Raw genomic sequence first — 57,355 nt, 5'->3', positions numbered from 1 at the left:
CAGCGGAAGCTCGGCTCAATATAAGCTCCTGCGCTTTGTCCCAGAAGTTCCGCCAGAATGTTCTGTCGTTCTGTTTTTTCATCAGGCGCGGTGTGGTTATAGCGGTAAACCAGATGGCGGGCCCGCAGTCGGTCAGCCCGTAACGTCTCATCGCCGGGGCGGTAATGTTCACCGGCAATCATTTTCTGTTTTTCTAAGCTCATTGGAAACCTCTCTGGATGTTATTACCGCAGGGTAATCGGAACAGGCCAGAAGGGGAACGTTCCCGAAAAGCCGTTGTGACTGTCGTCACAACATTGCTGCTGATGAACACGTTTTATACGGAGACCTGGCTTACGCACAGGGAGCATAACGGGACAGGTAAATAATCAGAACGAGGCGTAGAACTCTACAGACACCCTTCAAAGATTAACGGACAAATTTCCACACAGAAGTAGGGATTTTGTCATACAGCTTATTCATTGTCAGTTCAGCAAGACGATGATCAGCGGCTGAATAAAATACCGCCAGTTCATTATCAGAAAGCTCGTATTTATTCTTTTCAATGACGCGCTCGAGCGTGTCAATTGACTGACAACGTCGTAAGCGCATCAAATAATCGATTTTTGTGAGTGGTTTATCAGACATAAATTCACCTTAGTAATTGTAATAATTTTAACAGGAAAGACTCACCGGGTTAGCTCTGCTCACGTTGACGAAACAGCGGAATAGCCGATTTCCCGATTTACGCCATTTTTGCAAATCCTGAGCGTTAATGCCGTAACTGCTGAACAACATAAAGGTGTCGTCCAGGTATTCATCAATTTGCTCAATGAGCTTATTATCTTCATTGTACTTAATTTTATAATTAAGTGCGAAGGTTGCGATATGCTCTATCAGCTCATTCAACTGTAAATTGATGGCAGACGTTGGGTCGTTTACCCAGCCATGGTTGCTTTCATCAAGATTGGCAAGGCAGTCATGGTACAAGGATTCGCAGAGAAATTTCAACTGCGCGATATCATGCCTTTTTGGCGAGTACTCGTCCATAGCGCATCCCCTTCTGAGTGATTTCTTACTCACCGAACATCATTGTCGGGATGGATACAACTGACTTAGCTACATGAGTGCTGTGTTCCTGATAAACTAACTATAAGCCACTCCTTCCTGGATTTCACCGCGCTATTACGAAAAATTACAAATAAAAACCGCAGGCTGGGAGCGTCTACGCAAATGGTCACCCTGGACTCAACGTTTTTATCCAAATTAACGACGGGGTTTTATCGCTTCCTTACGTTTCATCAGCTTAGCAAAAATGATAAGAAAAGTTCAGATTCAGACTTATCTTTGTAAGAACTTCTCATTAGGAATATTCCTAATACCTTGAGCGGGGAAATGAAATTAAAAAAATCCTGAATTCACCGATTAAGGTATCAGTTAATTATGATATGTCTATTTAAGATGGCAGAAAATAAATTGAGCCACAATAAGCGTAATTTATGATTTTTTCTGAAAATGAAAAAGGCCGCTAATGCGGCCTTTTTATCATGTGGAACCGGTATCAGTGAGGTTCTACCGAATGACTGTGCTCAATATCTTCATTTTTACGGCTGAAGCGGCGGCGAACCACCACGAAGAACACCGGTACGAAGAAGATAGCCAGTACGGTCGCGGTGATCATCCCACCCATAACGCCTGTACCTACCGCATTCTGCGCGCCGGAACCCGCACCGGAGCTGATAACCAGCGGCAGTACGCCGAGGATAAACGCCAGCGACGTCATCAGGATTGGGCGCAGACGCATACGAACCGCTTCAAGCGTCGCCTCAATAAGGCCTTTGCCTTCTTTCTCCATCAGATCTTTGGCGAATTCAACGATTAGTATCGCGTTCTTCGCCGACAAGCCAATGGTTGTCAGCAGGCCTACCTGGAAGTAAACGTCGTTGGTCAGTCCACGGAACGTTGCTGCAAGCAGCGCACCGATAACCCCGAGTGGAACCACCAGCATAACGGAGAACGGAATCGACCAGCTCTCGTACAGTGCCGCCAGACACAGGAAGACCACAATCAGTGAAATGGCGTACAGAGCAGGGGCCTGGTTACCGGACAGACGTTCCTGATAGGACATACCGGTCCAGTCATAGCCAATACCCGCAGGCAGTTTGCTTGCCAGTTCTTCCATCAGGTTCATGGCTTCACCGGTGCTTCGGCCCGGAGCAGCCTGACCCAGGATCTCCATTGATGGCAGACCGTTATAGCGTTCCAGACGCGGTGAACCGTATTCCCAGCGTGAGGTTGAGAACGCCGAGAATGGTACCATCTGACCATTGCTGCCGCGCACGAACCAGCTGTTGATATCGTTCGGCAACATACGGTACTGCGCCTCGGACATCACGTACACTTTCTTCACACGACCGCGGTCGATGAAGTCGTTAACGTAGCTACCGCCCCAGGCTGCGCCCAGCGTGGTGTTGATGTCACTGATGGATACGCCCAGCGCCTGGGCTTTCTCCTGGTCGATATCGATCTTGTACTGTGGCGTATCTTCCAGGCCGTTTGGACGCACGCCGACCAGCAGGTCAGGGTGTTTAGCGACTTCACCAAACAGCTGGTTACGCGCCTGCGTCAGTTTTTCGTGACCCAGACCGCCCTGGTCGATCAGCTGGAAGTCGAAGCCGGTTGCGGTACCCAGTTCAACAATCGCTGGCAGGTTAAAGGCGAATACCATCGCATCTTTAATCTGCGAGAAGGTGCCCATTGCACGGCCGGTGATGGCTTCAACCTTGTTCTCTTTGCCCGGACGTTCAGACCAGTCCTTCAGAGAGACGAAGGCAATACCGGTGTTCTGACCGCGACCCGCAAAGCCAAAGCCGTTAACCGCAAACACGGATTCAACGTTGGCTTTCTCTTTGGTGAGGTAGTAATCGGTCATCTCATCCAGCACTTTCTGGGTACGCTCTTGCGACGCACCCGCCGGAAGCTGAGCCATACTCAGGAACACGCCCTGGTCTTCATCTGGCAGGAACGAGCTTGGCAGACGAACGAACAGGTAGGCCATGCCCACCACGATGATGATATAGAGCAGCAGGTAACGACCGGTGCTGCGCAGGATGTTACCCACGCTGTCGGTGTAGTGGTGCGTGCTCTTATCGAACATGCGGTTAAACCAGCCGAAGAAGCCTTTATGCTCGCCGTGACCGCCTTTCTGAATCGGCTTCAGCATGGTGGCACACAGGGCAGGGGTCAGGATCAACGCCACCAGCACCGACAGCGCCATCGCGGAAACGATGGTAATAGAGAACTGACGGTAAATCGCACCGGTAGAGCCCCCGAAGAAGGCCATCGGGATAAATACCGCAGACAGAACCATCGCGATACCGACCAGCGCGCCCTGGATCTGGCCCATTGATTTACGGGTCGCTTCCTTCGGCGGCAAACCTTCTTCCGCCATCACGCGTTCGACGTTCTCGACCACGACGATGGCGTCATCCACCAGCAGGCCGATGGCGAGCACCATCCCGAACATCGTCAGGGTGTTTATCGAGTAGCCAAATATCGACAGGATCGCAAAGGTTCCGAGCAGAACAACCGGCACGGCAATCGTTGGGATAAGCGTCGCGCGGAAGTTTTGCAGGAACAGGTACATCACCAGGAATACCAGGATGATCGCCTCAACCAGCGTCTTAACCACTTCGTGAATCGAGATTTTCACGAACGGCGTGGTGTCGTACGGGTAAACGATTTTCAGACCTGACGGGAAGAACGGTTCCATCTTCTTCAGCTCTGCGCGGATCGCCGTGGCGGTGTCCAGGGCGTTAGCGCCTGTCGCCAGTTTGATACCCAGACCGGAAGCCGGTTTACCGTTAAACTTCGCGATGATGTCGTAGTTCTCACCGCCCAGCTCAACTTTCGCCACGTCGCGCAGGCGAACCTGCGAACCGTCCTGATTCACCTTCAGCAGAATTTTGCTGAACTCATCGGCAGAGGTCAGACGGGTCTGCGCGATGATCGAGGCGTTAAGCTGCTGGCCTTTCACCGGCGGCGTACCGCCTAACTGACCGGCCGCTACCTGGGCGTTCTGCGCTTTAATCGCGCTGATCACGTCAACCGGCGTCAGCTGGAAGTTGTTCAGCTTGTTCGGATCCATCCAGATACGCATCGCGTACTGGGAACCGAACAGCTGCACGTCACCCACGCCGGAAGTACGGCTGATGGCGTCCTTCATGTTGGCGCCCACGTAGTCGGAAATATCCTCCTGCGTCATGGTGCCGTTGGTGTTGATAACGCCGACAACCATCAGGAAGCTACTGGACGATTTCTCGACGCTCACACCCTGCTGTTGTACTTCCTGCGGCAGCAAAGGCATTGCCAGCTGCAGTTTGTTCTGCACCTGAACCTGCGCAATGTCCGCATCCGTACCTGACTGGAAGGTCAGGGTGATCTGCACCGTACCGGTGGAGTCACTGTTTGAGGACATGTACATCAGGTTATCGATACCGTTCATGTTCTGTTCGATAACCTGGGTGACGGTGTCCTGCACCGTTTTCGCATCAGCCCCCGGGTAGGTTGCGGAAATTGTCACCGCCGGTGGCGCAATCGTTGGATATTGCGCGACAGGCAGCTTCAGGATCGCAAGTCCCCCGGCCAGCATGATGATAATGGCGATCACCCACGCAAATATGGGGCGATCGATAAAGAAATTAGGCATGTCTTAACGGCTCCTGTTTAAGTTAAGACTTGGTTTGTTCTGACTGGCCAGCGGCCGAAGCTTGTTGTTTATCGTCAGATTTCACTTCCTGTGCTTTAACCTGCGCGCCAGGACGAACTTTTTGCAAACCAGTAACAATCACGCGATCGCCATCTTTCAGACCTTCCGTCACCAGCCATTTATCGCCAATCGCCTGGGTGGCGGTGATATTGCGCGTTTCGACTTTGTCATCTGCCCCAACAACCAGCGCGCTCGCATCGCCGCGTGGCGTACGGGTCACACCCTGCTGTGGAACCAGAAGTGCGGTTGGATTCGTTCCTTCTTCCAGACGCGCACGAACGAACATACCTGGCAGCAGATTTTTGTCAGGGTTCGGGAAAATCGCACGTAAGGTGATGGAACCGGTAGTCTGGTCGACCGTCACGTCAGAGAATTCCAAGGTACCTTCCTGCGGGAACTTAATACCGTCGTTGGTAATCAGCTCCACTTTGGCTTTGCCGTTTTCCTGTTTCAGGGTGCCGTTAGCCAGCTCCTGTTTCAGGCGCAGGAAATCGTTGCTGGACTGCGTCACGTCAACGTAGATCGGATCGAGCTGCTGCACCGTCGCCAGCGCATTGGTCTGACCGTTCTGCACCAGCGCCCCTTCCGTGACGGAAGATTTACCAATACGACCGCTGATAGGGGAGGTCACTTTGGTATAGGCCAGGTTAATGCGCGCGGTTTCGACGGCCGCTTTGGCTGCCACCACGGCCGCGTTAGCCTGCTGTGCATCGGCCAGAGCGGTATCGTAATCCTGTTGGCTGATGTACTTGGTACCGAGCAGCTTTTGGTAGCGGTTCAACGTCAGCTGAGCAATTTTGGCCGCGGCTTGTGCTTTCGCCAGGTCGCCTTTCGCACTTTCATAAGAGGCCTGATAGGTTGCTGGATCAATCTGATACAGAGACTCACCGGCTTTCACATCACCACCTTCGGTGAAGTTACGCTTCAGGATAATGCCGCTAACCTGAGGACGCACTTCCGCAATGCGGTAAGCATTGGTACGGCCTGGTAATTCGGTGGTGATTTGAAGAGGTTCAGATTTGAGCGTCACGACGCCTACTTCTGGCGCCTGCTGAGCTCCTTGTTGAGCTGGTTTGTCGTCACATCCTGTTAGCGCTAAGCTGCCTGAGAGCATCAGAACGACCGCCAGAGGCGTTAACCCTCTGTTTTTGTTCATATGTAAACCTCGAGTGTCCGATTTCAAATTGATCAAGGGTCCTGAGTCTAAAAACCCATTGCTGCGTTTATATTATCGTCATGCTATGGTACATACATTCACAAATGTATGTAAATCTGACTCCTGTAAATTCACCCACCTATGGCACGAAAAACTAAACAACAAGCGCTGGAAACCCGACAACACATTCTGGATGTGGCAATACGTTTGTTCTCGCAGCAGGGTGTTTCATCCACCTCGCTGGCGCAGATTGCTCAGGCTGCCGGTGTGACGCGAGGAGCGATTTACTGGCATTTTAAAGATAAGTCAGATCTGTTCAGTGAAATCTGGGAGCTTTCAGAGTCCAGCATTAGCGATCTCGAGAGTGAGTATCGGGCAAAATTCCCTAACGATCCACTCTCAGTATTGAGAGAAATATTAGTATATATCCTTGAAGCAACGGTAGTTGAAGAACGTCGCAGATTAATGATGGAGATTATTTTCCATAAATGCGAGTTCGTGGGCGAGATGGCGGTGGTGCAGCAGGCGCAACGCAGCCTTAGCCTGGAGAGCTATGATCGTATTGAACAGAATCTGAACCTGTGTATGCAGGCAAAACTCTTACCGGCCAATCTCTTGACCCGACGGGCGGCAATCCTGATGCGCAGCTACATTTCAGGTCTGATGGAAAACTGGCTTTTCGCGCCGCAATCCTTTGACCTCAAAGAGGAAGCCCGCAGCTACGTGGCGATTTTACTGGAAATGCTACAGCTCTGCCCCACGCTGCGCAGCGACGCGCCTTCGCTAACGGCCTGATCCCTATCCAGGATTTATCTCAGAGGATAACGTTCGCGCTATTCTGCTTTCAGCGAGCGTGATATTCTTCACGCCGGACTATTTTCGGTCATCTTCTGACATCATTCACAACTATGCTGCCCATCAATCGCTCGCAACATCCTGTTTTTGCATTGCTCTTTGCGATGCTGTTTTTCTTCGCTACGGCGCCGCTGACCTGGGCCCGCGCCGATAACAGCAACGATATTCCCTCGCGCAGCGATGTTCAGTCGCAGCTCGACACGCTGAACAAACAAAAAGATCTCTCCCCTCAGGAGAAACTCGTCCAGCAGGATCTGACGGAAACGCTGGAAACGCTGGATAAAATTGAACGCATCAAAGCGGAAACCGTCCAGCTTCGCCAGAAGGTGGCGCAGGCCCCTGAAAATATGCGTAAGGCCACCGAAGCGCTGAATGCTCTCAGCGATGTGGATAACGACGACGAGACGCGTAAGACGCTCTCGACGCTCTCCTTACGTCAGCTGGAGTCCCGCGTCGCACAACTGCTCGACGACCTGCAAACCGCGCAGTCGGATCTTGCAACGTATAACAGCCAGCTTGTTTCTCTGCAGACCCAGCCCGAGCGCGTGCAAAACGCGATGTATGCCGCGTCTCAGCAGCTGCAGCAGATCCGCAACCGTCTGAACGGCACGACGGTAGACGAGGGTACGCTGCGCCCGACGCAGCAAACGCTGCTGCTGGTTCAGCAGACCTTGCTCAATGCGCAAATCGAACAGCAGCGTAAAAGCCTGGAAGGGAATACGGTGCTGCAGGACACGCTTCAGAAACAGCGTGATTACGTCACCGCGAACATTAACCGCCTGGAACACCAGCTTCAGCTGTTGCAGGAGGCGGTAAACAGCAAACGCCTGACCCTGACGGAAAAAACCGCCCAGGAGGCCGTATCGCCTGACGAAACCGCCCGCATTCAGGCGAATCCGCTGGTGAAACAGGAGCTCGAGGCCAACCACCAGCTTAGCCAGCGCCTGATACTGGCGACGGAAAACGGCAACTCGCTGGTTCAGCAAAATATCAAAGTGAAGAACTGGCTGGATCGCGCGCTGCAGGCTGAGCGCAACATCAAAGAGCAGATTGCGGTCCTGAAGGGCAGCCTCCTGCTGTCGCGTATTCTCTACCAGCAGCAGCAGACGCTCCCGTCCGCCGATGAGCTGGAAGACATGACCAACCGCATTGCGGATTTACGTCTGGAACAGTTTGACGTCAACCAGCAGCGCGATGCCCTTTTCCAGAGTGATGCCTTTGTCGCCAAAATTGAAGAGGGGCATTCCAGCGACGTGAACCCGGAAGTGCACGACGCGCTGCTCCAGGTCGTCGATATGCGTCGCGAGCTGCTGGACCAGCTCAACAAACAGCTGGGCAACCAGCTGATGATGGCCATTAACCTGCAAATCAACCAGCAGCAGCTGGTGAGCGTCTCGAAAAGTCTGCAGGAGATCCTGACCCAGCAGATTTTCTGGGTAAACAGCAACAAGCCGATGGACTGGGACTGGGTCAAATCCTTCCCGGAGACGCTGAAAACGCAGATTAAGAGCATGAAGATCACCGTAAACTGGGAGAAAGCCTGGCCAGCGGTCATGATTGCTTTCCTGGCCGGTTTACCGCTGCTGCTGATTGCCGGTCTGATCCGCTGGCGTCTGGGCTGGCTGAAAAAATACCAGGCGAAGCTGGCCTCCGAAGTGGGGCAGCTGCGCAACGATAGCCAGCTCCATACGCCAAAAGCGATTCTCATCGATCTCATCCGCGCTCTGCCGGTGTGCCTGATTATTCTGGCTGTGGGCCTGATTCTGCTCACCATGCAGCTCAACGTCAGCGACCTGCTGTGGGCGTTCAGTAAAAAGCTGGCGCTGTTCTGGCTGGTGTTTGGCGTGTGCTGGAAGGTGCTGGAAAAAGACGGCGTGGCGGTGCGTCATTTCAACATGCCAGCGCAGCTGACCAGCCACTGGCGTCGTCAGATTGTGCGCATTAGCCTGGCGCTCCTGCCGCTGCACTTCTGGTCGGTTGTCTCTGAGCTTTCTCCGCTGCACCTGATGGATGACGTGCTGGGCCAGCTGGTCATCCTGCTGAACCTGCTGCTGATTGCGATCCTGATGTGGCCGATGTGCCGCGACAGCTGGCGTGATAAAGAGTCCCACAATATTCGCCTGGCCACCGTAACGGTGCTGGCGATCATTCCGCTGGCGCTGATGGTGCTGACGGCAACGGGCTACTTCTATACCACGCTGCGCCTGTCCGGTCGCTGGATTGAAACGGTCTATCTGGTGATCGTCTGGAACCTGCTCTATCAGACCGTGCTGCGCGGCCTGAGCGTGGCGGCTCGCCGCATTGCCTATCGCCGTGCTATCGCGCGTCGTCAGCATCAGGTGAAAGAAGGGGCCGAAGGCGCGGAGCCGCAGGAAGAGCCGACCATCGCCCTGGAGCAGGTTAACCAGCAGACGCTGCGCATCACCATGCTGGTGATGATCGCCCTGTTTGCGGTGATGTTCTGGGCTATCTGGTCCGATCTTATTACCGTTTTCGCCTATCTCGACAGTATTACCCTCTGGCAATACAACGGTACCGAAGCGGGCGCTGCGGTCATGAAAAGCGTGACCATGGGCAGCCTGCTGTTTGCGCTGGTGTCGTCGGTGGTGGCCTGGGCGCTGATTCGCAACCTGCCAGGCCTGCTTGAAGTTCTGCTCCTGTCACGTCTGAATCTTCGCCAGGGGGCGTCCTACGCCATTACCACGATCCTCAACTACGTGATCATTATTGTCGGGGCGATGACGGTCTTTGGCTCGCTTGGCGTCTCGTGGGATAAACTGCAGTGGCTGGCGGCGGCCCTCTCGGTCGGTCTTGGTTTTGGCCTGCAGGAGATCTTCGGTAACTTTGTGTCTGGCCTGATCATCCTGTTCGAACGTCCGGTACGAATCGGCGATACCGTTACCATCGGCACCTTCTCCGGTACGGTCAGCAAGATCCGTATTCGCGCCACCACCATCACCGACTTCGATCGCAAAGAGGTGATCATCCCGAACAAAGCGTTCGTGACCGAGCGCCTGATCAACTGGTCGCTCTCCGATACGGTGACGCGTGTGGTGATCCGCCTGGGCGTAGCCTATGGATCGGATCTGGAGAAGGTGAAAGAGGTGCTGCTCAAGGCGGCGTCAGAACATCCGAAAGTGATGCACGATCCGGCTCCGGCGGTCTTCTTCACCACCTTTGGGCCGAGCACGCTGGATCACGAGCTGCGTTTATACGTGCGCGAGCTGCGCGACCGCAGCTACACGGTGGATGAGCTTAACCGCTCTATCGATCGTTTGTGCCGTGAAAACGATATTAATATCGCCTTCAACCAGCTTGAGGTTCACCTGCGCAACGAGAAGGGTGATGAGCATACGGAAGTGAAGCGCGACATTAAGGGTGACGATCCTACGCCTGCATAATCTATTTTCCCTCGGCCCTCAGGGGCGAGGGAACGATTTTCCCCCTCTCCCTCAGGGAGAGGGCCGGGGTGAGGGTAATTTACCTTCAAAATCCCGCCGCACAATCTCCAGTGCCTTAAGCACCGTTTCGGCGGGGATCTCATGATTCTCCAGCAGCATAATCAAATCGACGGCCAGCTTGACCTCATCGGGTGCATTTTCCAGCGACATGGGTGTGGCTCCTGTTAACGGGTCAAACGTTCAATGACGCGCTCAATCTCATCCAGCGCCTGACGGCAGCGGACGATGCGTCCTTCCAGCGCGCTAATCTCGCGCATCAATAGCTGCTGCTCTTCCAGCGTTTCGCTGTTGTTCAGCCGCGACTCGCGCTCGCGCTTCATCTCAAACAGCCGGCGCTCAAACTCCTGGTTCTCCAGCCGCTTGCGCTGCCATTTACCGAGCCCCGGCGAGGCGCTGTCCCAGGCGCGCAGCGGCCAGGCGGTAATCTCGCGATGCAGGGCGGTGATCTGCTCAGTGAGATGCTCTGCAAGCCACGCCACCTGCTCCTGCTGTTCACTCTCAACCGCATGGCGAAGCTCGTCGAGGTTAGTCTGCGCTTCAGCAAGGTAATCCTGAATGACTGTGCTGCGGGTACGAAAAAGCCGCCGGTCAAAGCGCGGCTTCAGCGTGGCGTGCCCCATTAGCGGCGTGGCCTGCTCCCGCAGAGCAATCAGCTGATTTTGCAGCCTCTCAAGAAGCAGTGCTGTTTTCAAGGCGCTCTCCAGTGGTAAAGTAGCCGTTCAGTTTGATAACGATTCGCATTATGAAGCGTACTATTTTAATCATCATTGGCTGGCTCGCGGTAGTGCTTGGCACGCTGGGGGTGTTTTTACCCTTGTTGCCGACCACGCCATTTATCCTGCTTGCGGCCTGGTGCTTCGCCCGCTCGTCGCCGCGTTTTCACCACTGGCTGCTCTACCGCTCATGGTTTGGCGGCTATCTGCGGCACTGGCAAAAACACCGGGCCATGCCGCCCGGCGCGAAGCCGCGCGCGATCGCAGTGATTCTCATCACCTTCGCTATTTCATTATGGCTGGTGAAAATAATGTGGGTACGTATTCTGCTGCTGGCGATCCTGACCTGCCTGCTTTTCTTTATGTGGCGGATCCCCGTGGTTGATGAAAAGCAACAAAAGCACTGAAGCCTCATCATGGCTGTTGCAATTATCACGCGCAGCCAGTAAATTCGACCGTTTTCGAGCACAGGTGCGCCTGGTCAAAGGTTAAACAGTTGTTGCCTTGGCCGACTCGTTGCGCGCTGTGAGTAACACTGTTTCATTTAGGCAAAACCGATGACCGCAACTGCACAGCAGCTTGAATATCTGAAAAACAGCATCAAAAGCATCCAGGACTATCCAAAGCCTGGCATTCTTTTCCGTGATGTCACCAGCTTGCTGGAAGACCCGAAAGCGTACGCGCTCAGCATTGAACTGCTGGTCGAGCGTTATAAAAACGCCGGGATCACCAAAGTAGTAGGTACCGAAGCCCGTGGCTTCCTGTTTGGCGCACCGGTTGCGCTGGCGATGGGCGTGGGTTTTGTGCCGGTGCGTAAGCCGCGCAAACTGCCGCGTGAAACCATTGCTGAGAGCTATGAGCTGGAGTACGGCACCGATCAGCTGGAGATCCACGTTGATGCGATCAAGCCTGGCGACAAGGTGCTGGTGGTCGACGATCTGCTGGCAACCGGCGGTACCATTGAAGCGACCGTGAAATTGATCCGTCGTCTGGGTGGTGAAGTGACCGACGCGGCATTCATCATCAACCTGTTCGATCTCGGCGGTGAACAGCGCCTGGAAAAACAGGGCATCACCAGCTACAGCCTGGTGCCTTTCCCGGGTCATTAATCCCGGTTTTCACAACCTCGCTCAATGGGTGAGGTTGTGATAGCATTCCCCTCCATAAATTCACCTTCCAGCGTTGCAGAGCCTGCCCATGAGTTATCAGGTGTTAGCCCGTAAATGGCGACCACAAACCTTTGCTGACGTTGTCGGTCAGGAACATGTGCTGACGGCCCTGGCGAACGGCTTGTCGCTAGGTCGCATCCATCACGCCTATCTTTTCTCCGGCACCCGCGGCGTCGGTAAGACCTCTATTGCCCGCTTGCTGGCAAAAGGTCTCAACTGCGAAACCGGGATCACCGCCACGCCGTGCGGCGTGTGTGATAACTGCCGGGAGATCGAGCAGGGGCGTTTTGTCGATCTGATCGAGATCGACGCCGCCTCGCGCACCAAAGTGGAAGATACCCGCGATCTGCTCGATAACGTGCAGTACGCCCCGGCGCGCGGCCGCTTCAAGGTCTACCTGATTGATGAAGTGCACATGCTGTCGCGCCACAGCTTTAACGCCCTGCTGAAAACGCTGGAAGAGCCGCCCGCGCACGTGAAGTTCCTGCTGGCGACCACCGATCCGCAAAAGCTGCCGGTCACGATTTTGTCGCGCTGCCTGCAGTTCCACCTGAAGGCGCTGGACGTTGAGCAGATCCGCGCGCAGCTTGAGCACATTCTTGATGAAGAGAAAATTGTCCACGAACCGCGTGCCCTGCAGCTGCTGGCCCGTGCGGCGGACGGCAGCCTGCGTGATGCGCTCAGCCTGACCGACCAGGCGATTGCCAGCGGTGACGGCAAGCTCTCCACCGAGGCGGTCAGCACCATGCTCGGCACGCTGGATGACGATCAGGCGCTGTCGCTTATCGAAGCGATGATTGCCGCCAACGGCGAACGCGTGATGTCGCAGGTGAATGCCGCCGCTTCCCGGGGTATCGAATGGGAAGGACTGCTGGTTGAGATGCTCAGCCTGCTGCACCGCGTGGCGATGCTGCAGCTTTCTCCGTCCGCCATCGGTGCGGATATGGCCGCTATTGAACAGCGGATGCGTGAGCTTGCCCGCACCGTGCCGCCTGCCGACGTGCAGCTGTACTACCAGACGCTGCTGATTGGCCGCAAAGAGTTGCCGTTCGCGCCGGATCCACGGATGGGCGTTGAAATGACGCTGCTGCGCGCGCTGGCGTTCCATCCGCGCATGCCATTGCCGGAGCCGGAAGCGCCGCGGCAGTCTTTCGCGCCGGTCGCCCCTACGGCGGTGATGTCGCCGCAGCAGGTGCCGCCGCAGCCGACGCCGCCGCCGCAGCAAAACGTGCCGCTGTCGGATGCCACCAGTTCGGTGCTTGCCGCACGCAGCCAGCTGCAGCGTGCGCAGGGAGTAACCAAACCAAAAAAGAGTGAACCGGCAGCGCCAGGAAGAGCGCGGCCGGTGAACAACGCCGCGCTTGAACGACTGGCCTCGGTAACGGAGCGCGTACAGTCGCGTCCGGCACCGTCCGCGCTCGAGCAGAAAGCCCCGGTGAAAGAAGAGGCTTACCGCTGGAAGGCAACCACCATCACTGAAACGGTGAAGGAAGAGGTCGCCACGCCGAAAGCGCTGAAAAAGGCGCTGGAGCATGAGAAAACGCCGGAGCTTTCCGCGAAGCTTGCCGAAGAGTCCATTGCCCGGGACGCCTGGGCCGCCGAGGTCAGCAAACTCCAGCTGCCGAAGCTGGTCGAGCAGGTCGCGCTGAATGCCTGGAAAGAGCAGGACGGCAATCAGGTGCGTTTGCACCTGCGTCCGGGTCAGCGGCACCTCAATTCTCCTGGCGCGCAAAAGGCGCTGGCGGAAGCGCTCGCCGCATTACAGGGCGCGCCGGTTGAATTGACCATCATTGAAGATGATAATCCGGCAGTGAAAACGCCGCTGGAGTGGCGCCAGGCCATTTATGAAGAAAAGCTCGCGCAGGCGCGCGAGGCGATTATTGCGGATAACAACATTCAGACCCTGCGCCGGTTCTTCGACGCCGATCTGGATGAAGAGAGTATTCGCCCCATTTGATCGTGAGTCTGACTTACGGTTGTAATCCTTAAACGTGAAAGAAGAGAGAAGCCTATGTTTGGTGGAAAAGGCGGTCTGGGTGGCCTGATGAAGCAGGCTCAGCAGATGCAGGAAAAAATGCAGAAGATGCAGGAAGAGATCGCTCAGCTGGAAGTCACGGGTGAGTCCGGTGCCGGTCTGGTCAAAGTGACCATCAACGGTGCGCACAACTGCCGTCGCGTGGAAATCGACCCGAGCCTGCTCGAAGACGACAAAGAGATGCTGGAAGATCTGGTTGCAGCCGCGTTTAACGATGCCGCTCGCCGTATCGACGAAACTCAGAAAGAGAAAATGGCCTCTGTTTCCAGCGGTATGCAGCTGCCGCCTGGCTTCAAGATGCCATTCTGATGCAAACCAGTCCGCTGCTCACGCAGTTAATGGAAGCACTGCGCTGCCTGCCGGGCGTTGGCCCGAAGTCGGCGCAGCGCATGGCGTTTACGCTATTGCAGCGCGACCGCAGCGGCGGGATGCGCCTGGCGCAGGCTTTAACCCGCGCCATGTCAGAAATTGGTCACTGTGCGGATTGCCGCACCTTTACCGAGCAGGACGTGTGTAACATCTGTACGAACCCGCGTCGTCAGGAAAACGGTCAGATTTGCGTGGTGGAGAGTCCGGCGGACATCTACGCCATCGAACAAACCGGGCAGTTTTCCGGCCGCTACTTCGTGCTGATGGGGCATCTCTCCCCCCTGGACGGTATTGGCCCGGATGATATCGGTCTTGACCGCCTTGAACAGCGTCTTGAGTCCGAAACCATCAAAGAGGTGATCCTCGCCACCAACCCGACGGTGGAAGGGGAGGCAACCGCCAACTACATCGCTGAACTGTGCTCGCAGTACGGCGTTGACGCCAGCCGCATCGCCCACGGCGTGCCGGTGGGCGGCGAGCTGGAAATGGTCGACGGCACCACGCTTTCGCACTCTCTGGCCGGGCGTCACAAGATTATTTTCTGACCAAACGGAGGCTGCGCGCGCGGCCTCCGCTTGAAAATTTCCCCCCTTATCCCCATCTCTCACTCAACGTTTTAAAACCCCATTAAATGGCATTGTTGAGGTCGACATAGATGAAAGGACAAGAAACCCGTGGTTTCCAGTCAGAAGTAAAACAGCTTCTGCACCTGATGATCCATTCCCTGTATTCCAACAAAGAAATTTTCCTGCGTGAGCTAATTTCCAACGCCTCGGACGCGGCGGACAAGCTGCGCTTCCGCGCGCTGTCTAACCCAGACCTGTACGAAGGCGACGGCGAGCTGCGCGTGCGCGTCTCGTTCAATAAAGAGAACCGCACCCTGACCATCGCCGATAACGGCATCGGGATGAACCGCGACGAGGTGATCGACCACCTCGGCACCATTGCCAAATCCGGCACCAAAGCGTTCCTCGAGTCCATGGGCTCTGACCAGGCGAAAGACAGCCAGCTCATCGGCCAGTTCGGCGTGGGCTTCTACTCGGCGTTTATCGTGGCCGACAAAGTCACCGTGCGCACCCGTGCGGCAGGCGACAGCGCCGAGAACGGCGTGCTGTGGGAATCCAAAGGGGAAGGCGAGTACACCGTTGATGACATCACTAAGGCGGATCGCGGGACCGAAATCACCCTGCACCTGCGTGAAGGGGAAGAAGATTTCCTGAATGACTGGCGCGTGCGCTCCATCATCAGCAAATATTCTGACCACATCGCGCTGCCGGTTGAGATTGAAAAACAGGAAGAGAAAGACGGTGAAACCGTGGTCTCCTGGGAGAAGATCAACAAGGCGCAGGCGCTGTGGACGCGCAACAAGTCTGAAATTAAAGACGACGAATACAACGAGTTCTACAAGCACATCGCCCACGACTTTACCGACCCGCTGACCTGGAGCCACAACCGCGTGGAAGGTAAGCAGGAGTACACCAGCCTGCTGTACATTCCGGCACAGGCGCCGTGGGACATGTGGAACCGCGATCACAAGCACGGCCTGAAGCTGTACGTTCAGCGCGTGTTCATCATGGACGACGCCGAGCAGTTCATGCCGAACTACCTGCGCTTCGTGCGCGGTCTGATAGATTCCAACGATCTGCCGCTGAACGTTTCGCGTGAAATTCTGCAGGACAGCACCGTCACCCGTAACCTGCGCAACGCCCTGACCAAACGTGCGCTGCAGATGCTGGAAAAACTGGCGAAAGACGATGCTGAAAAATATCAGACCTTCTGGAAACAGTTCGGTCTGGTGCTGAAAGAAGGCCCGGCAGAAGACACCGCGAACGTTGAAACCATCGCCAAACTGCTGCGCTTCGCCTCTACGCACACCGACTCCTCCGCGCAGACCGTGTCGCTGGAAGAGTACGTCTCCCGCATGAAAGAAGGGCAGGAGAAGATCTACTACATCACCGCCGATAGCTACGCGGCGGCGAAGAGCAGCCCGCACCTGGAGCTGCTGCGCAAGAAAGGCATCGAAGTGCTGCTGCTTTCTGACCGCATCGACGAGTGGATGATGAACTACCTGACCGAGTTCGACGGTAAGGCGTTCCAGTCCGTAGCCAAAGCCGACGAATCCATCGACAAGCTGGCCGATGAAGTGGACGAAAGCGCGAAAGAAGCCGAGAAGGCGCTGGAGCCGTTCGTTGAGCGCGTGAAAACTCTGCTGGGCGATCGCGTGAAAGAGGTGCGCTTCACGCACCGTCTGACCGACACCCCGGCGATTGTCACTACCGATGCGGACGAAATGAGCACCCAGATGGCGAAACTGTTCGCTGCGGCGGGCCAGGCGATGCCGGAAGTGAAATATATCTTTGAGCTTAATCCGGATCATCCTCTGGTGAAACGCGCGGCGGATACCCAGGACGATGACCGCTTTGCCGAGTGGGTTGAGCTGCTGTTGGATCAGTCCCTGCTGGCCGAGCGCGGCACGCTGGAAGATCCTAACCTGTTCATTAAACGTGTGAATGCGCTGCTGCTGGCGTAATTGACCACGCCTTCCCTGGTCTTCTCCCTCTCCCGTGGGAGAGGGCCGGGGTGAGGGCACCAGACCGTACTAACCCAAATAATCTCCCCTCGTTAACCGTTTCAGCCTTCCCGCCTTCCTTGAGCGATGCCCGTTCTGGTGGTATTGTTTAGCGCTTTTGAAAAATTGAAACGACTTTTGAGGGGATTTTCGCAATGCGTATTATTCTGCTTGGCGCTCCGGGCGCGGGTAAAGGAACTCAGGCTCAGTTCATCATGGAGAAATACGGTATTCCGCAAATCTCCACCGGTGACATGCTGCGCGCCGCTGTTAAATCTGGCTCCGAGCTGGGTAAACAAGCGAAAGACATCATGGACGCAGGCAAGCTGGTGACCGACGAGCTGGTTATTGCTCTGGTCAAAGAGCGCATTGCTCAGGAAGACTGCCGTAACGGTTTCCTGCTGGACGGCTTCCCGCGCACCATTCCTCAGGCTGACGCCATGAAAGAAGCGGGCATCAACGTGGACTACGTTCTGGAGTTCGACGTGCCGGACGAGCTGATCGTTGACCGTATCGTTGGCCGTCGCGTACACGCTGCTTCTGGCCGCGTTTACCACATCAAATTCAACCCACCTAAGGTTGAAGGCAAAGACGACGTGACCGGCGAAGAGCTGACCACCCGTAAAGACGATCAGGAAGAGACCGTGCGTAAACGCCTGGTGGAATACCATCAGATGACCGCGCCGCTGATCGGCTACTACACCAAAGAAGCGCAGGCGGGTAACACCAAATACGCCAAAGTTGACGGCACCAAAGCCGTGGCTGACGTACGTGCAGAGCTGGAAAAAATCCTCGGCTAATCGCGCGCCTCTCACCCGGGCTTCCGGGTGAGAAATATTCTCATCTTACCTATTACAGCAATGGGTTTCGTTTAAACGCATTTCCGCTACAATTGACAACCTATCAAATGGTTAAGAGGCGTGAATGAGTCAGGCGAAAACCGGCATCCTGCTTGCCAATCTGGGCACTCCAGAAGCACCTACATCAGACGCGGTAAAACGCTACCTGCGACAATTTTTAAGCGACACGCGCGTCGTGGATTTCCCGAGACTGCTGTGGTGGCCGCTGCTGCGTGGCGTCATTCTGCCGATTCGTTCTCCGCGCGTCGCCAAACTCTATCAGTCCGTCTGGATGGAAGAGGGCTCGCCGCTGATGGTTTACAGCCGTCGCCAGGAAAAAGCGCTGGCCGCCCGCCTGCCGGATATGCCCGTAGCGCTCGGTATGAGCTACGGAAAACCGTCCCTCGAAAGCGCGGTGGAATCACTGCTGGCGCAGGGCGTGGACCATATCGTCGTGCTGGCGCTCTACCCGCAGTACTCCTGCTCGACGGTGGCCGCCGTCTGGGACGAGCTGGCCCGCATTCTGGCGACCCGCCGCCGCCTTCCGGGCGTGACCTTTATTCGCGACTACGCGGATAACGATCTCTACATCCAGGCGCTTGCCAACAGCGCGCGCGCGTCGTTTGAAAAGCACGGCGAGCCGGATCTGCTGCTCCTTTCCTATCACGGGATCCCGCAGCGTTTCGCCAATGAAGGGGATGATTATCCGCAGCGCTGCCGCGATACCACGCGCGAGCTGGTCTCCGCCCTTGGCCTGCCGCCGGAGAAGGTGATGATGACCTTCCAGTCGCGCTTCGGCCGCGAGCCGTGGCTGACGCCGTACACCGATGAAACCCTCAAAATGCTGGGTGAGAAGGGCGTGAAGCATATTCAGGTGATGTCGCCGGGCTTCTCGGCCGACTGTCTGGAAACGCTGGAAGAGATCGCGGTGCAAAACCGGGAATTTTTCCTTGAGGCTGGCGGCGAAAAGTACGAGTACATTCCGGCGCTTAACGACTCGCCTGAGCATATCGACATGATGGTCTCGCTGGTAACGAACAGCCGCTGATCGCACTCCGGGCCGGGTTTGTGCTACCATTCCCGGCCCATATTCTTCGTACAGTTCAGACCATGAAATTTCCCGGTAAACGCAAATCCAAACACTACTTCCCCGTCGATGCCCGCGATCCGCTCCTGCAGCAAATCCAGCCTGAGAACGAAACCAGCGCGGCATGGGTCGTCGGTATCGATCAGACGCTGGTGGACATTGAAGCGAAAGTGGATGATGCGTTTGTCGCCCGTTACGGTCTGAGCGCCGGTCACTCGCTGGTGATTGAGGACGACGTTGCCGAAGCGCTGTACCAGGAGCTGGTGCGCGAAAACCTGATTACCCATCAGTTCGCCGGTGGCACCATCGGCAATACCATGCATAACTACTCCGTGCTGGCCGACGACCGCTCGGTGCTGCTCGGCGTGATGTGCAGCAATATTGAAATCGGTGGCTATGCCTACCGCTATCTCTGCAACACCTCCAGCCGTACCGATCTGAACTACCTTCAGGGCGTCGACGGGCCTATTGGCCGCTGCTTTACGCTGATTAGCGATTCCGGCGAGCGTACTTTTGCCATCAGCCCGGGTCATATGAACAAGCTGCGCGCCGAGAGTATTCCGGAAGAGGTGATTGCGGGCGCCTCGGCGCTGGTGCTGACCTCCTACCTGGTGCGCTGTAAGCCGGGCGAGCCGATGCCGGAAGCGACCATGAAAGCGATCGAGTACGCGAAGAAATACAACGTGCCTGTCGTTCTGACGCTGGGCACGAAATTCGTTATCGCCGATAACCCGGAGTGGTGGCAGACGTTCCTGAAAGAGCACGTCTCGATTCTGGCAATGAACGAAGAAGAGGCCGAAGCGCTGACCGGCGAAAGCGATCCGCTGCTGGCGTCTGACAAAGCGCTGGACTGGGTTGATCTGGTGCTCTGCACCGCCGGCCCGGTTGGGCTGTACATGGCGGGCTTCACGGAAGAAGAGAGCAAGCGCAAAACCCAGCACCCGCTGCTGCCCGGTGCGATTGCCGAGTTCAACCAGTACGAGTTCAGCCGCGGCATGCGCTACAAAGATTGCCTGAATCCGCTGCGTATCTACTCTCATATCGCGCCATACATGGGCGGGCCGGAGAAGATCATGAACACCAACGGTGCGGGCGACGGCGCGCTGGCCGCACTGCTGCACGACATCACCGCGAACGCCTACCACAAAACCAACGTGCCGAACTCCAGCAAGCACAAGTTCAGCTGGCTGACCTATTCCTCGCTGGCGCAGGTGTGTAAATATGCCAACCGCGTGAGCTATCAGGTGCTGAACCAGCACTCCCCGCGCTTAACGCGTGGGCTGCCGGAACGGGAAGACAGCCTCGAAGAGGCCTACTGGGACAGATAAAAGCAAAACGGCAACCTGTGGTTGCCGTTTTTAGTGTTTATTCCCTCTCCCCGTGGGAGAGGGTCAGGGTGAGGGGACCAGACCGCACAAGCTACCCCGTCACAGCCTCTTCAACCGGCGGTTTCTCCAGCAGCGTCAGCATGGTGTTGGCAATCTCGCGCTCGCCCATCACCACCTTATCTGCCCCGCGCTCGGTAATGTACTCCACCTCGTCGTCATAGTGCGCCCGGGCGATAATCTCAATCGTTGGGCACTTCGCGCGCGCGGAAGCCACAATCTCGCCCGCTTCATAGCCGTTAGGTATGGTCAGCAGCAGCCAGCGCGCGCAGTCCAGATGCGCCAGATTCATGATCTCTTCGTTTGCCGCATTGCCCAGCACCGCACGAATACCGCGCTCGCGCAGCTCGTCGACGCGGGTGCGTGAGGTCTCAATCACCACCAGCGGAATGCCCTGCGCCATTAGCTTCTCACCGAGCAGGCTGCCCACGCGGCCAAAGCCGACCAGCAGGGCGTGGTTGCAAATATCCACTGGGATCTGCTTCTCTTCTTCGATGGCCTCTTCGAGCGTCTGTTCTTCCAGCGTTTCGGTTTTATCGAGGTATTTTTCCAGCAGGGCAAAGAGCACCGGGTTCAGCATAATCGACAGGATCGCCCCTGCCAGCACCAGGTTTTGTCCCGCCTGCGGCAGCAGGTTCAGGGCCATGCCCAGACCGGCCAGAATAAAGGCGAACTCACCGATCTGCGCCAGGCTGGCGGCGATGGTCAACGCCGTGCGCGGAGAGTGGCCGAACATTCTCACCAGGAAGAAGGCGGCGAGCGACTTACCAAAGATGATGATCGCCAGCGTGCCCAGCACGGCCAGCGGCTGCTGGATCAGCACCAGCGGGTCGAACAGCATCCCGACGGAGACGAAGAACAGCACGGCAAACGCATCGCGCAGCGGCAGCGTATCGTGCGCCGCACGGTGGCTCAGCTCGGATTCGTTCAACACCATCCCGGCGAAGAACGCGCCCAGGGCAAAGGAGACATCAAACAGCTCAACGGCACCAAACGCGATTCCCAGCGCCAGCGCCAGCACGGAGAGGGTGAACAGCTCGCGTGAGCCGGTTGCCGCGCTGCGGGACATGATCCACGGCACCAGACGGCGTCCCACCAGCATCATGATGGCGATAAACGCCACCACCTTACCGATGGTGATACTCATATCCAGCGCCAGCGATGCCATGCCGACGTTGTCTTTTTCCATCATCCCGGCGACGGCGGGCAGCAGCACCAGCGTCAGGACCATCACCAGGTCTTCAACAATCAGCCAGCCTATCGCGATTTGCCCGCGCTGGCTGTCTATCAGCTGTCTCTCCTCAAGCGCGCGCAGCAGCACCACGGTACTGGCGGTTGAGAGACACAGCCCAAATACGATACCGGTCATTAACGACCAGCCCAGCACCGCCGAAAGCGCCATCCCCAGCAGCGTCGCCACCCCTATCTGGGCGATCGCTCCCGGTATGGCGATCGACTTTACCGCCATCAAATCCTTCAGGGAGAAATGCAGGCCGACGCCAAACATCAGCAGAATCACGCCCAATTCCGCCAGCTCAGGGGCCAGCTTGGTATCCGCCACGAAGCCTGGCGTAAACGGTCCCGCCAGTACACCCGCTAACAGATAGCCGACAAGAGGAGAAATACGCAGCTTATTGGCAATCATGCCGAGGATAAAAGCGAGCACAAGTCCACCAACAATGGTGGTGATAAGCGGTGTGGCGTGGTGCATTCCGTCTCCTTTCGTTGTGGGTGTTCCTTTTTGGCGAAAACCAAAAAACCGAGTAATAGTTTATGACAATTTTTACCCTTATGTTTATGAATTATTGTTGAAGTTTGAATAAAACAGCAATATGCACGTAAAAAAGCGCGTTTTGATAAATTCAGCGAGGGGAAGAAGAAGAAACCCTTATGGCATCAGGGTATCAGGTAGCCAAAGTTAAACTTTGGCTACCCGTAATTTACGCTTTATGACGGTTATCAGGCAGGAATATGGTCAACATCCCAAGAAGTGGCAGGAAAGCGCAGATTTTATAAACCAGGAAGATGCTGGTGTGATCCGCCACCATACCCAACACCGCCGCGCCCAGCCCGCCCATGCCGAAGGCGAAACCGAAAAAGAGCCCGGAAACCATACCGATACGGCCAGGCAGCAGTTCCTGGGCATAGACCAGAATGGCGGAAAAGGCGGATGCGAGGATAAAACCAATGATCACGGTTAAAATCCCCGTCCATTCAAGGCTAGCGTACGGCAAAATAAGGGTAAACGGCGCCACGCCGAGGATAGAGCCCCAAATGACATATTTACGACCAATCTTATCCCCCACAGGCCCGCCAATAACCGTACCGGCCGCGACGGCGAACAGGAAGGCAAACAGGTGGATCTGCGCATTCTGTACCGATAATCCGAATTTTTGCATCAGATAAAAGGTGTAATAGCTGCTGATGCTCGCCATATAGAAGTATTTCGAGAAAATCAGTACCAGCAGCACGGAAACCGCCAGGATAACCTTGTTGCGCGGCAGGGGATTGATAACCTTCGCTTTTGGTTTACCTTTATTCACGCGATGCTGAGCGGCATACCAGCGGCTGATCTGCGCCAGCACGATGATCGCCAGCAGCGCGGCCAGCACAAACCAGGCCACGTTGCCTTTACCGTAAGGGGCAATAATCACCGCGGCCAGCAGCGGGCCCAGAGAGCTACCGAAGTTACCGCCTACCTGGAACAGCGACTGCGCCAGGCCGTGACGTCCCCCGGAGGCCATGCGCGCCACGCGGGAAGACTCCGGATGGAAAACGGACGAGCCGGTGCCCACCAGCGCGGCGGCAATCAGCACGGCTTCAAAGCTCCCCGCCATGGCCAGCAGCACCAGCCCGCTTAGGGTGAAGCACATGCCTATCGGCAGCGACCACGGCATCGGATATTTATCCGTCCAGTAGCCGACCACCGGCTGCAGTAGTGAGGAAGCCAGCTGGAAGGTCAGGGTGATCATCCCGATCTGCACGAAGGTGAGTGAGAACTCGGACTGCAGCAGCGGATAAATGGCCAGAATCAACGACTGGATCATGTCGTTGAGCAGGTGCGAGAGACTGATTGCGCCTAAGACTTTAAAGGAGGTGCGCGACGCCGGCGCGCCCGAAACGGGCTGGGTTGATTCACTGATTGCCATAGAGAGAAGTACCACGTTTTTCGTTATTAGAGATGCAGGGTGTAATTATTATCCGACTAACATACCCGCCCGGGACATTTGAAGAAAGTCGCAATTCTGAAAACTTATTTGTCTATTCTTGTTAGTCACTGTAATTTTTGCCTTTGTCTATTGGTCAGGGAGAGAGAAGATGAAGTTAATGAAGCGGGGCGTCGCGCTGGCGCTCATCGCCGCATGGGGCCTGGTAAGCCTGCCCGCGCAGGCGTATGAAAAAGACAAAACCTATAAAATCACCATTCTGCATACCAACGATCACCACGGTCATTTCTGGCGCAGCGAATACGGCGAATATGGACTGTCGGCACAAAAAACGCTGGTGGACGGAATTCGTAAAGAGGTGGCGGCCCAGGGGGGCAGCGTGCTGCTGCTGTCGGGAGGCGATATCAATACCGGCGTGCCGGAATCCGATTTACAGGACGCGGAACCTGATTTTCGCGGCATGAACCTGATTGGCTACGACGCGATGGCCGTGGGTAACCACGAATTCGATAATCCGCTGACCGTACTGCGTCAGCAGGAAAAATGGGCCAAATTTCCCTTCCTCTCCGCCAATATTTACCAGAAAAGCACCGGCGAACGCCTGTTCAAGCCGTGGGCGCTGTTTAAGCGCCAGGATCTGAAAATTGCGGTCATTGGTTTAACCACCGACGATACGGCGAAAATTGGCAACCCCGAGTTCTTTACCGATATCGAATTCCGCAAACCGGCAGACGAAGCGAAGCTGGTAATCCAGGAGCTGCAGCAAAACGAGAAGCCGGACGTGATTATCGCCACCACGCATATGGGGCACTACGACAACGGCGAGCACGGCTCTAACGCGCCCGGCGACGTGGAAATGGCGCGCAGCCTGCCTGCGGGCTCGCTGGCAATGATTGTGGGCGGTCACTCACAGGATCCGGTGTGCATGGCCTCGGAGAACAAAAAGCAGGTGGACTACGTGCCGGGCACGCCGTGCGCGCCGGACCGTCAGAACGGTATCTGGATTGTTCAGGCGCACGAGTGGGGCAAATACGTCGGCCGGGCGGATTTCGAGTTCCGTAACGGCGAAATGAAGCTGGTTCATTATCAGCTCATCCCGGTCAACCTGAAGAAGAAAGTCACCTACCCGGACGGGAAAAGTGAGCGCGTACTCTACACGCCAGAGATCGCTGAAAACCAGCAGATGCTCTCCCTGCTGACGCCGTTCCAGAACAAAGGCAAGGCGCAGCTGGACGTGAAAATCGGCACGCTGAACGGTCGTCTGGAGGGGGACCGCAGTAAAGTTCGCTTCGTGCAGACCAACATGGGCCACCTGGTGCTGGCGGCGCAAATGGCGCGCACCGGCGCTGACTTTGGCGTGATGAGCGGCGGCGGTATTCGTGACTCTATCGAAGGCGGAAACATCACATATAAAGACGTCCTGAAGGTGCAGCCGTTCGGCAACGTGGTGGTCTATGCGGATATGAGCGGGAAAGAGGTGATCGACTACCTGACCGCCGTGGCGCAGATGAAGCCGGATTCCGGGGCCTATCCGCAGTTTGCCAACGTCAGCTTTGTGGCGAAAGACGGCAAGCTTAACGACCTGAAGATCAAAGGCGAACCGGTTGATCCGGCTAAGACTTACCGTCTGGCGACGTTAAGCTTTAACGCCACCGGCGGCGACGGCTATCCGCATATCGATAACAAACCGGGATACGTGAATACCGGCTTTATTGATGCGGAAGTGCTGAAGCAGTTTATCGAGCAGAATTCGCCGATTGACGTGAATGCCTACGAGCCGAAAGGTGAGGTGAGCTGGCAGTAGCGTTGTGCGGCCTGATGCCCTCACCCCAACCCTCTCCCACCGGGAGAGGGCGCGAACACAAAAAACGGTAACGCCTGTTACCGTTTTGCTTTTACCTCGCAGCCGCTACCGGGCAATTTTCTCAATCCCGCCGCGCAATATCCGCAAACTTCGCGTCCAGCATTTTCGCCAGGTCGCCCGCCGACAGCTCGATATCCAGCCCGCGTTTGCCGCCGGATATAAAGATGGTTTCAAACTCTTGTGAAGGGGCATCAATCAGCGTCGGCAGGCGTTTTTTCTGCCCGAGCGGACTGATCCCGCCCACCAGGTAGCCCGTAGTGCGCTGCGCCACCATCGGATCCGCCATATCCACCTTCTTCGCCCCCAGCGCTTTGGCGACTTTCTTCAGATCCAGCTGCCCCGCCACCGGAGTAACCGCGACGGCGAGGTGTTTCATATCGCCATTCACCGCCACCAGCAGCGTTTTATAAACCTGGTCCGCGTTCAGGCCCAGCTTGCGCACCACTTCATCACCAAAGTTAGTCTCATTCGGATCGTGATCGTAAGTGTGGATCCGGAAAGAAATGTTGTTTTTTTCGAGTAATTTAACGGCGGGAGTCATAGCTATCCTTCTTACGACAGACAAATCATGCCATCAGCATACGCCTGACGTTTGTCTAAAAAATAGCACCATCTTGCGCAATAGTATTGGCAGTGATGGTCACTTTGAGCGACAATCGGCTCAACCGAAGGTCTCCTTCGGCATAATAAAAACGATGAAATTCCTCTTTGACGGGCCAATAGAAATATTGGCCATTTTTTTATTTCAACAGTGACGGCAAATTCCCTTCTCCGTATAAATGTAACGCCCCAACCGCCACCACGTAATGCCCCGCGGGCAAAGCGTGCAGCGTCTGCCGCCAGGCTTTGTTGCGCGCGTTCATCAGCACATCATACAGCGATTCGCTGAACGTCGACGGTAACGCCAGCTTACCGTCCTCAGGCGGCGCGTCCAGCCACCAGCCAATCATGGTCTGCAGCAGGCGCGCGTTGGTGTGCCAGTGGGCCAACGTATCATCCAGCAGCATCAGTCCGTCGTCGGGAAGCTGGCGCAAAAGCGCAATCTGGCTGTCCGTCCCTTCCAGCTCGATGATGGGCAGGCTGCGCGCCCTTGCCGCGTTCAGCAGCTGGTAATCAATGCCGTAGTCACCGCGCAGTCCCAGACGCTGCGCCTGCGTGGCCTGCAGCACCATCGCAATTTGCCAGAGCGGCAGGGTGTCAATCATGGAGAGCGACACGCCGGTTTCATCCGCGACGCGCGTCAGTTCGGCAAGACGGGCATCATCCAGACGTTCCGCCAGGCTGAGATCGCTTTCCAGCCCGGCAAACGGCGACTCCTGACCCGAAATGTCCGCCTCAACGACCAGCGCGTCGGCGCGTTTCAGCAGTTTAATCAGCCCGGGTGGCAGGGGAGACATATCCTGCGTACCCATATGAATGCTGCCGACCAGGTGCAGGTGCTGCCCGCCGGGGAGAGAGATATCCAGACCGGGCCAGGCATAACGGCGAGGAAAGAGGGCGCGAAACGATGCTTTTATACGATTAAACAGACCCATACGCGCTCCATGAATGGAAAGGTTCATGCTAGCGCGTACGGGTACAAGGTTCAATCCTTCGGTTTAAAGCGCAGCAGGCGGTTGGCGTTGCTCACCACGGTAATGGAGGAGAGCGCCATCGCCGCGCCCGCGACCACCGGGTTAAGCAGCGTGCCGGTCAGCGGCCATAAAATCCCGGCCGCGATTGGGATACCGAGGGTGTTATAGACGAACGCTCCCAGTAAGTTCTGCTTCATGTTGCGCAGCGTGGCTTTTGAAATGGCCAGCGCGTCGGCAACGCCCATCAGGCTATGGCGCATCAGCGTAATCGCAGCGGTTTCGATGGCGACATCGCTCCCGCCACCCATGGCAATCCCCACGTCCGCCTGGGCCAGCGCCGGGGCATCGTTGATGCCGTCGCCGACCATCGCCACCTGACGACCCTGGCTTTGCAGCTTCTTGATGGCGTCCGCTTTACCGTCCGGCAGCACGCCTGCAATGACCTCATCAATTCCGGCTTCTTTCGCGATGGCGTTGGCCGTTGTCGCATTGTCCCCGGTCAGCATCACCAGACGATAGCCCGCACGGTGCAGACGCTGCAGGGCGTCCACGCTGTCCTGGCGAAGCGGATCGCGCACGGCCAGCAGCGCGGCGGCTTTGCCATCTATCGCCAGCAGAACCGGCGTGGCGCCCTGAGACGCCTGCGCCTTCAGCTCGCTTTCCAGCGCGGCGGTATCAATACCGTTTTCATTGAGCAATGCCTGGTTACCCAGCAGCAGCGCGTGGCCTTCTGCTTCACCGCTGACGCCGAGCCCGCGCAGGGTGCGGAAATTGCTGACCTGCGGCAGGGCAGAAGCATTCGCTTTATCGAGAATGGCGCGCGCCAGCGGATGGCTTGAGCCTTGCTCCAGCGCGGCGGCGAGGCGCAGCGCCTCCTCTTCCGTAATGTCCACGGTGTGGACGGCGACCACCTGCGGTTTGCCTTCGGTCAGCGTGCCGGTTTTATCAAACACCAGCGTGTCCAGGGTGCTGGCCCGCTGCAGCGCATCCGCATCCCGCACCAGTACGCCAAATTCGGCCGCGCGGCCTACGCCGGAGATAATCGACATCGGCGTCGCCAGGCCAAGGGCGCAAGGACAGGCGATGATCAGCACCGTGGTGGCGATCACCAGGGTGTAAACAATCTGCGGTGCGGGGCCGAAGAAATACCAGATAGCCGCGCTCAACAGGGCAATGCCTACCACCACCGGCACAAAAATGGCCGAGATTTTGTCTGCAAGCTGGCCAATTTCCGGCTTGCTGCTCTGGGCCTGACGCACCATGCGGATAATACGCGACAGCGTCGTGTGGCTGCCGACGGCGCTGGCGGTAAACAGCACGCTGCCGTCCTGCACCACCGTACCCGCATGAACGGCGTCGCCGTCTGATTTCTGCTGGGGAATGGGCTCGCCGGTCAGCATCGCTTCATCCAGCCAGGCTTCGCCCTGGGTTATCTTACCGTCAACGGGAACGCGATCGCCCGTCGTCAGGCGCAGCGTCATGCCGGGCTGAACTTCCGCCAGCGGGACGCTCTTTTCCCCCTCGTCCGTGACCACGCGGGCCGTCGGCGGGGTTAAATCAAGCAATCGTTCCAGCGCTTTCGAGGAGCGCTGGCGGGCGCGGGCTTCCAGCATATGGCCCAGGTTAATCAGGCCGATAATCATCGCGCTGGCTTCATAATAGAGATGCCGCGCCTCCATCGGGAACCACTGGGGCCAGACGTTCACGCTCATCGAATAGAGCCACGCCGCGCCGGTCCCGAGAGCGACCAGGGTATCCATCGTCGCGGTGCGGTTTTTCAGGCTCTTCCAGGCGCTGGTATAGAAATGCCCGCCTGCAAAAACCATCACCGCAAGGGTAATCAGACCAATCACCAGCCACAGCGTGCGGTTGTCAGCGGTGACCATCATGTTGTCACCCATCATGCCCCACACCATGACCGGCACCCCGACCAGCAGAGCGACGATCGCCTGCCAGCGGAAGCGCTTCATTGTGGCGATAGCCGTTTCCTGCTGGCGCTCGCGGCGCTCGGCATCATCTTCGATGGCCTCCGCGCCGTAGCCCGCTTTCTCAACGGCCTGCACTAACTCTGCGGCGGAGGCGCTGCCCATCACCAGCGCAGTGCGCTCCGCGAGGTTTACCCGTGCCTGCGCGACGCCCGGTACGGCCTGCAAGGCGTTTTGTACCCGGGAGACGCAGCTGGCGCAGCTCATGCCGTTGATCAGCAGCTGTTGGCTGTCGTCAATATCATCAGCAGCCGGAAGCTCAGGAGTGGCCGCTGTCAGCGCTTCCGACGGGGATGATGACTCTGCCAGCGGTTTAGCCTTTGGGTGGCTTAACTCCGCCCCGTAGCCGGCCTGCTTGATGGTATCGATCAGCGCATCCGCGCTGGCGCTGCCGGTGACGGCGGCATGATCGATAGTCACATCAGCGCTTTCAACGTCAGGGCGCTGTTCCAGGCTTTCTTTAACGCGTTTGACACAGTGGCCGCATGAGAGGCCGTCCAGCGTCAGGTCGATAGTGTGAGACATAACAAAACTCCCGTATAATGAACTGGTCAGTAGTTGACCGGAGTAACGCTTTTCGCTAACTGTTATGAAGGTTAAACCTTCCATCAAGGGGAAGGTCAAGGGGGAAATGTGAATATCAGTGACGTGGCAAAAAAAACCGGCTTAACCAGCAAGGCAATCCGCTTTTATGAAGAGAAGGGGCTTGTGACGCCACCGCTGCGCAGCGAAAACGGCTACCGCAGCTACACGAAACTGCATATTGATGAGCTGACGCTGCTGCGTCAGGCAAGACAGGTCGGTTTTAACCTGGAAGAGTGCGGCGAGCTGGTTAACCTGTTCAACGATCCGAAGCGTCACAGCGCCGACGTGAAAAAACGCACGCTGGAAAAAGTGGCCGAGATCGAACGCCATATTCTCGAGCTGCAGGCGATGCGCGAACAGCTGCTGCAGCTCGCGGAATCCTGTCCGGGGGATGACAGCGCCGACTGCCCGATTATCGACAATCTTGCCGGCTGCTGTCATCGTAAGGCTTCTGCTTAGCAGGCTTTCACCCGCAGGGTAATGCCTTCCACCGCAATGACCTCAACCCGCGTGCCGGCGCTGAGGTCGTCGTCGGCGACCACCGGCCACGAGCTGTCGCCCACCCGCATGTGCCCGCGCCCGTTTACCAGCGCGGTGTCGAGCGTAAAACGCTTGCCGACAATCTGCTGTCCGCGCTGGTTAAGGTGCGCGTCCAGCGGTTTTTGCTCGTTAACCCGCCGGTTTAGCCAGCGCCACCACTGCCACGCGGCCACCAGCGTGAGCACGGCAAACAGTGCGCCCTGCCACGCCCAGTCCAGGGGAAGGATCCAGACCAGAAGGCCCGTAATGACGGCGGCAACACCGCTCCAGAGCAGGTAGCCGTTGCCGCCCAGCATCTCCGCCGCCAGCAATAAGCCGCCGAGGCTTAGCCAGAAGGCGTGAGGATGTGCAACAATCAGCTCAATCATTTTTTACGCTCGTTTCCACTGTCTTTAATCAGCTCGGCAATACCGGCGATAGAGCCCATCAGGCTGCTGGCTTCCAGCGGCATCATCACCACTTTGCTGTTGTTCGCGGAGCCTATCTCTTTCAGCGCATCGGTATATTTTTGCGCGACAAAGTAGTTCACGGCCTGGATGTCACCTGCGGCGATTGCCTCGGACACCATCTGAGTGGCGCGGGCTTCCGCTTCTGCCGAACGTTCACGCGCTTCTGCCTGTAAAAACGCGGACTGACGATCGCCTTCCGCTTTCAGGATCTGCGACTGTTTTTCCCCTTCCGCTTTGAGGATCTCCGCCTGACGCACCCCTTCGGCTTCAAGAATGTAAGCGCGCTTGGTTCGCTCGGCTTTCATCTGGGCGTTCATGGAGGCGATCAGCTCAGCCGGCGGACGCACGTCGCGGATCTCAATACGGGTGACCTTGATCCCCCACGGGTTCGTTGCCTCATCGACAATGTGCAGCAGGCGGGTATTGATGCTGTCGCGCTGGGAAAGCATCTCGTCCAGCTCCATCGAGCCGAGCACGGTACGGATGTTGGTCATCGTCAGGTTGACGATCGCCAGCTCCAGGTTGCTGACCTCATAGGCCGCTTTCGGCGCATCAATCACCTGAATAAAACAGACGGCGTCGATGGTGACGTTGGCGTTATCCTTGGAGATGATCTCCTGAGAAGGAATGTCCAGTACCTGTTCCATCATGTTGATCTTGCGACCAATGCGGTCCATGAACGGAACAATCAGGCTTAAGCCTGGCTGGAGGGTATTGGTGTAGCGACCGAAACGCTCCACGGTCCACTGATAACCCTGAGGGACAATTTTGACGCCTGCGCCCACGATAACCAGCGCAACGAAAATAAGGACAGGAACAACGATAAGCATAAAAACCTCCTGTTTTGCATGCTGTGACGAGAGATGTGTGTGTTTATTGCTCGTAAGTATAGGTAAAGTCAGAGATGAATCCATCACCCGCTTCGGCAATGGCTTTGGATAATCCCTGGTAGTACTTCTCCAGCCCCAGCGCTTCGATACGCTGGATCTGTTCGCGGATAGGGGCGCAGAACAGAACGGCATTCCCCGCTTCTACGCGCTTGTTATTGGGAGGAAGGTCGCCCGCGATGGCCTTGAACCACGTCCTGATACCCTGCTTTAAATTATGCGGCGCTTTAGTCAGGTTATCCATGCCCGTCAGGACCTGCAGAGTAGGGAACTCATCGGCCAGCACGGCGGTTTTCATGCGCGCAAAGAACTGGCTGAACAATTCAAACGATCCCAGATCGGTCACGCGCGGTTTGGTCGTTTTGCCGTTTTTATTGCCGATTTTCCCTGCGGCTGACGCTGCGGCCGGAACCGCATTCACCTTTTCCAGCTCCAGTCCGAATAACAAATTACAGTGCGCACGGCGCTCTTTCAGCGGGTAGGACATCAGCACGTCAATGAATTGGGTGGCCTTTACATCCGCAAGATCGTGGTTGATAAGCCACTGGGTACGAGAAAATTCAGCCGGAGAGACGAACCAGTCGGGTACTTCATTGAAACGTTTTGATTTTCCCTTGCCGTCAAATTCCAGGAAGTGTGTCCCGTTGTCGAAGGCGAAATAGCAATTTTTGAAACTGCCAATCGTGGTGTTCACGATGAGCGCCTTCTTAACAAAATCCACCACCTCTGCACCAATGACAAAACGCGTGAGTTCCGAAGATTTGATGACTTCCATTAATGTTTCGACATCAGGAACACCAGGCTTCAGGGAAGGAAACTCATAAAAGATATGTGCCATGCTGCTTACTTCCTGTAGTGATGGTGGAGACAAATGACAAACAAAAAGTTTAACACTTGCTTTAGCGTGAGGCTATTCGCTCTGTGCGCACGAAAGGATTATGCTACAGGCGGTTATTACACGAAGCGGTTAACGGAAGCGTAATGAACGATAAAAAAGAACTATTACATCTCAGGGATATTGGATTTCGTGCCGGAGAAAACATTATTCTTCAGCACGTCGGGTTTAGCCTGTCGCCGGGCGAGTTTAAATTAATCACGGGCCCTTCAGGCTGCGGTAAAAGCACGCTGCTGAAAATTGTGGCCTCACTCCTCAGCCCGACGGAGGGCACCCTTCTGTTTGAAGGACAGGATATCGCGTCGCTTTCCCCGGAAAGCTACCGCCAGCAGGTCTCCTACTGCGTGCAAACGCCCGCGCTTTTTGGCGATACGGTTTATGACAACCTGATTTTCCCGTGGCAAATCCGCAATAAAACGCCGGAGCCGGAAAAGTTTATCAGCGATCTGGCCCGCTTTGGCCTGGCGCAGGAGACGTTAACCAAATCCATCACTGCGCTGTCGGGCGGAGAAAAGCAGCGCGTCTCGCTGATCCGCAACCTGCAGTTTTTACCGAAGGTGCTTTTGCTGGATGAAATTACCAGCGCGCTCGATGACCTCAACAAACGCAACGTTAACGAGATTATTCATCGCTACGCCCGGGAGCAAAATATTGCCGTGCTGTGGGTGACGCACGACGCTAATGAAATAACCCATGCGGATGACGTGATTACGCTTCAGCCGCACGGCGGGAAAATGCAGGAGGCTAACCGTGGGTGAGCATAACATTACCAATGAATCACTGGCGTTTTCGATGGTGCTGGTGCTGATTGCGATTGTGGTCAGCTACCGGGAAAAGCTGGGGCTGGAAAAAGATATTGTGTGGAGTATCTGCCGCGCGGTGGTTCAGCTCATCATCGTCGGCTATGTACTGAAGTATATTTTCAACGTCAACCACGCGGTGCTGACGCTGCTGATGGTGCTCTTTATCTGTTTCAACGCGGCGTGGAATGCGAAAAAGCGCAGTAAATATATTGATAAGGCGTTTATCTCGTCGTTTATCGCCATTACCACCGGGACGGCGCTCACGCTGGCAGTTCTGGTGCTCTCCGGCTCGATTGCCTTTACGCCGATGCAGGTTATCCCTATCTCCGGGATGATTGCGGGGAACGCCATGGTGGCCGTTGGGCTGTGTTATAACAATCTCGGCCAGCGCTTCAGCAGTGAACAGCAGCAGCTACAGGAGAAATTAAGCCTGGGAGCGACGCCTAAAGTAGCCTCGGCGCGGCTGATTCGTGAGAGCATTCGCTCATCGCTGATCCCAACGGTCGATTCAGCCAAAACGGTGGGGCTGGTGAGCCTGCCGGGCATGATGTCGGGGCTGATTTTTGCCGGTATCGATCCGGTAAAAGCGATTAAATATCAGATCATGGTGACATTTATGCTGCTTTCCACGGCAAGCCTGTCAACCATCATTGCCTGCTACCTGACCTATCGGAAGTTCTACAACGCGCGTCACCAGCTGGTGGTGACGCAATTAAAGAAAACGGGTTAAGCCTGTTTTGTAGGCCCGGTAAGCGTTAGTGCCACCGGGCATTTTTTTGTTAGTAGAGCAACGCGTACAGCTGACGACGATACTTCGACGCCAGCGCGTCTCCGGTGCCCAGCGCGGCCAGAATTTCCTGGAACATCTTACGTGCCTGACCGTCTGCGGCTGCCAGGTCTTTTTGCAGGTGGCTGAACAGCAGCTCCAGCGCCTCTTCGTTACGCCCCACCTGGTGCAGCTGCAGCGCCAGCTGGCTTGCCAGCGCGGCATCGGCCGGGTTGTCGGCAACCTGCTGCTGCAGCTGCTGAATTTCCGGGGTGTCCGCGGCCTGTTTCAGCAGCTCAATTTGTGCGACCAGACCCTGATAGCGGGTGTCCTGATCCTGCAGCGGAACCGTTTTGAGTACGGCTTCCGCGTCTTCTGAACGGTGCAGGGCGATCTGCGTTTCCGCAAGCAGCAGGCCGATCTGGCTATTCTGATTCGACAGCTGCCACGCCTCTTTGAGCAGCGGCAGCGCTTCGTCGTATTTACCTTCCTGCATCAGCGCCATGCCTTCCTGCGCTTTCAGCTCTTCTTCGCGCGGCAGCACTTTATCCAGCAGGGCGCGAATCGCCTCTTCCGGCTGCGGCCCCTGGAAGCCGTCAACGGGCTGACCGTTCTGGAACAGATAGACGGTTGGGATGGCGCGCAGACCAAACTGAGACGCCACCATCGGCTCGGCGTCACAGTCCAGCTTGGCGAGAATGAACTGACCGTTGTACTGGGCAGCAAGGCTTTCCAGCACCGGCGTCAGCTGCAGGCAGTGTTGGCTGCGTTCAGACCAGAAGTAGAACAGGACCGGTTTGGTCATCGACTGTTCAAGGGTCTGTTGCAGGTTAGCTTCTGTAATATTGACGATATTCTGTACGGACATGCGGCTTTCTCTTTTGTCGGTTTGTTCTTTACATGGGGATGAGCGTCGTCGCTTCAACTCAACCGTGCAAAATTTTGTCCATCATCCGGCCCGGCAGCAGGCGCTTTAACCAGCCTACGGCGTGGGTGACCAGCGTTACCGGATAGCGCATTTTGGGATGTTCGCTCTCAAAAGCATGGCGCACTTTGGCCACCACCGCCTCTGGCCCGAGGGTAAAACGTGCGGCAATGCCGGGGTTCTCGACCGGCTTATCCGCCTGCGTCTGGTTCACGTTTTCGGTAAAGCGGGTGCGGATCGGACCGGGTTCAATCAGGCTGACCTTGATGCCGCTGTGGCGCAGCTCCATGCGCAGGGCGTCGGACCAGGCCTCCAGCGCATATTTGCTGGCGGCGTAGGCGCCGCGGCCCGGAGTGGAAATCAGCCCCATCACTGACGATGTCATCACGATGCGCCCTTCACCGTGCGGCAGCATCGCGGGGAGCAGACGCATGGTGAGCTGATGCACGCCGAAGAAGTTGGTCGAAAACTGTTTCTCCAGCGTTTCGCGGGAGAGCGTATCCAGCGGACCATACACGCCGTAGCCGGCATTGTTAAAGAGCCCGTACAGACGATTGTCGGTCAGCGCGATCACTTCATCGGCGGCACGTTCAACGCTCTCCGGCGAGTCCATATCCAGCAGCACGCCGGTAAAGCCCAGCCCATTCATGCGTTCGACATCGTCGGGTTTGCGACAGGCCGCCAGCACCCGAAACCCCTGGCGCTTCAGTTCGAGCGCGCTTTCCAGGCCGATTCCACTGGAACATCCTGTAATTAAGACCGATTTTTGCATAACTTTACCTGTCAGGATCTCCGCTTAATCAGGAGTCATGTTTAACTAAAGGAGCCAGCCGCGTTGCCATCCAGTCGGCAATAAACGGCTGAGCATCGCGATTGGGGTGGATCCCGTCGTCTTGCATCCACTGGGGTTTGAGATAGACCTCTTCCATGAAAAATGGCAGCAGCGGAATATCAAACTCTTTGGCAAGCTTAGGGTAGATCGCGCTAAAGGCTTCATTATACCGACGACCGTAGTTGGCGGGCAGGCGAATTTGCATCAGCAGCGGCTGGGCGTTTGCCGCCTTAATGTCCTGCAAAATGGTGCGCAGCGTTTGCTCGGTTTGCTGAGGCTGGAAACCGCGCAATCCATCGTTACCGCCAAGCTCCACCAGCACCCAGCGAGGCTGATGCTGTTTGAGCAGCGCAGGCAGGCGCGACAGGCCCTGCTGCGAGGTATCGCCGCTGATGCTGGCGTTGATTACCGACGTCTTGCTCTGCCATTTGTCGTTGAGCAGCGCGGGCCAGGCCGCGCTGGCCGCCATGCGATAGCCTGCGCTCAGGCTGTCGCCGAGAACCAGTAACGTGTCCGCTGCCGCCGCGCGGAAGGTCATCAGAATCAAAAACAGGAAGGGCAAATGCCAGCGGAAAACAGTGTTGAAGTTCATCATCTTAAGAAGTCCGTCGGTCAGGGGGAACACGAGCTTTCCATCCTTACTGGAGTTGAACTCGTTGTCAAACGCGCTGAAACCATCGCGCTGATTGGCGAATCCGGCTCCGGTAAGTCCACGCTGCTGGCGATTTTGGCCGGTCTGGACGACGGCAGCAGCGGCGAGGTCCATCTGGTCGGGCAACCGCTGCATCAGCTTGATGAAGAGGCGCGGGCCGCGCTGCGCGCGCGTCACGTTGGTTTTGTCTTCCAGTCTTTCATGCTGATCCCGACCCTGAACGCGCTTGAAAACGTCGAACTCCCGGCGCTGCTTCGCGGTGAAAACAGCCGTGAAAGCCGGGCGCACGCGAAGGCGCTGCTGGAGCAGCTCGGTCTGGGCAAGCGTCTCGACCACCTTCCCGCACAGCTTTCCGGCGGTGAGCAGCAGCGCGTGGCGCTGGCGCGGGCGTTTAACGGTCGTCCCGAAGTCCTGTTTGCCGATGAGCCCACCGGTAACCTTGACCGTAAAACCGGCGACAAAATTGCCGACCTGCTGTTTTCGCTCAACCGCGAGCACGGCACCACGCTGATCCTCGTGACCCACGATCCTCAGCTCGCCGCCCGCTGCGACCGTCGCCTGCGGCTGGTGAACGGTATTCTTCAGGAGGAGGCATGATTACCCGCTGGTTCTGGCGCGAGTGGCGCTCGCCCTCGCTGCTGATTGTCTGGCTGGCGCTAAGCCTGGCGGTGGCCTGCGTGCTGGCGCTCGGCAGCGTCAGCGACCGCATGGAAAAAGGGCTCAGCCAGCAGAGCCGGGAGTTTATGGCGGGGGACCGGGCGCTGCAAAGCTCCCGCCCGGTGCCGTCGGGCTGGATTGCAGAGGCGCGTAAAGAAGGGCTGAAGGTGGGGGAGCAGATAAGCTTCCAGACCATGACCTTTGCGGGCGACACGCCGCAGCTCGCCAGCGTTAAAGCCGTCGATGATATCTACCCGATGTACGGCGAACTGCAGACCAGCCCGCCCGGGCTGAAGCCCAAGCCCGGCACGGTGCTGCTGGCATCACGTCTGATGGCGCTTCTGAACCTGAAACCCGGCGACAGTATCGACGTCGGTGACGCCACGCTGAAAATCGCCGGGGAAGTGGTGCAGGAGCCCGATTCCGGCTTTAACCCCTTCCAGCTTGCGCCGCGCCTGCTGATGAACACCGCGGATGTTGCGGCAACCCATGCTGTTCAGCCGGGCAGCCGCGTCACCTGGCGCTATAAGTTTGGCGGCACGCCTGCCCAGCTTGACGCGTACGAAAAATGGCTTCTGCCGCAGCTCAAACCAGAGCACCGCTGGTACGGGCTGGAGCAGGACGAAGGGGCGCTCGGTAAATCTCTTGAGCGTTCTCAGCAGTTCCTGCTGCTTTCGGCACTGTTGACCCTGCTGCTGGCGGTGGCGGCGGTTGCCGTGGCGATGGGGCATTACTGCCGCAGCCGTTACGACCTGGTGGCGATCCTCAAAACCCTGGGGGCGGGCAGGGCGCAGCTGCGCAAGCTGATTGTCGGCCAGTGGCTGATGCTGCTGATTCTGTCCGCGCTGACCGGCGGAATAATGGGGCTGCTGTTTGAAAAACTGCTGATGGTGATGCTGAAGCCGGTGCTCCCGGCCGCCTTGCCGCCGGCCAGCCTCTGGCCGTGGCTGTGGGCGATGGGCGCAATGACGGTGATTTCGCTGCTGGTGGGGCTACGCCCCTACCGCCTGCTGCTCGCGACGCAGCCGCTGCGCGTGCTTCGCAACGATGTGGTGGCGAACGTCTGGCCGCTGAAGTTCTACCTTCCGGTGATTATTGCCGTGGCGGTGGGGCTGCTGGCGTGGCTGATGGGGGGCAGCACGCTGCTGTGGGCGGTACTGGCCGGGGCGGTTGTGCTGGCGCTGCTGTGCGGCGTGCTGGGCTGGATACTGCTCAACGTCCTGAAGCGGCTGACGGTGAAATCGCTGCCCGTGCGCCTGGCGGTCAACCGCCTGCTGCATCAGCCGTGGTCAACGCTCAGCCAGCTGTCGGCGTTTTCGCTGTCGTTTATGCTGCTGGCGCTGCTGTTAGTGCTGCGCGGCGATCTGCTGGATCGCTGGCAGCAGCAGCTTCCCCCGGAAAGCCCGAACTATTTCCTGATCAACATTGCCCCTGAGCAGGTCACGCCGCTGAAGGGCTTCCTGTCGGAGCATCACATTATCCCTGAGTCGTTCTATCCCATCGTGCGCGCGCGTCTGACGCAGATCAACGGTCAGCCAACGGAGGGGAATAAGGACGAGTCGCTGAACCGCGAGCTGAACCTGACCTGGCAGGAGAAACGCCCTGACCACAACCCGATAACCGCCGGCACCTGGCCGCCGAAAGCGGGGGAAGTCTCGATGGAAGAGGGGCTGGCGACGCGGCTGAACGTGAAGCTCGGGGACAGCGTCACCTTTACCGGCGATACCCAGGATTTTACCGCGAAAGTCACCAGCCTGCGTAAAGTGGACTGGGACAGCCTGCGGCCCAACTTCTTCTTTATCTTCCCGCCGGGCGCGCTGGACGGGCAGCCGCAGAGCTGGCTGACCAGCTTCCGCTGGGAAAACGGCAACGGCATGCTGACCCAGCTCAACCGGGAGTTTCCAACGGTCAGCCTGCTGGATATCGGGGCGATCCTGAAGCAGGTAGGGCAGGTGCTGGAGCAGGTGAGCCGCGCGCTGGAGGTCATGGTGGTGCTGGTGACGATCTGCGGCGTGCTGTTGCTGCTGGCTCAGGTACAGGTGGGCATGCGCCAGCGCCATCAGGAGCTGGTGGTCTACCGTACGCTGGGTGCCGGAAAGCGGCTGCTGCGGATGACGCTCTGGAGCGAGTTTGCGCTGCTGGGGCTGGTGGCGGGTCTGGTAGCGGCCATTGGCGCGGAAACGGCGCTGGCGGTGCTGCAGACAAAGGTCTTTGACTTCCCGTGGGAGCCTGACTGGCGTCTCTGGTTGATCCTGCCTCTCAGCGGCGCGGTGCTGCTTTCTCTTTGCGGAGGCTGGCTCGGCACGCGGCTGTTAAAGGGCAAAGCCCTGTTCCGGCAGTTTACGAGTTGATTTAGAAGAGTGATAGTTGCGCGCCGGGTTTTAATACCGGTGCGTAATGTTTGAATAGCACAAAGTGATAATACCCACTCATTTAGTAGCACAAAACATTAAAAACCCGACCCCACAGCCCGATTATTTCCAGTTAATATTCACCCGCTAAATATTTAGCAGCGTGTCTATTAAGGAAAAATAATGACTATAAAAAAATCAGCGCTGGCGGCAACGATCGGCGCGGCAGTGGCATTGACTACCTTCGCTTCTCAGGCGGAAATCACCGTTCTTAAGCAGGATCCTCAGGCGGGTAACCCGCTGAGCCGCCTGAACTTTACCGTTGGCGGCAGTATTCGTCCTCAGTTCCAGAACATGACCGGCGACGACGGTAAAAACAGCTACAAGCGTAACGGCTTTGACGGCGGCACCCGTTTCCGTTTCGCGGCTGATTACTATCTGTTTGATGACATCAGCTGGATCAGCTACTACGAGCTGGGTGTCAATATTCCTGCGCAGTTTAACTGGGATCACCACTACGCCGACGGCGCACACGACACCACGCGTCGTATGCTCTACACCGGTCTGAAGAGCAACACCTGGGGTACGCTGACCTTCGGCCAACAGAACAGCGTTTACTATGATGTGGTGGGCGCGAAAACCGATATCTGGGACTACGACATGATCGGCCAGGCTCCGGGTAACGGTATCAACGGCGATTACGACGGATCTTACCGTTCACGCCAGATGCTGAAATATAAGAAAACCGTGGGTGATGCCGACATTTATGCATCCTACCTGTTTGAAGACAGCGAATACCTGCCGGGCAACGGCCTGCGCTACAAGCGTAAAGGCGGCGGTTCACTGGGTCTGGATTACCACCTGACCACCGACCTGACCTGGGGCGCGGCGTGGAACTACACCCGCGCGGACATGCGTAACCCGGACAACGGCGACAGCAAAACCTACGACCAGAACATCCTCGGTACCGCGCTGAGCTGGACGCCGGACAACTGGACCTTCTCCGCAGGCGGCGGCTGGTATCAGAACTTCCTGACCACCAAAAAAGTGTCTGTTAACGACTACTTCGCCGGTGATGCATGGGGTATTGAATACTTTGCGGGCTACAAGTTCCCAATCGGTCAGTACGCGGTCAAATCCATCCAGCCTTACTTCATGGGTGACCGTATTGAGTACGTGAACGGCCGTAACTACCAGCGCATCGACAACGGCGTGGGTATCAGCTTCCAGCTGGATTACGGCTTCCGCGTGGATTACGAACACGTGTTCACCTCCAGCACCGACAATCTGGGCGACATGAACCTGGTGCGTCTGCGTTACGACTTCTAAGTCGTTTTGTAGGGTGCGGCATGATGCCCTCACCCTGACCCTCTCCCACGGGGAGAGGGAACAAACATTAAAAACGGCAACCCTGGTTGCCGTTTTGCTTTTACCTCGCCATCCGACTTTATTTTAGCGATCAAGCCACTCAGCAATCTCTTCGTACGTCCCGCGATAGACAATCTTCTCCGCTTTTTTCTCCAGCTGATAGCCGTACATCGGGTCGTAATAGTCCTTCAGCAGCGGCGCAAGCCAGCTGAAGTGCGCCTCTGTGCTGCCGGAGCGTTGCTGTTCCAGCAGCGCGGAATCTAACAGCGCGGTGAATTCTGCATACCGCTGCAGCCCCAGACGGCGGCGAATGGCGAACAGGCCGTGGTGCAGGTACTCGCTGTACTCCTTCCAGCCTGCGTCTTCACCGTAGGCAGCCGAAAAATCCGCCCACATGTGGTCGAAATACTCTTCGCGCAGGCGCTCAAGGCGGACGTCAAACGGGTCTTCGACGACAACGATAGGGGCTTCAGCCATGCGGTCGCGCAGGCACTCCGGCAGGTGGTTGGAGCCAATCATCCGGCCTTCATCTTCCAGCACCCAGCGCGCGGCGTCTTTTTTCAGGAGCTCAGCCGCAAGGTGGTTTTCAAAGCTGGCCTGGGAAAGCTGCGGCGTGAGCGTGCGGCCAAACGACGAACCGCGATGGTGCGCCAGCCCTTCCAGATCGATGCCCTGCGCGTGCTGCTTCACCAGCAGGGTTTTACCGTTTCCGGTGCAGCCGCCAATAAGCACCATCGGCTTTTGTGACTGCTCGATGGTCACCTGAATCGCCGTCTGACGCAGGGCTTTGTAGCCGCCGCGGATCAGCGGGTAGTCGACGCCCGCCTCTTTCAGCCAGGCCTGCGAGATATGCGAGCGCTGGCCGCCGCGCGCGCAGCAGAGAAAGCCCTCAGGATGGGCAAGGCTGGCCTCGCGCCAGGCGTTGATGCGGGCCTCACGCGTCTCGCCGCTCACCAGCTGATGGCCGAGCGCCAGCGCGGCCTCGGGACCCTGGCGTTTATAGCAGGTGCCGACGGCGGCGCGCTCGTCGTCGTTCATTAAAGGCAGGTTGATCGCCGCAGGCATCGCGCCCTGGGCAAATTCGATCGGCGCGCGAACGTCGATTAAAGGGATATCAGACGCGAGGATCGCGCGATAGTCCGTTCCATCGTTCATGGTTATTCCAGAAGAAAGCTAAGCAGCAATGGGCGGGAATTGTACGCCGGGGAAAGAGGAGGTCAACTCCCCGGCGGAGGGAGAACTATTTAAGCTTTGATTGTGCCCAGACAATACCGCTCGCATATTCCGGTGGCAGGAGAGGAACGATCGCTTCCAGCGTGGCGCTCAGGCGGCCCGTGTCGGTATCGTTCAGGTTCAGGTGACCGACCTTACGACCCGCGCGGACCTCTTTGTCATACCAGTGCAGATGCACCAGCGGCAGCTTCAGCCAGTCGTAGTTCAGATCGGTGCCGATCAGGTTGATCATCACCGACGGGCTATTCACCACCGGCTGCGGCAGCGGCAGGTCGGCGATCGCGCGCAGGTGCAGCTCGAACTGGCTGATGGACGCGCCGTTTTGCGTCCAGTGCCCGCTGTTGTGCACGCGCGGCGCAAGCTCGTTGATCAGCAGACCGGACGGGGTGATAAAGCACTCCATCGCCATGACGCCCACATACCCGAGTTCGTGCATGATGGCAGAGAGCATATCTTCCGCCTGCGCCTGCTGGTCAGCATTGGCGTGCGGGAAGGCGACGCTGGTGCGCAGAATGCCGTCCTGATGCAGGTTATGCGTCAGCGGATAAAAGACGGTATGCCCGTCGTGCCCGCGGGCGCCAACCAGCGACACTTCACCGCTGAAGTTGATGCCCTGCTCAACGATGCACTCGCCGTAGCAGTCGTCCGGCAGTTCTGCCGTTTCATCTGCACGCAGGCGCCACTGGCCGCGGCCGTCGTAACCGCCCACGCGGCGCTTCACGATTGCCAACTCGCCCAGCATCGCGAAAACGTCATTCCACTCGCTTTTATCGGACAGGAGCTGCCACGGCGCGGTCGGCAGACCGAGCTTGTCGAACAGCTGCTTTTGCGTCAGACGGTCGGCGATGATCGGGAATACATCGCGGTTAACGAAGGCGTTATGACGCGCCAGCTCGCGGGTCAGAGCCGTTTCCGGCCAGCGTTCGATCTCGGCGGTGATCACGCTCTGGTGGAACGGTACGGCTTCCGGTTCGGCGTCCAGCCCGACGGGCCAGACGGCAATACCCAGCGGCTCACCGGCCTGACGCAGCATGCGGCCTAGCTGGCCGTTACCGAGGACGCAAACCTGCTTCATGCCGCACCCCGCGGGTCCGGATTGTCCAGCACCTCGTCGGTCTGGGCTTTACGCCACTCCGCCAGACGCTGGTGTAATGCTTTATCGTGCGTCGCAAGAATTTGCGCCGCCAGCAGGGCGGCATTGGCAGCACCCGCTTTACCAATCGCCAGCGTGCCGACAGGAATACCGCGCGGCATCTGGACGATGGAGTAGAGGCTATCCACACCGCTTAACGCGGCGCTTTGGACCGGAACGCCCAGTACCGGCACCAGGGTTTTGGCGGCAATCATGCCTGGCAGATGTGCTGCGCCGCCCGCACCGGCAACGATCACCTCATAACCGTTCTCTTCGGCGCTTTCGGCGAAGCTGAACAGTTTGTCCGGTGTACGGTGCGCGGAGACCACTTCAACGTGGTGCGGAACATTCAGGATTTCAAAGATTTCGGCGGCGAACTGCATGGTAGCCCAGTCGCTTTTGGACCCCATCACGATGGCGACACGCGCCGGATTATTGCGGGAAGACATGCGTCTTAAAACTCCTGTGGTGCGAAACACACTGCTTTCGAGGGCACAGAGAATAGCATGTTATACGGGCAAGGAAAACGGTTGCGCGGTTAAAAGGTGAGCAGTTATGGCGAGAAAGCGATAACAAAAAAGACCGCACGATGGCGGTCTTTTGTGTGATGTTACTGAAGATCCCCTGCGGACAGGTTCTCGTTGTCGAACGCGCGGCTGACATCGATATGATTTACCATGCTGGTGTCGGCATTCGAGCCTGATTTTGGCACGGAGAAGCGATTCTCCGCGGCCTGTGCGCCAGTGGACACCACGACTGCCAGCAGCAGGGTACTTACGATGCTGATGTTTTTCATTCTCTGTTCCTTCCTCATCGTATTGTCGCTGTCGCACGTCGTAGCTGGCGGCACGGCAATCAGGGTTTTTATTTAGTCAGTTCTGCGGTCATGTACACGCGGTTGTTGACCTTCGCGCTCGTGATTTTATAAGAGGCATTCTGCTCGGCGGCCTGCGCGGCAATTTTCGCTTCTGCGCGGTCAAGGGTAGAGGCGGTTGCGCTCACGCTTTGAGCGAAAGAACCGAAAGAAACCAGGGAAAGAGCGGCAACTGCAACGAAAGTTTTGATGGATTTCATGGTCGTATTCCTTAAGTATTTTATCTGGGATAGGGCGTGTTGCCCTGATGTGATAAATAATAAGCCGACCACGGGCTGATTAAAATCGAAACAATTTGCCGATATTGTTCAAAAAAATAGTATGATAGTGTGAGGGGTTAGAACGGAAACGCGATCAGCTCCACGCCCTCTGGCGTGACTTTGACCATGGAGCCTTCGGTGTGCCAGGCACCCAACACCACGCGATGGGCCGCTTCGCCGTTGGCGATAAGGGAATGGACGTCAGGACGGTGCGTATGACCGTGGATCAACCACTGAACGCCATGCTTTTCCATCACGCTCACCACGGCCTTCGGGTTCACGTCCATGATGGTCATGGATTTGCTGCTGTTGGCGGCTTTACTGCCCGCGCGCATTCTGGCGGCGATACGGTTGCGGATAAACAGCGGCAGCGCAAGGAACACCTTTTGGATCCACGGGGTGTGGACTTTGGCGCGAAACGCCAGGTAGCCAGTATCGTCGGTGCAGAGCGTGTCGCCGTGCATGATCAGGACCTTGCGGCCATAGAGATCGAGCACCTGCTCTTCCGGCAGCAGCGTCATGCCGCTTTCGCGGGCGTAGCGCTTGCCGATCAGGAAATCACGGTTGCCATGAATGAAGTAGCAGGGAACGCCGGAATCCACGAGGGCGTGAATGGCGGCTGCCATTTCACGGTGCAGCGGGTTAGGGTCGTCGTCGCCAATCCAGGCTTCAAAGAGGTCGCCCAGGATGTACAGCGCATCGGCGCTTTTCGCTTCACCGCGTAAAAAACGCAGAAAACCGGCGGTTATCGCCGGTTCTTCTATTTGCAGATGCAGATCCGCAATAAAGAGTGTCGCCACGAATTACTCGCTGACGGTCACGCTTGTAATCACAACGTCTTCTTTAGGAACGTCCTGGTGCATACCGCTGCGGCCAGTAGCGACGGCTTTGATCTTATCAACCACGTCCATACCTTCAACCACTTCTGCGAATACGCAGTAGCCCCAACCCTGCAGGCTTTCGCCGGAGAAGTTCAGGAAGTCGTTGTCGGCCACGTTGATGAAGAACTGCGCGGTGGCAGAGTGCGGAGCCTGAGTACGGGCCATTGCCAGCGTACCGCGGGTGTTTTTCAGACCGTTGTTCGCTTCGTTTTTGATCGCTTCTTTGGTCTCTTTCTGGTTCATGCCAGGTTCAAAACCGCCGCCCTGGATCATAAAGCCGTTGATCACGCGGTGGAAAATGGTGTTGTTGTAGAAACCTTCGCGGCAGTAGTCCAGGAAGTTTTTAACTGTTTCAGGCGCTTTGTCATCAAAGGTTTTGATTACGATATCGCCATGATTAGTGTGGAAAGTAACCATTTTTGCATCCTGTTCCGTTATTGTGGTACATCGACCCGCGTTCGGGTCATCTATAGGGGCTTGTTATAGCATAACCACAGGATGCGATCACCTTGCATTGTGTGCTGCTTCGGGTTTGAATTACGGGTAGAATAGCCGGTTTTCAACCACACACGTGTTTACATGGAATCTTCGATGTTAAAAATCTTTAATACAATGACGCGCCAGAAAGAGGAATTTAAACCTATCCATGCCGGGGAAGTCGGCATGTACGTGTGTGGTATTACGGTTTACGATCTCTGTCACATTGGCCATGGCCGTACCTTTGTCGCTTTTGACGTGGTGTCACGCTACCTGCGTTTTCTGGGCTATACCCTTAAATACGTGCGTAACATCACCGACATCGACGACAAAATCATCAAGCGCGCAAATGAAAACGGCGAAAGCTTCGTTGCGCTGGTCGATCGCATGATCGTCGAAATGCACAAAGATTTCGACGCCCTGAATATTCAGCGCCCGGACAGCGAGCCGCGCGCGACCCACCATATTCACGAAATCATCGAGATCACCGAAAAGCTGATCGCACGCGGCCACGCGTACGTTGCGGACAACGGTGACGTGATGTTCTCCGTGCCGACGGACCCAACCTACGGTTCGCTTTCCCGTCAGGATCTGGACCAGCTTCAGGCCGGCGCGCGCGTTGACGTGGTTGACGTGAAGCGTAACCCGATGGACTTCGTGCTGTGGAAAATGTCCAAAGAGGGCGAGCCAAGCTGGCCATCACCGTGGGGCGAAGGCCGTCCGGGCTGGCACATTGAATGTTCCGCGATGAACTGCAAGCAGCTGGGCAAGCACTTCGACATTCACGGCGGCGGTTCGGACCTGATGTTCCCGCACCATGAAAATGAAATCGCGCAGTCCACCTGCGCCCACGGCGGCGAGTACGTTAACTACTGGATGCACTCCGGGATGGTAATGGTTGACCGCGAGAAGATGTCTAAATCGCTGGGTAACTTCTTCACCGTGCGCGACGTGCTGAAATATTACGACGCGGAAACCGTGCGCTACTTCCTGATGTCCGGCCACTATCGCAGCCAGCTGAACTACAGCGAAGAGAACCTGAAACAGGCGCGCTCGGCGCTGGAGCGCCTGTATACCGCGCTGCGCGGTACCGACAGGTCTGTTCCTGCTGCAGGCGGCGAAGCTTTTGAAGCCCGCTTTGTTGAGGTGATGAACGACGACTTCAACACCCCGGAAGCGTACTCCGTGCTGTTCGACATGGCGCGCGAAGTGAACCGCCTGAAGTCAGAAGATATGGCCGCGGCGAATGCGCTGGCATCCCATCTGCGTAAGCTCTCCTCCGTGCTCGGCCTGCTGGAGCAGGATCCGGACGCGTTCCTGCAGAGCGGTGCGCAGGCGGACGACGGTGAAGTGGCGGAAATTGAAGCGTTGATCAAAGCGCGTCTGGAAGCGCGTCAGGCAAAAGACTGGGCGGCGGCAGATGCGGCGCGCAACCGTCTGACCGAGATGGGCATCATTCTGGAAGATGGCCCGCAGGGAACGACCTGGCGTCGTAAGTAATTTTCCCCTCACCCTAACCCTCTCCCGCAGGGAGAGGGAATTGTTAGGTTTTCTCCCTCTCCCCGTGGGAGAGGGCCGGGGTGAGGGCATCAGCGCGCACGTTTCCTCCACCACAGCAACCCCATCAGCACGACTCCCGGCAGCCACACCCACAGCAGCTCCGACACGATCACCTTATGTCCGTAAGGCGTGGTATAGCGCGACAGCGCAAACGGCGCGACCTTAATGACCTGCCACGGCGCAAAGAAGCGTTCATCTGACCACGGCCACAGCCAGCCGACGCCTTTCCCGCCCGTGGTAATCGAATCCAGCAGGCTGTGCGACAGCAAAGACACGGTTAAAAACAGCCAGCACCGCGTCAGGCTGGCCCGGAACCATCGTCGGCCGATCAGCACGCAGAGTATCGGCACCACAAAGGCGAACAGCAGGGAGTGGGTAAAGCCGCGATGGCCGAAAACATTGCCGTACGCGACGCCGAACTTGAACGCCAGCACGTCGGCATCCGGCAGCATGGCGAGGACAATCCCGGCAAACAGCAGGCGGGGAGGAATCACTTTGGTCCCCAGGCCTAAGCCCAGACAAAGCGGAACAGCAGCGTGTGTAATAACGGTAGGCATTGCGATTATCCATGGCAAATCATGGAAATATAGCAGCAATCCCGCACCGGCAGATCCGCGTCAAATTCTTATTTTTACGCCGACTCGCGTGCGATAAGCTGCCCGGAAAGCGTAATGCGCTGGGTTTGCAGCGTCGGCTCCTTCAGCGTACGAATAATCAGCCCGGCAGCCTGACGCCCGGTCTCTTCGCTGGCGGACGACACGTAGGTGAATGACGGCGAGGTGAGGTTAACGTGGAGCATATCTTCGAAACCGACCAGCGCGACCTGCTGCGTCAGAAACACATCTTTACCCACCGTTCGTCCCACCTGATGAATACCGGAGATGGAGCCGATCATGGCATCCGGCGAGTGGCAGAGGAGGGCGGTGATGGTGTTGTTTTTTTCCAGCAGCTGGCGGGTGGCGAAACCCGCAGCCAGGGTGTCATCGCTGCAGGCCGGAGAGTATTCATCGCGCCAGACCAGCCCGTTCTGCGTCATCGCGCTGCGAAAACCGAGCAGGCGCTGCTCGCGGATAAGGCAGCCTTCACGACCGCCTATGTAGGCGATATTGCGATGGCCGCGCTCGATAAGATAACGCACCGCCAGATTTGCCGCCTGGCGGTTATCGCGCATCACCAGATTGCATTTTTCATCCAGCAGCGACTGAGAGACCACCACCAGCGGCAGCGGGCAGCGGCGAATCTGCTCCGGCAGGGTAGACGTGCGGGTATCGGAGGCCAGATAGATAACCCCGGCGACGCCCTGCTGCTTAAATGACAGCAGGCAGCGCTCAAGATGGTCATGGTCGTTCTGGGGCTGGCCGAGAAAAACCATATACCCCTGTTTTTCAAGATCCTGGACGATGCTCGCCATCACCTTGATGGAGAAACTGTCGCTAAAGTCACGGAGGATCAGGCCAATCAGATTGGACGTATTGGCGCGTAGATTGGCAGCGGCAACGTTATGAACATAGCCCAGCGTATTGATGGCAGCATTGACCTTCTCGATCGTTGCCTCTGAGATTTTCCCTTTCTGGCGCAAAACCAGCGAGACGGTTGAGACCGACACGCCCGCGTGCTTTGCGACATCAATAATGCTGACTTTCTTCAAAACCGCTCCCTGAAATTCACCGATTATCAGTCAGATACGACAATGCGTCTCCCAGACTACAGGAGACGCGTCGTTCAGGCATCTTATTATTTGCCGATCATGGTGGACATGGTCTGGGCGATAAACTGTGCTCTGGCACCGAAAATCACCTGAATACCGTTGTCGCCGACGAAGACCACGCCGCGCGCGCCGAGTCCGTTCAGGCCGTCCTTATCGACCACCTCGCTTTTTGCCACTTCCAGGCGAAGGCGGGTGATACACGAGCCGACGGAGTCGATGTTATGCGCCCCGCCCAGCAGGGTAATGATCTCGGTCGCGAGTTCTGAATCAGACTTATCATCCGCGTTGGCGGTCACTTCAGTGCGGCCCGGCGTTTTCACGTCGAAACGACGGATCACAAAGCGGAACGTGAAGTAATAAATCAGGCCCATTGGAATGCCGATGATAATCGCATTCAGGAAGTTGGTCTTGTAGCCGTTAAAGGACGGCAGGATCCCGAATGACAGATAGTCGATAAAGCCCGCCGAGAACGACTTGGCGATATGCGCATGCAGCAGATACATGGTCATGTAGGCCAGGCCCGCCATGATGGCGTTAAAGACGTACAGGATCGGCGCCACGAAGATAAAGGTAAACTCGACCGGTTCGGTGATCCCCGTCAGGAAGCAGGTCAGCGCCGCGGAGAACAGAATACCGGCCGCAATTTTCTTATTCTTCGTATGGGCTTCGTGATACATCGCCAGGCACGCGGCGGGCAGCGCGAACAACATCAGCGGGAATTCGCCCTGCATGAATTTACCGGCATTCTGGTAGGTGTCGCTGCTGAAGGATTTCACTCCTTCTTCCAGCATCTTGAACCAGATGGTCTGGTCGCCGTGGATCACCTGTCCTGCCTGGGTGGTGTAATCCCCGAACGAATACCAGAAGGACGGATACCAGATGTGGTGCAGGCCGAGCGGGATTAGCGCGCGCTCTACCAGACCGAAGATAAAGGTCGACGCCGCCTGATTATCGCCGTTCACCACCACGGAGAGCGCGTCGATACCGGCCTGGATATGCTGCCACACGTACGGCAGCAGCAGCCCCATCAGGAACGACAGAAACGCCGTTGCAATGGCCACGAAGCGCTTGCCGGAGAAAAAGCCCAGGAACTCCGGCAGCTGCATGGTGTGGAAGCGGTTATAGCACCAGGCCGCGAGAATACCGCAGATCAGGCCGCCGAAGACGCCCATCTGCAGCGTCGGGATGCCGACCACCATGGCGTATTTCCCGCCCTGGGAGGCCATTTCCGGCGTGATGCTCAGCACGGTGCTGATGGTGATATTCGTGACAAACACCGACACCGCCGCAGACAGCGCGGCGATGCCGGATTCTGACGCCAGACCCACGGCGGAGCCAATGGCAAACAGCATCGGCAGGTTATCAAAGATAACCCCGCCCGCGTTCATCATCAGCGGCAGATGGAACTTATCGCCGAAGGCCAGCAGCAGGCCCGCAGCGGGAAGCAGTGAAATTGGCAGCATTAAGGCGCGACCAATCATCGATAACTTAGACAGCGATTTAACAAACCCTGATATCAGACTCATGCTGATTTCCCCCGAGTAGCGCTTTTTTGGCGCTGTTATTGTAAGTAGAACGTTTTAGTAGAACGTTCTACTTATCGTGGGCAAAGAGTTAAAAACGCGCAACAGAATTTTCATGTTTCAACAGATGAAATAGTGATTATTTGAAGTTGATCGATAAATAACCGCGATGGGCGTGAGGGGATTTAATATCCCCTCTCCGGGTGGGAGAGGGTTGGGGTGAGGGCATAAAACGGCTCAGGCCGTAACGGTTACGCTCTGTCCTTCAAAGCTCACGGTCTGACCCGCGACAATCTTGCAGCGCTTGCGCGTTTCTACCACGCCGTCGACTAAAACCCGCCCGTCGGCGATAACGATTTTCGCCTGCGCGCCGCTTTCGCTCCAGCCTTCCAGCTTCAGCAGATCGCACAGCTCAACGTGCGGGTGTTTACCTAATGAAAAAGTCGCCATCTTACGCGTCCTCTATGTCGTGATATTCTTCGCACGCCTGCAGCGTGTTCTGAATCAGCGTTGCTACGGTCATCGGGCCTACGCCGCCCGGTACTGGGGTAATGTAAGACGCGCGAGCCGCGGCGTCTTCGTACACTACGTCGCCGACCACTTTGCCGTTTTCCAGACGGTTAATCCCAACGTCCACGACAATCGCACCCTCTTTAATCCACTCGCCCGGAATAAAGCCCGGCTTGCCGACCGCGACGATCAGCAGATCGGCGTTCTCGACGTGGTGACGCAGGTTTTTGGTGAAGCGGTGGGTCACGGTGGTGGTGCAGCCCGCCAGCAGCAGCTCCATGCTCATCGGGCGACCCACGATGTTGGACGCACCGATAACTACGGCGTTCAGACCGTAGGTGTCGATGTTATAACGCTCCAGCAGCGTCACAATGCCGCGCGGCGTGCACGGGCGCAGACGCGGCGCACGCTGGCACAGGCGGCCAACGTTGTACGGGTGGAAACCGTCCACGTCTTTATCCGGCGCGATACGCTCCAGCACCTTCACGTTGTCGATGCCTGCAGGCAGCGGCAGCTGAACCAGAATACCGTCGATCTCTTTATCGGCATTCAGGGTGTCAATAAGTTCCAGCAGTTCTGCTTCGCTGGTGGTTTCCGGCAAATCGTAAGAGCGGGAGACGAAGCCGACCTCTTCACACGCTTTGCGCTTGCTGCCGACATAAATTTGCGATGCCGGGTTGCTGCCAACCAGCACAACGGCCAGCCCGGGGGCGCGTTTTCCGGCAGCTTTACGCGCCTTCACTTTTTCCGCGACCTCAGAGCGCACCTGCTGCGCAATCGTTTTACCGTCAATAATCTTTGCTGCCATCAGAGAGAAGATTCCGTCTGTAACGTTTGAAAGGGGGGATGGCGTGTATTTTGTCAGAAGCGAGCGTCGCTGTCAGTCACCCTTTACGCGTTTTTATCAGTGAGACGCAAAAACCCTTCTTAGGGGATGGTCAATTTCTTAGGCGGTATTAGGATGTGACCTGGCGAAATGGCAGCGTTTTGACATATTTAAAAAACGCGTCCTGAGCTACTTTGTCTCCTCCGAAATAAGCTTTCAATTAATCAATTGAACGTATTTCTTATTCCCGATTATTCGCGGGAAGGGTTATTTACATTTTAAAGGAATAGACATGAAACTCAGCAACATTGCTTCTACTGTTATTGCTACTTTGGCCCTGGTTGCAGGTGCCGCAAATGCAGCAGATCCTGCTGCGCCGGTTTCCGTTAATGGCGGTACCGTACATTTTAAAGGTGAGCTGGTTAATGCGGCTTGTTCAGTAAATACTGATTCTTCCGAGCAGACCGTTAATCTGGGCCAGTATCGTACCGCGAAATTTACCAAAGTGGGCGACACCACCTCTAATATTCCATTCAACATTGAACTGAATGATTGCGATCCGCTGGTTGCCAAAACTGCAGCTGTTGCGTTCACCGGTCAGATCGACCCAACCGACAAAACCCTGCTGGCCGTGACCTCCGGTAACAACGACAACACCGCGAAAGGCGTGGGTATCGAGATCCTCGACAGCAAATCCAGCGTTCTGACCCCAGACGGCGCGACCTTCTCTGCTGCGCAGACGCTGATCGAAGGGACCAACACCCTGAAGTTCACCGCACGTTACAAATCAACGGCTGCCACCACTGAGCCAGGCCAGGCGAACGCTGACGCCACCTTCGTAATGAAATACGAGTAATTCCTCCGCACAGGGATGTTCAGGCCTCAGGGACGAGGCCCGTCATACGCAAATGCCAGGAACGAAGGATGACAAGGACTGGAACACTACTGCTGTTAACCCTTGCGATGGCTTGTCCGGCATCGGCGCATACTGTGGTGATCGAAGGTGGCAAGGTTCATCTCCGGGGCGAACTGGTGAACGGCGGCTGCGCCGTGGCGCCCGACAGCCAGAATATGCGCATCGACATGGGGCAGTACCGAACCAATTCATTTTCCGGTGTGGGCAGTTTTTCCACGGTTAACGTGCCTTTCACCGTGCGGCTGCTGGACTGCAGCGTTGATGTTTCACGCACCGTGGGGATCCAGTTTCAGGGCGTGACGCCCGCAGAAGATCCGCAGGTCTTTCTGGCGACCTCGCGGCCGGGTGAAACGCCCGTCAGCAGCGGCGTGGGGCTGGCACTTTTTGACGAACAGCAGCGTCAGATTATCCCAAACGCCACGGCCGTCAGCTGGCTGCCGATCGATACCCGCGAGCTCGCGTTCCATTTTAGCGCCCGCTATCGGGCTATTTCCGAACACCTCGAGCCAGGCAAAATTCAGTCGGATGTCTGGTTTACGTTGATTTATCCATAACACCTGCGAACACATTATTAAAGGTACGGTTGTGATGAATACCCTAATTAAACCAGGACTTTTTTTATCGTTTATTTTGATGATGGTTTCTGCCTGCGCAAATGCTTCCGGCGGTATTGCGCTGGGGGCCACGCGCGTTATTTATCCCGCAGAGGCGAAGCAAACGTCGCTGGCGATCACCAACAGCAACAAACAGGAACGCTATTTAATTAACGCGTGGATCGAAAATGCGAGCGGGCAAAAAGAAAAAACCTTTGCCGTCACTCCGCCCCTGTTTGTCAGCGAGCCGAACAGTGAAAACACGCTGCGTATTATTTACGCCGGGCCAGCGCTGCCAGCCGATCGTGAATCGCTCTTTTACATGAACGTGAAGGCGATCCCGTCGGTGAACAAAGCGAAAACGGAAAACAATAACGTGCTGCAGCTGGCGATCCTCTCACGCATCAAGCTGTTTGTGCGCCCGAACAACCTGGCGATGCAGCCGGAAGAGGCGCTTTCCCAGCTGCGGTTTGAGCGCGCGGGCAGCCATCTCAAGGTCAGCAACGCATCCCCGTATTACATCACCCTCGTCAATCTGAAGATGGGCGGGCAGACGCTGGAAAACCTGATGGTTGCGCCGAAAAGCTCGGCACAGCAGGTGCTGCCAGCCGGTGCCAGCGGCACGCTTTCATGGCAGAGCGTGAATGACTACGGTGCCATCACCCCGGCGCGTAGCGTTAACCTGTGAGCAGAGTCAGGGCGATGAAAAACCACCAGAGACGTTACTGCCCGGTTGCACTGGCGCTGATGGCTGCGCTCTGGCCGCAGGCTGGCTGGAGCGAAAGTTATTTCAACCCGGCCTTCTTGTCCGACGACACCGCCAGCGTGGCGGATTTGTCGCGTTTTGAACAAGGACACCAGCAGGCACCCGGCGTTTATCGCGTGGATATCTGGCGTAACGATGAGTTTATCGGTACCCAGGACGTGCGTTTTGAGCAGGCCGAGAACACGCCGCCTGTGGCGGGCGGTTTGTCGGCGTGCATTACGCGCGCGATGCTCGATCGCTTTGGTGTCAACGTCGCGGCGTTTCCCGAGCTGGCTAAGGTGCAGGGCGACACCTGCGTTCCGTTGACCACGGCCATACCCGGCAGCGAAACGGTATTCAACTTTGCCTCCCAGCGTCTGGACGTCAGCCTGCCGCAGGTGGCGTTGCAAAACAGCGCCCGGGGCTACATTCCGCCTGAACAGTGGGATGAAGGTATTCCTGCCGCGCTGGTGAACTACAGCTTCACCGGTAACCGGGGAAGCGAAGACGACAGCTATTATCTGAACCTGCAGAGCGGGTTGAACTATGGCGCCTGGCGTTTACGTAACAACGGCGCATGGCGGTACACGCAGAATAACGGGCAGCGGCACAGCGAGTGGCAGAATATTGGCACCTGGGCGCAGCGCACCGTCATCCCGCTCAAAAGCGAACTGGTGCTGGGCGACAGCAATACCGGGAATGACGTCTTCGACAGCATGGGTTTTCGCGGCGGGCGGCTCTTCTCGTCTGACAGCATGTACCCGGACAGCCTGCAGGGCTACGCGCCGACCGTGCGCGGGATCGCCCGTACGCCTGCCAAAGTGGTGGTTCGCCAGAACGGCTACGTTATCTATCAAAGCTATGTGCAGCCGGGCGCATTTGCGATTACCGATCTTAACCCGACCTCCTCAAGCGGTGACCTGGAAGTCACGGTCGAAGAGAAAGACGGCACCCAGCAGCGCTATACCGTGCCGTACTCCACCGTGCCGCTCCTGCAGCGTGAAGGTCGCTGGAAGTACGACCTCGTCGCGGGGGACTACCGCAGCGGGAACAGCGATCAGGATACGCCGTTCTTCACCCAGGGCACCCTGATTACCGGTCTTGCCAACGGTTACACGCTCTACGGCGGTACGCAGCTGGCGTCACGCTATACCGCGGTGGCCGTCGGGGCCGGGAAAAACCTGGGCGACTGGGGCGCGGTCTCGCTCGATATCACCCACGCCCGCAGCCAGCTCGCGGACGACAGCAAGCATGAAGGCCAGTCTCTGCGCTTCCTCTACGCGAAATCCCTTAACGGCTTCGGCACCAACTTCCAGCTGCTGGGCTACCGCTACTCCACAAAAGGGTTTTACACCCTCGACGATGTCGCCTGGCGTTCAATGGAGGGCTATCAGTATGCCGATAGCCAGAACGATAACGATGTGCCGGACGTGCAGAGCTATCACAACCTGACGTGGAATAAAAAAGGCCGCTTCCAGCTCAACGTTTCTCAGTCTCTCGGGGACTACGGCTCGGTCTATATCTCCGGCAGCGAGCAGACCTACTGGGGAACAGACGAGACGAACCTCTGGTACCAGCTGGGCTACGCGGGCGGCGTGAAGGGGATCAACTACTCCGTCTCGTGGTCGTGGAACAAATCCGTGGGGATAGACGGTACCGATCGGATCGCGTCGTTTAACGTCTCCGTGCCGTTCAGCCTCTTTACCCGTCAGGGCTATCGCAGGGACAGCGCGATTGACCGCGCCTACGCTACGGCATCCGCCAGTCGAAACAGCGATGGCGACACAAGCTGGCAAACCGGCGTCAGCGGAACGCTGCTGGAGGACCGCAACCTGAACTACAGCGTGACCCAGGGACACGCCAGCACCAACGGCTCAAGCGGAAGCGCCAGCGCCAACTGGCAGGCGACCTACGGCACGCTGGGCGTGGGCTACAACTATTCCCGCGATCAGCACGATCTCAACTGGCAGCTCTCCGGCGGGGTGGTCGGCCACGCCGACGGCGTGACCTTCAGCCAGCCGCTGGGCGACACCAACGTGCTGATCAAAGCGCCGGGGGCATCGGGCGTCAGTATTGAAAACCAGACCGGCGTGAAAACCGACTGGCGAGGCTACGCGGTGATGCCGTATGCCACCGTCTATCGTTACAACCGCGTGGCGCTGGATACCAACACCATGAGCAACAACACCGATATCGAAAACAACGTGAGCAGCGTGGTGCCGACCAAAGGCGCGCTGGTACGCGCCAGCTTTGATACCCGCATTGGCGTGCGCGCCCTGCTGACGGTAACGCGCGGCAACCAGCCGGTGCCGTTCGGCGCGGTGGTACGCGAAACCAAAAGCGGCGTGACCAGCATGGTGGGGGATGACGGGCAAATTTACCTGAGTGGGCTGCCGCTGGAGGGTGAACTGCTGATCCAGTGGGGCGACGGGGCGCAGTCCCAGTGTCGCGCACCTTACAGCTTGTCTGAACAGAGCCTGCAACAGGCAATCACACTTAAGGGGATCGGCTGTGATTAAAACTCAACTCTTTGCCTTGTCGCTGCTGGCGTTACTGCCTGCGACAAATGCGTTAGCGACCGTGTGCGTCAATGAAAACGGCGTGCCGACGGAAGTACATTACGACCTGACGGATAAATTCAACAGCTCGAATAACCAGATTGGGCAGATCGTGACGCTCAGCGAGAAATCGCAGTGGGTAGGGGTGAATGCCGTCTGCCCGAAGGGCACGACCGGGAATACCACCAAGCGCAGCTATGTGACCGATTATCCGGTAACGGGAACGAGCGATGGCTATCAATATCTGAAGCTTAACGACTATCTGGACGGGGCGATGAAAATTACGGACAGCTTTGCTGGCGTATTTTATCCGCCAAAAAGCTATATCCAGATGGGGAGCCATCCTAACGTCTCCAAAAACAAACCGTTTGGTGTTCAGGACTCCAGCCTGGTCTTCCGTCTTAAGGTGACCCGGCGTTTTATCAACATGGTGGTGATCCCGCGTGCCACCATGTTCCGCGTTTACGTCACCACTACCTCTTCCGATCCGCTCACCACGCCGGTCTATACCATTAGCTACAGCGGAACCATTCAGGTGCCGCAAAGCTGCGCCATCAATGCCGGTAACGTGGTGGAGTTTGATTTTGGCGACATCGGCGCCTCCTTGTTCAGCAAGGCGGGCGTGGGTAACAAGCCGGAGGGCGTCTCATCGCAAAGCAAAACCATCGCCATTAAATGCACCAACGTGGAGGCGAACGCCATGCTGACGATGCGCGTCGAGGCGGAAAAAGTCTCTGATAATGTGCTGGTGTCGGATAACCCGGATGTGGGGTTCATCATCGCCAACGAGAGCGGGGCGCCGCTGACGCCCAACAACCTGACAAGCAAAATTCCGTTCCGCCTCGACGACAGCGCGCAGGCGCAGGTGGGGATC

53 protein-coding genes, 1 pseudogene and 1 other annotated feature (2 of these 55 cut by a window edge) are annotated in these 57,355 nt (G+C 57.0%); of the genes and pseudogenes, 24 read left to right on the top strand and 30 right to left on the bottom strand.

From position 1 onward, the window contains the following. From maa to acrA, 5 genes are all read right to left on the bottom strand, one after another. Positions 1-203, bottom strand: the 5' portion of a protein-coding gene (gene maa / locus INF68_RS10345; RefSeq protein WP_023310599.1) for a maltose O-acetyltransferase. 349 nt of this gene lie to the left of the window's left edge; the window shows 203 of its 552 coding nt (coding positions 1-203); its start codon is at positions 201-203; its stop codon lies off the left edge, out of view. A 205-nt stretch (positions 204-408) separates the two neighbouring features. Further along, the gene (locus INF68_RS10340; RefSeq protein WP_008499287.1) at positions 409-627 is read right to left on the bottom strand and encodes an HHA domain-containing protein; all 219 of its coding nucleotides are present in this window, start codon (positions 625-627) and stop codon (positions 409-411) included. 27 nt (positions 628-654) lie between these two features. Further along, complete coding sequence (tomB, locus tag INF68_RS10335) at positions 655-1,029, bottom strand: Hha toxicity modulator TomB (protein ID WP_008499288.1); 375 nt, start codon at positions 1,027-1,029, stop codon at positions 655-657. 511 nt (positions 1,030-1,540) lie between these two features. Then, positions 1,541-4,687: a multidrug efflux RND transporter permease subunit AcrB gene (gene acrB / locus INF68_RS10330; RefSeq protein ID WP_109844843.1), complete on the bottom strand. Its 3,147-nt coding sequence runs from the start codon at positions 4,685-4,687 to the stop codon at positions 1,541-1,543. Between the two features lie 22 nt (positions 4,688-4,709). After that, positions 4,710-5,903, bottom strand: a complete 1,194-nt coding sequence (gene acrA, locus INF68_RS10325) for a multidrug efflux RND transporter periplasmic adaptor subunit AcrA (protein WP_029741963.1) — start codon at positions 5,901-5,903, stop codon at positions 4,710-4,712. Positions 5,904-6,044: 141 nt separating this feature from the next. Here acrA and acrR point away from each other — a divergent pair, with 141 nt between their 5' ends. After that, positions 6,045-6,698, top strand: a complete 654-nt coding sequence (gene acrR / locus INF68_RS10320; RefSeq protein WP_109844844.1) for a multidrug efflux transporter transcriptional repressor AcrR — start codon at positions 6,045-6,047, stop codon at positions 6,696-6,698. Between the two features lie 113 nt (positions 6,699-6,811). After that, positions 6,812-10,159, top strand: coding sequence for a mechanosensitive channel MscK (gene mscK, locus INF68_RS10315; RefSeq protein WP_126786024.1), 3,348 nt, complete (start codon positions 6,812-6,814; stop codon positions 10,157-10,159). Between the two features lie 41 nt (positions 10,160-10,200). Here the strand turns inward: mscK and rsmS are convergent. Both rsmS and priC read right to left on the bottom strand, forming a co-directional pair. Beyond that, positions 10,201-10,369 (bottom strand): annotated as a pseudogene (rsmS, locus tag INF68_RS10310) (pleiotropic regulatory protein RsmS); the annotation flags it as partial. A gap of 14 nt (positions 10,370-10,383) precedes the next feature. Next, positions 10,384-10,911 carry a primosomal replication protein N'' gene (gene priC, locus INF68_RS10305; protein WP_109844846.1) on the bottom strand — a complete coding sequence of 176 codons (528 nt, stop codon included), beginning with the start codon at positions 10,909-10,911 and terminating at the stop codon, positions 10,384-10,386. 50 nt (positions 10,912-10,961) lie between these two features. Between priC and INF68_RS10300 the strand changes: the two genes are divergently transcribed. The 9 genes from INF68_RS10300 to INF68_RS10260 all read left to right on the top strand — a co-directional run bounded on the left by INF68_RS10300 (position 10,962) and on the right by INF68_RS10260 (position 20,328). Continuing rightward, positions 10,962-11,339 carry a DUF454 family protein gene (locus tag INF68_RS10300; RefSeq protein WP_126786023.1) on the top strand — a complete coding sequence of 126 codons (378 nt, stop codon included), beginning with the start codon at positions 10,962-10,964 and terminating at the stop codon, positions 11,337-11,339. Between the two features lie 150 nt (positions 11,340-11,489). Continuing rightward, positions 11,490-12,041, top strand: a complete 552-nt coding sequence (gene apt / locus INF68_RS10295; RefSeq protein WP_000127359.1) for an adenine phosphoribosyltransferase — start codon at positions 11,490-11,492, stop codon at positions 12,039-12,041. An 88-nt stretch (positions 12,042-12,129) separates the two neighbouring features. Further along, positions 12,130-14,058 (top strand): DNA polymerase III subunit gamma/tau, encoded by a 1,929-nt coding sequence (dnaX, locus tag INF68_RS10290; protein ID WP_126786022.1) that lies wholly within the window; start codon positions 12,130-12,132, stop codon positions 14,056-14,058. Next, positions 13,388-13,452, top strand: a sequence feature (DnaX frameshifting element). It overlaps the preceding gene by 65 nt. Before the next feature lie 54 nt (positions 14,059-14,112). Continuing rightward, positions 14,113-14,445, top strand: a complete 333-nt coding sequence (locus INF68_RS10285) for a YbaB/EbfC family nucleoid-associated protein (protein ID WP_003858972.1) — start codon at positions 14,113-14,115, stop codon at positions 14,443-14,445. Beyond that, positions 14,445-15,050 carry a recombination mediator RecR gene (gene recR / locus INF68_RS10280; RefSeq protein WP_008499298.1) on the top strand — a complete coding sequence of 202 codons (606 nt, stop codon included), beginning with the start codon at positions 14,445-14,447 and terminating at the stop codon, positions 15,048-15,050. Before INF68_RS10285 ends, recR begins: the two co-directional genes overlap by 1 nt. Positions 15,051-15,160: 110 nt before the next feature. Further along, complete coding sequence (gene htpG, locus INF68_RS10275; RefSeq protein ID WP_126786021.1) at positions 15,161-17,035, top strand: molecular chaperone HtpG; 1,875 nt, start codon at positions 15,161-15,163, stop codon at positions 17,033-17,035. Positions 17,036-17,229: 194 nt separating this feature from the next. Further along, positions 17,230-17,874 (top strand): adenylate kinase, encoded by a 645-nt coding sequence (gene adk / locus INF68_RS10270; protein ID WP_006809841.1) that lies wholly within the window; start codon positions 17,230-17,232, stop codon positions 17,872-17,874. Between the two features lie 124 nt (positions 17,875-17,998). Beyond that, positions 17,999-18,961 (top strand): ferrochelatase, encoded by a 963-nt coding sequence (gene hemH, locus INF68_RS10265; protein ID WP_109844848.1) that lies wholly within the window; start codon positions 17,999-18,001, stop codon positions 18,959-18,961. A gap of 62 nt (positions 18,962-19,023) precedes the next feature. Continuing rightward, a complete protein-coding gene (locus tag INF68_RS10260; protein WP_126786020.1) occupies positions 19,024-20,328 on the top strand; it encodes an inosine/guanosine kinase in 1,305 nt (434 codons plus the stop codon). Between the two features lie 91 nt (positions 20,329-20,419). Here the strand turns inward: INF68_RS10260 and ybaL are convergent, their stop codons facing one another. Both ybaL and INF68_RS10250 read right to left on the bottom strand, forming a co-directional pair. Beyond that, a complete protein-coding gene (gene ybaL, locus INF68_RS10255) occupies positions 20,420-22,096 on the bottom strand; it encodes a YbaL family putative K(+) efflux transporter (RefSeq protein WP_126786019.1) in 1,677 nt (558 codons plus the stop codon). A 229-nt stretch (positions 22,097-22,325) separates the two neighbouring features. Further along, positions 22,326-23,534 carry an MFS transporter gene (locus tag INF68_RS10250; RefSeq protein WP_023310613.1) on the bottom strand — a complete coding sequence of 403 codons (1,209 nt, stop codon included), beginning with the start codon at positions 23,532-23,534 and terminating at the stop codon, positions 22,326-22,328. 169 nt (positions 23,535-23,703) lie between these two features. On the opposite strand from INF68_RS10250, the gene ushA reads away from it, so the two are divergent. Further along, complete coding sequence (gene ushA / locus INF68_RS10245) at positions 23,704-25,356, top strand: bifunctional UDP-sugar hydrolase/5'-nucleotidase UshA (RefSeq protein ID WP_023310614.1); 1,653 nt, start codon at positions 23,704-23,706, stop codon at positions 25,354-25,356. A gap of 121 nt (positions 25,357-25,477) precedes the next feature. Here the strand turns inward: ushA and ybaK are convergent, their stop codons facing one another. From ybaK to copA, 3 genes are all read right to left on the bottom strand, one after another. Next, positions 25,478-25,957 (bottom strand): Cys-tRNA(Pro)/Cys-tRNA(Cys) deacylase YbaK, encoded by a 480-nt coding sequence (gene ybaK, locus INF68_RS10240; protein ID WP_063439794.1) that lies wholly within the window; start codon positions 25,955-25,957, stop codon positions 25,478-25,480. Between the two features lie 199 nt (positions 25,958-26,156). Next, entirely contained in the window at positions 26,157-26,951 is a 795-nt protein-coding gene (locus INF68_RS10235) for a TraB/GumN family protein (protein WP_126786018.1), read from the bottom strand. 50 nt (positions 26,952-27,001) lie between these two features. Further along, on the bottom strand, positions 27,002-29,500 hold the full coding sequence (copA, locus tag INF68_RS10230; RefSeq protein ID WP_126786017.1) for a copper-exporting P-type ATPase CopA: 2,499 nt from the start codon (positions 29,498-29,500) through the stop codon (positions 27,002-27,004). A gap of 108 nt (positions 29,501-29,608) precedes the next feature. Between copA and cueR the strand changes: the two genes are divergently transcribed. Continuing rightward, entirely contained in the window at positions 29,609-30,019 is a 411-nt protein-coding gene (gene cueR, locus INF68_RS10225) for a Cu(I)-responsive transcriptional regulator (protein WP_063439792.1), read from the top strand. Here cueR and INF68_RS10220 read toward each other — a convergent pair. From INF68_RS10220 to INF68_RS10210, 3 genes are read right to left on the bottom strand one after another with little or no spacing between them, the layout of a single operon-like run. Beyond that, positions 30,016-30,468, bottom strand: coding sequence for an NfeD family protein (locus INF68_RS10220; protein WP_126786016.1), 453 nt, complete (start codon positions 30,466-30,468; stop codon positions 30,016-30,018). The two genes, cueR and INF68_RS10220, sit on opposite strands and share 4 nt — an antisense overlap. Further along, positions 30,465-31,379, bottom strand: coding sequence for an SPFH domain-containing protein (locus INF68_RS10215; RefSeq protein ID WP_032661456.1), 915 nt, complete (start codon positions 31,377-31,379; stop codon positions 30,465-30,467). The genes INF68_RS10220 and INF68_RS10215 overlap by 4 nt, the downstream gene beginning before the upstream one ends. 43 nt (positions 31,380-31,422) lie before the next feature. After that, complete coding sequence (locus INF68_RS10210; RefSeq protein WP_048975507.1) at positions 31,423-32,274, bottom strand: hypothetical protein; 852 nt, start codon at positions 32,272-32,274, stop codon at positions 31,423-31,425. A 143-nt stretch (positions 32,275-32,417) separates the two neighbouring features. Between INF68_RS10210 and fetA the strand changes: the two genes are divergently transcribed. Continuing rightward, a complete protein-coding gene (gene fetA / locus INF68_RS10205) occupies positions 32,418-33,089 on the top strand; it encodes an iron ABC transporter ATP-binding protein FetA (RefSeq protein WP_126786015.1) in 672 nt (223 codons plus the stop codon). Then, entirely contained in the window at positions 33,082-33,864 is a 783-nt protein-coding gene (gene fetB / locus INF68_RS10200; RefSeq protein ID WP_023310623.1) for an iron export ABC transporter permease subunit FetB, read from the top strand. The genes fetA and fetB overlap by 8 nt, the downstream gene beginning before the upstream one ends. 49 nt (positions 33,865-33,913) lie before the next feature. On the opposite strand, the gene INF68_RS10195 is transcribed toward fetB, so the two are convergent. From INF68_RS10195 to tesA, 3 genes are read right to left on the bottom strand one after another with little or no spacing between them, the layout of a single operon-like run. Continuing rightward, positions 33,914-34,768, bottom strand: a complete 855-nt coding sequence (locus INF68_RS10195; RefSeq protein ID WP_023310624.1) for a co-chaperone YbbN — start codon at positions 34,766-34,768, stop codon at positions 33,914-33,916. 58 nt (positions 34,769-34,826) lie between these two features. Continuing rightward, positions 34,827-35,597 (bottom strand): SDR family oxidoreductase, encoded by a 771-nt coding sequence (locus tag INF68_RS10190; protein ID WP_014882827.1) that lies wholly within the window; start codon positions 35,595-35,597, stop codon positions 34,827-34,829. A 28-nt stretch (positions 35,598-35,625) separates the two neighbouring features. Beyond that, positions 35,626-36,249, bottom strand: a complete 624-nt coding sequence (tesA, locus tag INF68_RS10185) for a multifunctional acyl-CoA thioesterase I/protease I/lysophospholipase L1 (RefSeq protein ID WP_032661743.1) — start codon at positions 36,247-36,249, stop codon at positions 35,626-35,628. Here tesA and ybbA point away from each other — a divergent pair. The 3 genes from ybbA to INF68_RS10170 all read left to right on the top strand — a co-directional run bounded on the left by ybbA (position 36,220) and on the right by INF68_RS10170 (position 40,646). After that, positions 36,220-36,906, top strand: a complete 687-nt coding sequence (ybbA, locus tag INF68_RS10180; protein ID WP_047650473.1) for a putative ABC transporter ATP-binding protein YbbA — start codon at positions 36,220-36,222, stop codon at positions 36,904-36,906. The genes tesA and ybbA overlap by 30 nt on opposite strands. Next, positions 36,903-39,317, top strand: coding sequence for a putative ABC transporter permease subunit YbbP (ybbP, locus tag INF68_RS10175; protein ID WP_126786014.1), 2,415 nt, complete (start codon positions 36,903-36,905; stop codon positions 39,315-39,317). Before ybbA ends, ybbP begins: the two co-directional genes overlap by 4 nt. Before the next feature lie 183 nt (positions 39,318-39,500). Continuing rightward, positions 39,501-40,646 (top strand): porin, encoded by a 1,146-nt coding sequence (locus INF68_RS10170; RefSeq protein ID WP_126786013.1) that lies wholly within the window; start codon positions 39,501-39,503, stop codon positions 40,644-40,646. Positions 40,647-40,769: 123 nt separating this feature from the next. Here the strand turns inward: INF68_RS10170 and mnmH are convergent, their stop codons facing one another. From mnmH to ppiB, 7 genes are all read right to left on the bottom strand, one after another. Beyond that, positions 40,770-41,840, bottom strand: coding sequence for a tRNA 2-selenouridine(34) synthase MnmH (gene mnmH, locus INF68_RS10165; RefSeq protein WP_126786012.1), 1,071 nt, complete (start codon positions 41,838-41,840; stop codon positions 40,770-40,772). An 85-nt stretch (positions 41,841-41,925) separates the two neighbouring features. Further along, positions 41,926-42,993 carry a 5-(carboxyamino)imidazole ribonucleotide synthase gene (gene purK, locus INF68_RS10160; protein WP_109844905.1) on the bottom strand — a complete coding sequence of 356 codons (1,068 nt, stop codon included), beginning with the start codon at positions 42,991-42,993 and terminating at the stop codon, positions 41,926-41,928. Next, a complete protein-coding gene (purE, locus tag INF68_RS10155) occupies positions 42,990-43,499 on the bottom strand; it encodes a 5-(carboxyamino)imidazole ribonucleotide mutase (RefSeq protein ID WP_023310631.1) in 510 nt (169 codons plus the stop codon). The genes purK and purE overlap by 4 nt, the downstream gene beginning before the upstream one ends. 161 nt (positions 43,500-43,660) lie before the next feature. Continuing rightward, the gene (locus INF68_RS10150; RefSeq protein WP_029741050.1) at positions 43,661-43,846 is read right to left on the bottom strand and encodes a hypothetical protein; all 186 of its coding nucleotides are present in this window, start codon (positions 43,844-43,846) and stop codon (positions 43,661-43,663) included. A gap of 68 nt (positions 43,847-43,914) precedes the next feature. Then, positions 43,915-44,124 (bottom strand): YdgH/BhsA/McbA-like domain containing protein, encoded by a 210-nt coding sequence (locus INF68_RS10145; protein WP_023310633.1) that lies wholly within the window; start codon positions 44,122-44,124, stop codon positions 43,915-43,917. Between the two features lie 137 nt (positions 44,125-44,261). Continuing rightward, a complete protein-coding gene (gene lpxH, locus INF68_RS10140; protein ID WP_126786011.1) occupies positions 44,262-44,984 on the bottom strand; it encodes a UDP-2,3-diacylglucosamine diphosphatase in 723 nt (240 codons plus the stop codon). Between the two features lie 3 nt (positions 44,985-44,987). Further along, positions 44,988-45,482, bottom strand: a complete 495-nt coding sequence (ppiB, locus tag INF68_RS10135; RefSeq protein ID WP_023310635.1) for a peptidylprolyl isomerase B — start codon at positions 45,480-45,482, stop codon at positions 44,988-44,990. Between the two features lie 174 nt (positions 45,483-45,656). Between ppiB and cysS the strand changes: the two genes are divergently transcribed. Next, complete coding sequence (gene cysS / locus INF68_RS10130; protein WP_029741052.1) at positions 45,657-47,042, top strand: cysteine--tRNA ligase; 1,386 nt, start codon at positions 45,657-45,659, stop codon at positions 47,040-47,042. An 89-nt stretch (positions 47,043-47,131) separates the two neighbouring features. Here cysS and INF68_RS10125 read toward each other — a convergent pair whose 3' ends face one another. The 5 genes from INF68_RS10125 to folD all read right to left on the bottom strand — a co-directional run bounded on the left by INF68_RS10125 (position 47,132) and on the right by folD (position 51,651). Further along, entirely contained in the window at positions 47,132-47,659 is a 528-nt protein-coding gene (locus tag INF68_RS10125) for a metal-dependent hydrolase (protein WP_109844907.1), read from the bottom strand. A gap of 74 nt (positions 47,660-47,733) precedes the next feature. Continuing rightward, positions 47,734-48,750 (bottom strand): Mal regulon transcriptional regulator MalI, encoded by a 1,017-nt coding sequence (gene malI / locus INF68_RS10120; protein WP_023310638.1) that lies wholly within the window; start codon positions 48,748-48,750, stop codon positions 47,734-47,736. A gap of 86 nt (positions 48,751-48,836) precedes the next feature. After that, positions 48,837-50,336 carry a PTS transporter subunit EIIC gene (locus tag INF68_RS10115; RefSeq protein WP_045400775.1) on the bottom strand — a complete coding sequence of 500 codons (1,500 nt, stop codon included), beginning with the start codon at positions 50,334-50,336 and terminating at the stop codon, positions 48,837-48,839. A 234-nt stretch (positions 50,337-50,570) separates the two neighbouring features. Continuing rightward, positions 50,571-50,783, bottom strand: a complete 213-nt coding sequence (gene ybcJ, locus INF68_RS10110; RefSeq protein WP_045356450.1) for a ribosome-associated protein YbcJ — start codon at positions 50,781-50,783, stop codon at positions 50,571-50,573. Between the two features lies 1 nt (position 50,784). Next, positions 50,785-51,651, bottom strand: coding sequence for a bifunctional methylenetetrahydrofolate dehydrogenase/methenyltetrahydrofolate cyclohydrolase FolD (gene folD / locus INF68_RS10105; protein WP_109844908.1), 867 nt, complete (start codon positions 51,649-51,651; stop codon positions 50,785-50,787). Positions 51,652-51,961: 310 nt separating this feature from the next. Between folD and fimA the strand changes: the two genes are divergently transcribed. The 5 genes from fimA to fimH form a co-directional block, all read left to right on the top strand. Further along, complete coding sequence (gene fimA / locus INF68_RS10100; RefSeq protein ID WP_023310641.1) at positions 51,962-52,525, top strand: type 1 fimbrial major subunit FimA; 564 nt, start codon at positions 51,962-51,964, stop codon at positions 52,523-52,525. Positions 52,526-52,593: 68 nt separating this feature from the next. Next, positions 52,594-53,139 carry a type 1 fimbrial protein subunit FimI gene (fimI, locus tag INF68_RS10095; protein ID WP_023310642.1) on the top strand — a complete coding sequence of 182 codons (546 nt, stop codon included), beginning with the start codon at positions 52,594-52,596 and terminating at the stop codon, positions 53,137-53,139. Positions 53,140-53,173: 34 nt separating this feature from the next. Then, positions 53,174-53,866, top strand: coding sequence for a type 1 fimbria chaperone FimC (gene fimC, locus INF68_RS10090; protein ID WP_023310643.1), 693 nt, complete (start codon positions 53,174-53,176; stop codon positions 53,864-53,866). Between the two features lie 14 nt (positions 53,867-53,880). Beyond that, positions 53,881-56,442 carry a fimbrial biogenesis usher protein gene (locus tag INF68_RS10085; protein ID WP_126786010.1) on the top strand — a complete coding sequence of 854 codons (2,562 nt, stop codon included), beginning with the start codon at positions 53,881-53,883 and terminating at the stop codon, positions 56,440-56,442. Beyond that, positions 56,435-57,355: the 5' portion of a type 1 fimbria D-mannose specific adhesin FimH gene (fimH, locus tag INF68_RS10080; RefSeq protein ID WP_126786009.1), read on the top strand. 87 nt of this gene lie beyond the right edge of the window; 921 of the gene's 1,008 nt are visible here — the first part of the coding sequence; the start codon lies at positions 56,435-56,437; the stop codon falls past the right edge of the window. The genes INF68_RS10085 and fimH overlap by 8 nt, the downstream gene beginning before the upstream one ends.

Source organism: Enterobacter cloacae complex sp. P16RS2, from assembly GCF_014982155.1.
Classification (GTDB): domain Bacteria; phylum Pseudomonadota; class Gammaproteobacteria; order Enterobacterales; family Enterobacteriaceae; genus Enterobacter; species Enterobacter cloacae_M.
Note: the sequence above shows the minus strand (reverse complement) of the source record. Positions and strands in the feature narration are given on the sequence as shown.

Coding starts and splice junctions, on each gene's coding strand:
- INF68_RS10340 (WP_008499287.1), bottom strand. CDS start 627: ATGTCTGATAAACCACTCACAAAAATCGATTATTTGATGCGCTTACGA.
- tomB (WP_008499288.1), bottom strand. CDS start 1,029: ATGGACGAGTACTCGCCAAAAAGGCATGATATCGCGCAGTTGAAATTT.
- acrB (WP_109844843.1), bottom strand. CDS start 4,687: ATGCCTAATTTCTTTATCGATCGCCCCATATTTGCGTGGGTGATCGCC.
- acrA (WP_029741963.1), bottom strand. CDS start 5,903: ATGAACAAAAACAGAGGGTTAACGCCTCTGGCGGTCGTTCTGATGCTC.
- acrR (WP_109844844.1), top strand. CDS start 6,045: ATGGCACGAAAAACTAAACAACAAGCGCTGGAAACCCGACAACACATT.
- mscK (WP_126786024.1), top strand. CDS start 6,812: ATGCTGCCCATCAATCGCTCGCAACATCCTGTTTTTGCATTGCTCTTT.
- INF68_RS10300 (WP_126786023.1), top strand. CDS start 10,962: ATGAAGCGTACTATTTTAATCATCATTGGCTGGCTCGCGGTAGTGCTT.
- apt (WP_000127359.1), top strand. CDS start 11,490: ATGACCGCAACTGCACAGCAGCTTGAATATCTGAAAAACAGCATCAAA.
- dnaX (WP_126786022.1), top strand. CDS start 12,130: ATGAGTTATCAGGTGTTAGCCCGTAAATGGCGACCACAAACCTTTGCT.
- INF68_RS10285 (WP_003858972.1), top strand. CDS start 14,113: ATGTTTGGTGGAAAAGGCGGTCTGGGTGGCCTGATGAAGCAGGCTCAG.
- recR (WP_008499298.1), top strand. CDS start 14,445: ATGCAAACCAGTCCGCTGCTCACGCAGTTAATGGAAGCACTGCGCTGC.
- htpG (WP_126786021.1), top strand. CDS start 15,161: ATGAAAGGACAAGAAACCCGTGGTTTCCAGTCAGAAGTAAAACAGCTT.
- adk (WP_006809841.1), top strand. CDS start 17,230: ATGCGTATTATTCTGCTTGGCGCTCCGGGCGCGGGTAAAGGAACTCAG.
- hemH (WP_109844848.1), top strand. CDS start 17,999: ATGAGTCAGGCGAAAACCGGCATCCTGCTTGCCAATCTGGGCACTCCA.
- INF68_RS10260 (WP_126786020.1), top strand. CDS start 19,024: ATGAAATTTCCCGGTAAACGCAAATCCAAACACTACTTCCCCGTCGAT.
- ybaL (WP_126786019.1), bottom strand. CDS start 22,096: ATGCACCACGCCACACCGCTTATCACCACCATTGTTGGTGGACTTGTG.
- INF68_RS10250 (WP_023310613.1), bottom strand. CDS start 23,534: ATGGCAATCAGTGAATCAACCCAGCCCGTTTCGGGCGCGCCGGCGTCG.
- ushA (WP_023310614.1), top strand. CDS start 23,704: ATGAAGTTAATGAAGCGGGGCGTCGCGCTGGCGCTCATCGCCGCATGG.
- ybaK (WP_063439794.1), bottom strand. CDS start 25,957: ATGACTCCCGCCGTTAAATTACTCGAAAAAAACAACATTTCTTTCCGG.
- INF68_RS10235 (WP_126786018.1), bottom strand. CDS start 26,951: ATGGGTCTGTTTAATCGTATAAAAGCATCGTTTCGCGCCCTCTTTCCT.
- copA (WP_126786017.1), bottom strand. CDS start 29,500: ATGTCTCACACTATCGACCTGACGCTGGACGGCCTCTCATGCGGCCAC.
- INF68_RS10220 (WP_126786016.1), bottom strand. CDS start 30,468: ATGATTGAGCTGATTGTTGCACATCCTCACGCCTTCTGGCTAAGCCTC.
- INF68_RS10215 (WP_032661456.1), bottom strand. CDS start 31,379: ATGCTTATCGTTGTTCCTGTCCTTATTTTCGTTGCGCTGGTTATCGTG.
- INF68_RS10210 (WP_048975507.1), bottom strand. CDS start 32,274: ATGGCACATATCTTTTATGAGTTTCCTTCCCTGAAGCCTGGTGTTCCT.
- fetA (WP_126786015.1), top strand. CDS start 32,418: ATGAACGATAAAAAAGAACTATTACATCTCAGGGATATTGGATTTCGT.
- INF68_RS10195 (WP_023310624.1), bottom strand. CDS start 34,768: ATGTCCGTACAGAATATCGTCAATATTACAGAAGCTAACCTGCAACAG.
- INF68_RS10190 (WP_014882827.1), bottom strand. CDS start 35,597: ATGCAAAAATCGGTCTTAATTACAGGATGTTCCAGTGGAATCGGCCTG.
- ybbA (WP_047650473.1), top strand. CDS start 36,220: ATGCCAGCGGAAAACAGTGTTGAAGTTCATCATCTTAAGAAGTCCGTC.
- tesA (WP_032661743.1), bottom strand. CDS start 36,249: ATGAACTTCAACACTGTTTTCCGCTGGCATTTGCCCTTCCTGTTTTTG.
- ybbP (WP_126786014.1), top strand. CDS start 36,903: ATGATTACCCGCTGGTTCTGGCGCGAGTGGCGCTCGCCCTCGCTGCTG.
- INF68_RS10170 (WP_126786013.1), top strand. CDS start 39,501: ATGACTATAAAAAAATCAGCGCTGGCGGCAACGATCGGCGCGGCAGTG.
- mnmH (WP_126786012.1), bottom strand. CDS start 41,840: ATGAACGATGGAACGGACTATCGCGCGATCCTCGCGTCTGATATCCCT.
- purK (WP_109844905.1), bottom strand. CDS start 42,993: ATGAAGCAGGTTTGCGTCCTCGGTAACGGCCAGCTAGGCCGCATGCTG.
- purE (WP_023310631.1), bottom strand. CDS start 43,499: ATGTCTTCCCGCAATAATCCGGCGCGTGTCGCCATCGTGATGGGGTCC.
- INF68_RS10150 (WP_029741050.1), bottom strand. CDS start 43,846: ATGAAAAACATCAGCATCGTAAGTACCCTGCTGCTGGCAGTCGTGGTG.
- INF68_RS10145 (WP_023310633.1), bottom strand. CDS start 44,124: ATGAAATCCATCAAAACTTTCGTTGCAGTTGCCGCTCTTTCCCTGGTT.
- ppiB (WP_023310635.1), bottom strand. CDS start 45,482: ATGGTTACTTTCCACACTAATCATGGCGATATCGTAATCAAAACCTTT.
- cysS (WP_029741052.1), top strand. CDS start 45,657: ATGTTAAAAATCTTTAATACAATGACGCGCCAGAAAGAGGAATTTAAA.
- INF68_RS10125 (WP_109844907.1), bottom strand. CDS start 47,659: ATGCCTACCGTTATTACACACGCTGCTGTTCCGCTTTGTCTGGGCTTA.
- INF68_RS10115 (WP_045400775.1), bottom strand. CDS start 50,336: ATGAGTCTGATATCAGGGTTTGTTAAATCGCTGTCTAAGTTATCGATG.
- ybcJ (WP_045356450.1), bottom strand. CDS start 50,783: ATGGCGACTTTTTCATTAGGTAAACACCCGCACGTTGAGCTGTGCGAT.
- folD (WP_109844908.1), bottom strand. CDS start 51,651: ATGGCAGCAAAGATTATTGACGGTAAAACGATTGCGCAGCAGGTGCGC.
- fimA (WP_023310641.1), top strand. CDS start 51,962: ATGAAACTCAGCAACATTGCTTCTACTGTTATTGCTACTTTGGCCCTG.
- fimI (WP_023310642.1), top strand. CDS start 52,594: ATGACAAGGACTGGAACACTACTGCTGTTAACCCTTGCGATGGCTTGT.
- fimC (WP_023310643.1), top strand. CDS start 53,174: ATGAATACCCTAATTAAACCAGGACTTTTTTTATCGTTTATTTTGATG.
- INF68_RS10085 (WP_126786010.1), top strand. CDS start 53,881: ATGAAAAACCACCAGAGACGTTACTGCCCGGTTGCACTGGCGCTGATG.